The 55,755-nt window shown below is 52.9% G+C and carries 58 protein-coding genes, 1 tRNA gene and 2 pseudogenes (2 of these 61 running past the window's edge); 32 read left to right on the top strand and 29 right to left on the bottom strand.

Annotated features, from left to right (window positions below; translation table 11 throughout):
* On the bottom strand, positions 1-371 hold the 5' end (the start) of the coding sequence (locus AAEZ03_RS02970; RefSeq protein ID WP_350575898.1) for a putative 2-dehydropantoate 2-reductase. Its footprint begins 511 nt before the window's first position; the window shows 371 of its 882 coding nt (coding positions 1-371); it begins with the start codon at positions 369-371; its stop codon lies off the left edge, out of view.
* 176 nt (positions 372-547) lie between these two features.
* Between AAEZ03_RS02970 and AAEZ03_RS02965 the strand changes: the two genes are divergently transcribed.
* Complete coding sequence (locus AAEZ03_RS02965) at positions 548-1,033, top strand: YajQ family cyclic di-GMP-binding protein (protein WP_048390732.1); 486 nt, start codon at positions 548-550, stop codon at positions 1,031-1,033.
* Positions 1,034-1,244: 211 nt separating this feature from the next.
* The gene (locus tag AAEZ03_RS02960) at positions 1,245-2,087 is read left to right on the top strand and encodes a mechanosensitive ion channel family protein (RefSeq protein WP_153338262.1); all 843 of its coding nucleotides are present in this window, start codon (positions 1,245-1,247) and stop codon (positions 2,085-2,087) included.
* 262 nt (positions 2,088-2,349) lie between these two features.
* Here AAEZ03_RS02960 and AAEZ03_RS02955 read toward each other — a convergent pair whose 3' ends face one another.
* Positions 2,350-3,630 carry an OprD family porin gene (locus tag AAEZ03_RS02955; protein ID WP_048370573.1) on the bottom strand — a complete coding sequence of 427 codons (1,281 nt, stop codon included), beginning with the start codon at positions 3,628-3,630 and terminating at the stop codon, positions 2,350-2,352.
* Positions 3,631-4,418: 788 nt separating this feature from the next.
* Between AAEZ03_RS02955 and AAEZ03_RS02950 the strand changes: the two genes are divergently transcribed.
* Complete coding sequence (locus AAEZ03_RS02950; protein WP_350575893.1) at positions 4,419-4,850, top strand: HIT family protein; 432 nt, start codon at positions 4,419-4,421, stop codon at positions 4,848-4,850.
* Positions 4,847-5,053, top strand: coding sequence for a SlyX family protein (locus AAEZ03_RS02945; RefSeq protein WP_123749923.1), 207 nt, complete (start codon positions 4,847-4,849; stop codon positions 5,051-5,053). Before AAEZ03_RS02950 ends, AAEZ03_RS02945 begins: the two co-directional genes overlap by 4 nt.
* Positions 5,054-5,120: 67 nt before the next feature.
* On the opposite strand, the gene AAEZ03_RS02940 is transcribed toward AAEZ03_RS02945, so the two are convergent.
* On the bottom strand, positions 5,121-5,723 hold the full coding sequence (locus AAEZ03_RS02940; RefSeq protein ID WP_048370568.1) for a cold-shock protein: 603 nt from the start codon (positions 5,721-5,723) through the stop codon (positions 5,121-5,123).
* Positions 5,724-6,540: 817 nt separating this feature from the next.
* Here AAEZ03_RS02940 and AAEZ03_RS02935 point away from each other — a divergent pair.
* The 17 genes from AAEZ03_RS02935 to AAEZ03_RS02855 all read left to right on the top strand — a co-directional run bounded on the left by AAEZ03_RS02935 (position 6,541) and on the right by AAEZ03_RS02855 (position 19,695).
* Entirely contained in the window at positions 6,541-6,903 is a 363-nt protein-coding gene (locus AAEZ03_RS02935) for a ribbon-helix-helix domain-containing protein (RefSeq protein ID WP_123749924.1), read from the top strand.
* Positions 6,904-7,081: 178 nt separating this feature from the next.
* Positions 7,082-7,303 carry an FmdB family zinc ribbon protein gene (locus tag AAEZ03_RS02930; protein WP_048370564.1) on the top strand — a complete coding sequence of 74 codons (222 nt, stop codon included), beginning with the start codon at positions 7,082-7,084 and terminating at the stop codon, positions 7,301-7,303.
* Between the two features lie 109 nt (positions 7,304-7,412).
* Positions 7,413-9,188 carry an aspartate--tRNA ligase gene (gene aspS, locus AAEZ03_RS02925; RefSeq protein WP_123749925.1) on the top strand — a complete coding sequence of 592 codons (1,776 nt, stop codon included), beginning with the start codon at positions 7,413-7,415 and terminating at the stop codon, positions 9,186-9,188.
* Between the two features lie 119 nt (positions 9,189-9,307).
* Entirely contained in the window at positions 9,308-10,054 is a 747-nt protein-coding gene (locus AAEZ03_RS02920; protein WP_350575886.1) for a YebC/PmpR family DNA-binding transcriptional regulator, read from the top strand.
* A gap of 128 nt (positions 10,055-10,182) precedes the next feature.
* Positions 10,183-10,707: a crossover junction endodeoxyribonuclease RuvC gene (gene ruvC / locus AAEZ03_RS02915; protein ID WP_048370560.1), complete on the top strand. Its 525-nt coding sequence runs from the start codon at positions 10,183-10,185 to the stop codon at positions 10,705-10,707.
* A 110-nt stretch (positions 10,708-10,817) separates the two neighbouring features.
* Complete coding sequence (gene ruvA, locus AAEZ03_RS02910) at positions 10,818-11,426, top strand: Holliday junction branch migration protein RuvA (protein WP_048370816.1); 609 nt, start codon at positions 10,818-10,820, stop codon at positions 11,424-11,426.
* A complete protein-coding gene (gene ruvB / locus AAEZ03_RS02905; protein WP_048370557.1) occupies positions 11,427-12,485 on the top strand; it encodes a Holliday junction branch migration DNA helicase RuvB in 1,059 nt (352 codons plus the stop codon).
* Positions 12,486-12,623: 138 nt separating this feature from the next.
* On the top strand, positions 12,624-13,091 hold the full coding sequence (gene ybgC, locus AAEZ03_RS02900) for a tol-pal system-associated acyl-CoA thioesterase (protein WP_048370554.1): 468 nt from the start codon (positions 12,624-12,626) through the stop codon (positions 13,089-13,091).
* Complete coding sequence (tolQ, locus tag AAEZ03_RS02895) at positions 13,081-13,776, top strand: protein TolQ (RefSeq protein ID WP_278939350.1); 696 nt, start codon at positions 13,081-13,083, stop codon at positions 13,774-13,776. Before ybgC ends, tolQ begins: the two co-directional genes overlap by 11 nt.
* Before the next feature lie 23 nt (positions 13,777-13,799).
* Positions 13,800-14,252, top strand: a complete 453-nt coding sequence (gene tolR, locus AAEZ03_RS02890) for a protein TolR (protein WP_162207691.1) — start codon at positions 13,800-13,802, stop codon at positions 14,250-14,252.
* A complete protein-coding gene (gene tolA, locus AAEZ03_RS02885) occupies positions 14,252-15,367 on the top strand; it encodes a cell envelope integrity protein TolA (RefSeq protein ID WP_123749929.1) in 1,116 nt (371 codons plus the stop codon). The genes tolR and tolA overlap by 1 nt, the downstream gene beginning before the upstream one ends.
* A gap of 38 nt (positions 15,368-15,405) precedes the next feature.
* Entirely contained in the window at positions 15,406-16,665 is a 1,260-nt protein-coding gene (gene tolB, locus AAEZ03_RS02880; RefSeq protein WP_194286902.1) for a Tol-Pal system beta propeller repeat protein TolB, read from the top strand.
* Between the two features lie 55 nt (positions 16,666-16,720).
* Positions 16,721-17,221: a peptidoglycan-associated lipoprotein Pal gene (gene pal / locus AAEZ03_RS02875; RefSeq protein ID WP_048370547.1), complete on the top strand. Its 501-nt coding sequence runs from the start codon at positions 16,721-16,723 to the stop codon at positions 17,219-17,221.
* 6 nt (positions 17,222-17,227) lie between these two features.
* Positions 17,228-18,040 carry a tol-pal system protein YbgF gene (gene ybgF / locus AAEZ03_RS02870; RefSeq protein ID WP_123749930.1) on the top strand — a complete coding sequence of 271 codons (813 nt, stop codon included), beginning with the start codon at positions 17,228-17,230 and terminating at the stop codon, positions 18,038-18,040.
* Between the two features lie 163 nt (positions 18,041-18,203).
* On the top strand, positions 18,204-18,851 hold the full coding sequence (gene queE / locus AAEZ03_RS02865) for a 7-carboxy-7-deazaguanine synthase QueE (protein WP_048370543.1): 648 nt from the start codon (positions 18,204-18,206) through the stop codon (positions 18,849-18,851).
* A gap of 1 nt (position 18,852) precedes the next feature.
* Positions 18,853-19,545, top strand: coding sequence for a 7-cyano-7-deazaguanine synthase QueC (gene queC / locus AAEZ03_RS02860; protein WP_178109977.1), 693 nt, complete (start codon positions 18,853-18,855; stop codon positions 19,543-19,545).
* A 74-nt stretch (positions 19,546-19,619) separates the two neighbouring features.
* Positions 19,620-19,695, top strand: a tRNA-Lys gene (locus AAEZ03_RS02855).
* Positions 19,696-20,024: 329 nt separating this feature from the next.
* On the opposite strand, the gene AAEZ03_RS02850 is transcribed toward AAEZ03_RS02855, so the two are convergent.
* Positions 20,025-21,383, bottom strand: coding sequence for a site-specific integrase (locus AAEZ03_RS02850; RefSeq protein WP_153390004.1), 1,359 nt, complete (start codon positions 21,381-21,383; stop codon positions 20,025-20,027).
* Positions 21,380-23,221, bottom strand: coding sequence for a MobH family relaxase (mobH, locus tag AAEZ03_RS02845; protein ID WP_502947882.1), 1,842 nt, complete (start codon positions 23,219-23,221; stop codon positions 21,380-21,382). Before mobH ends, AAEZ03_RS02850 begins: the two co-directional genes overlap by 4 nt.
* Before the next feature lie 420 nt (positions 23,222-23,641).
* Here mobH and AAEZ03_RS02840 point away from each other — a divergent pair, with 420 nt between their 5' ends.
* Positions 23,642-24,007 (top strand): DUF3742 family protein, encoded by a 366-nt coding sequence (locus AAEZ03_RS02840; RefSeq protein ID WP_350575874.1) that lies wholly within the window; start codon positions 23,642-23,644, stop codon positions 24,005-24,007.
* 55 nt (positions 24,008-24,062) lie between these two features.
* Here the strand turns inward: AAEZ03_RS02840 and AAEZ03_RS02835 are convergent, their stop codons facing one another.
* The 9 genes from AAEZ03_RS02835 to AAEZ03_RS02795 all read right to left on the bottom strand — a co-directional run bounded on the left by AAEZ03_RS02835 (position 24,063) and on the right by AAEZ03_RS02795 (position 34,112).
* Complete coding sequence (locus AAEZ03_RS02835; protein WP_350575871.1) at positions 24,063-25,595, bottom strand: conjugal transfer protein TraG N-terminal domain-containing protein; 1,533 nt, start codon at positions 25,593-25,595, stop codon at positions 24,063-24,065.
* Entirely contained in the window at positions 25,592-25,972 is a 381-nt protein-coding gene (locus AAEZ03_RS02830; RefSeq protein ID WP_278939357.1) for a hypothetical protein, read from the bottom strand. The genes AAEZ03_RS02835 and AAEZ03_RS02830 overlap by 4 nt, the downstream gene beginning before the upstream one ends.
* A 10-nt stretch (positions 25,973-25,982) precedes the next feature.
* The gene (locus tag AAEZ03_RS02825) at positions 25,983-27,341 is read right to left on the bottom strand and encodes an integrating conjugative element protein (protein ID WP_350575868.1); all 1,359 of its coding nucleotides are present in this window, start codon (positions 27,339-27,341) and stop codon (positions 25,983-25,985) included.
* Positions 27,342-27,375: 34 nt separating this feature from the next.
* Positions 27,376-28,308, bottom strand: a complete 933-nt coding sequence (locus AAEZ03_RS02820; RefSeq protein WP_350575865.1) for a TIGR03756 family integrating conjugative element protein — start codon at positions 28,306-28,308, stop codon at positions 27,376-27,378.
* On the bottom strand, positions 28,305-28,736 hold the full coding sequence (locus AAEZ03_RS02815; protein WP_502947881.1) for a TIGR03757 family integrating conjugative element protein: 432 nt from the start codon (positions 28,734-28,736) through the stop codon (positions 28,305-28,307). The genes AAEZ03_RS02820 and AAEZ03_RS02815 overlap by 4 nt, the downstream gene beginning before the upstream one ends.
* A 121-nt stretch (positions 28,737-28,857) precedes the next feature.
* The gene (locus AAEZ03_RS02810; protein WP_350575863.1) at positions 28,858-29,634 is read right to left on the bottom strand and encodes a phytanoyl-CoA dioxygenase family protein; all 777 of its coding nucleotides are present in this window, start codon (positions 29,632-29,634) and stop codon (positions 28,858-28,860) included.
* A 206-nt stretch (positions 29,635-29,840) separates the two neighbouring features.
* Positions 29,841-31,637 (bottom strand): ATP-binding protein, encoded by a 1,797-nt coding sequence (locus AAEZ03_RS02805; RefSeq protein ID WP_350575861.1) that lies wholly within the window; start codon positions 31,635-31,637, stop codon positions 29,841-29,843.
* The gene (locus tag AAEZ03_RS02800; protein WP_350575858.1) at positions 31,634-32,770 is read right to left on the bottom strand and encodes an SIR2 family protein; all 1,137 of its coding nucleotides are present in this window, start codon (positions 32,768-32,770) and stop codon (positions 31,634-31,636) included. The genes AAEZ03_RS02805 and AAEZ03_RS02800 overlap by 4 nt, the downstream gene beginning before the upstream one ends.
* A gap of 739 nt (positions 32,771-33,509) precedes the next feature.
* Positions 33,510-34,112 (bottom strand): hypothetical protein, encoded by a 603-nt coding sequence (locus AAEZ03_RS02795; RefSeq protein WP_102688677.1) that lies wholly within the window; start codon positions 34,110-34,112, stop codon positions 33,510-33,512.
* 234 nt (positions 34,113-34,346) lie between these two features.
* Here AAEZ03_RS02795 and AAEZ03_RS02790 point away from each other — a divergent pair, with 234 nt between their 5' ends.
* Positions 34,347-35,480 carry a hypothetical protein gene (locus AAEZ03_RS02790; protein ID WP_350575856.1) on the top strand — a complete coding sequence of 378 codons (1,134 nt, stop codon included), beginning with the start codon at positions 34,347-34,349 and terminating at the stop codon, positions 35,478-35,480.
* Between the two features lie 20 nt (positions 35,481-35,500).
* The gene (locus AAEZ03_RS02785; protein ID WP_350575854.1) at positions 35,501-36,115 is read left to right on the top strand and encodes a hypothetical protein; all 615 of its coding nucleotides are present in this window, start codon (positions 35,501-35,503) and stop codon (positions 36,113-36,115) included.
* A gap of 581 nt (positions 36,116-36,696) precedes the next feature.
* Here AAEZ03_RS02785 and AAEZ03_RS02780 read toward each other — a convergent pair.
* Positions 36,697-36,939, bottom strand: a complete 243-nt coding sequence (locus AAEZ03_RS02780; protein ID WP_350575852.1) for an SOS response-associated peptidase family protein — start codon at positions 36,937-36,939, stop codon at positions 36,697-36,699.
* Between the two features lie 116 nt (positions 36,940-37,055).
* On the opposite strand from AAEZ03_RS02780, the pseudogene AAEZ03_RS02775 reads away from it, so the two are divergent.
* Positions 37,056-37,277, top strand: a pseudogene (locus AAEZ03_RS02775) (peptidase S24); the annotation flags it as partial.
* Positions 37,231-37,599: pseudogene (locus AAEZ03_RS02770) on the top strand (DUF4113 domain-containing protein); the annotation flags it as partial. The pseudogenes AAEZ03_RS02775 and AAEZ03_RS02770, both read left to right, overlap by 47 nt.
* Positions 37,600-37,653: 54 nt before the next feature.
* Here AAEZ03_RS02770 and AAEZ03_RS02765 read toward each other — a convergent pair.
* The 4 genes from AAEZ03_RS02765 to AAEZ03_RS02750 all read right to left on the bottom strand — a co-directional run bounded on the left by AAEZ03_RS02765 (position 37,654) and on the right by AAEZ03_RS02750 (position 40,797).
* Complete coding sequence (locus tag AAEZ03_RS02765; RefSeq protein ID WP_350575850.1) at positions 37,654-38,631, bottom strand: RHS repeat-associated core domain-containing protein; 978 nt, start codon at positions 38,629-38,631, stop codon at positions 37,654-37,656.
* Between the two features lie 251 nt (positions 38,632-38,882).
* Complete coding sequence (locus AAEZ03_RS02760) at positions 38,883-39,155, bottom strand: DUF3077 domain-containing protein (protein WP_282363281.1); 273 nt, start codon at positions 39,153-39,155, stop codon at positions 38,883-38,885.
* A 469-nt stretch (positions 39,156-39,624) separates the two neighbouring features.
* Complete coding sequence (locus AAEZ03_RS02755; protein WP_350575847.1) at positions 39,625-40,281, bottom strand: DUF2931 family protein; 657 nt, start codon at positions 40,279-40,281, stop codon at positions 39,625-39,627.
* A 303-nt stretch (positions 40,282-40,584) separates the two neighbouring features.
* Positions 40,585-40,797: a hypothetical protein gene (locus AAEZ03_RS02750; RefSeq protein ID WP_350575845.1), complete on the bottom strand. Its 213-nt coding sequence runs from the start codon at positions 40,795-40,797 to the stop codon at positions 40,585-40,587.
* Between AAEZ03_RS02750 and AAEZ03_RS02745 the strand changes: the two genes are divergently transcribed.
* A complete protein-coding gene (locus AAEZ03_RS02745; RefSeq protein WP_350575842.1) occupies positions 40,796-41,437 on the top strand; it encodes a polysaccharide lyase family 7 protein in 642 nt (213 codons plus the stop codon). The genes AAEZ03_RS02750 and AAEZ03_RS02745 overlap by 2 nt on opposite strands.
* 163 nt (positions 41,438-41,600) lie before the next feature.
* Here AAEZ03_RS02745 and AAEZ03_RS02740 read toward each other — a convergent pair whose 3' ends face one another.
* Positions 41,601-42,212 carry a LysE family translocator gene (locus tag AAEZ03_RS02740; protein ID WP_153389944.1) on the bottom strand — a complete coding sequence of 204 codons (612 nt, stop codon included), beginning with the start codon at positions 42,210-42,212 and terminating at the stop codon, positions 41,601-41,603.
* A gap of 65 nt (positions 42,213-42,277) precedes the next feature.
* On the opposite strand from AAEZ03_RS02740, the gene AAEZ03_RS02735 reads away from it, so the two are divergent.
* The 3 genes from AAEZ03_RS02735 to AAEZ03_RS02725 all read left to right on the top strand — a co-directional run bounded on the left by AAEZ03_RS02735 (position 42,278) and on the right by AAEZ03_RS02725 (position 45,370).
* Positions 42,278-43,195, top strand: a complete 918-nt coding sequence (locus AAEZ03_RS02735) for a LysR family transcriptional regulator (RefSeq protein WP_350575838.1) — start codon at positions 42,278-42,280, stop codon at positions 43,193-43,195.
* A gap of 464 nt (positions 43,196-43,659) precedes the next feature.
* A complete protein-coding gene (locus AAEZ03_RS02730; protein ID WP_048370528.1) occupies positions 43,660-43,995 on the top strand; it encodes a hypothetical protein in 336 nt (111 codons plus the stop codon).
* A 673-nt stretch (positions 43,996-44,668) separates the two neighbouring features.
* The gene (locus AAEZ03_RS02725; RefSeq protein ID WP_350575835.1) at positions 44,669-45,370 is read left to right on the top strand and encodes a helix-turn-helix transcriptional regulator; all 702 of its coding nucleotides are present in this window, start codon (positions 44,669-44,671) and stop codon (positions 45,368-45,370) included.
* A 32-nt stretch (positions 45,371-45,402) separates the two neighbouring features.
* On the opposite strand, the gene AAEZ03_RS02720 is transcribed toward AAEZ03_RS02725, so the two are convergent.
* The 4 genes from AAEZ03_RS02720 to AAEZ03_RS02705 form a co-directional block, all read right to left on the bottom strand.
* Positions 45,403-45,609 (bottom strand): hypothetical protein, encoded by a 207-nt coding sequence (locus AAEZ03_RS02720; protein ID WP_262126528.1) that lies wholly within the window; start codon positions 45,607-45,609, stop codon positions 45,403-45,405.
* A gap of 178 nt (positions 45,610-45,787) precedes the next feature.
* The gene (locus AAEZ03_RS02715) at positions 45,788-45,997 is read right to left on the bottom strand and encodes a hypothetical protein (RefSeq protein WP_350575831.1); all 210 of its coding nucleotides are present in this window, start codon (positions 45,995-45,997) and stop codon (positions 45,788-45,790) included.
* A gap of 477 nt (positions 45,998-46,474) precedes the next feature.
* The gene (locus tag AAEZ03_RS02710) at positions 46,475-47,311 is read right to left on the bottom strand and encodes a nitrilase family protein (protein ID WP_350575828.1); all 837 of its coding nucleotides are present in this window, start codon (positions 47,309-47,311) and stop codon (positions 46,475-46,477) included.
* Between the two features lie 19 nt (positions 47,312-47,330).
* On the bottom strand, positions 47,331-48,833 hold the full coding sequence (locus AAEZ03_RS02705) for a purine-cytosine permease family protein (RefSeq protein ID WP_350575825.1): 1,503 nt from the start codon (positions 48,831-48,833) through the stop codon (positions 47,331-47,333).
* A 298-nt stretch (positions 48,834-49,131) separates the two neighbouring features.
* Between AAEZ03_RS02705 and AAEZ03_RS02700 the strand changes: the two genes are divergently transcribed.
* Positions 49,132-50,046 carry a LysR family transcriptional regulator gene (locus AAEZ03_RS02700; protein ID WP_350575822.1) on the top strand — a complete coding sequence of 305 codons (915 nt, stop codon included), beginning with the start codon at positions 49,132-49,134 and terminating at the stop codon, positions 50,044-50,046.
* A 4-nt stretch (positions 50,047-50,050) separates the two neighbouring features.
* Here AAEZ03_RS02700 and AAEZ03_RS02695 read toward each other — a convergent pair whose 3' ends face one another.
* Positions 50,051-50,953 (bottom strand): LysR family transcriptional regulator, encoded by a 903-nt coding sequence (locus tag AAEZ03_RS02695; protein ID WP_350575819.1) that lies wholly within the window; start codon positions 50,951-50,953, stop codon positions 50,051-50,053.
* Between the two features lie 439 nt (positions 50,954-51,392).
* Here AAEZ03_RS02695 and AAEZ03_RS02690 point away from each other — a divergent pair, with 439 nt between their 5' ends.
* Positions 51,393-52,601, top strand: coding sequence for a pyridoxal phosphate-dependent aminotransferase (locus AAEZ03_RS02690; RefSeq protein WP_273220572.1), 1,209 nt, complete (start codon positions 51,393-51,395; stop codon positions 52,599-52,601).
* 77 nt (positions 52,602-52,678) lie between these two features.
* Here AAEZ03_RS02690 and AAEZ03_RS02685 read toward each other — a convergent pair whose 3' ends face one another.
* The 4 genes from AAEZ03_RS02685 to accC form a co-directional block, all read right to left on the bottom strand.
* The gene (locus AAEZ03_RS02685; protein ID WP_350575815.1) at positions 52,679-53,449 is read right to left on the bottom strand and encodes a LamB/YcsF family protein; all 771 of its coding nucleotides are present in this window, start codon (positions 53,447-53,449) and stop codon (positions 52,679-52,681) included.
* 16 nt (positions 53,450-53,465) lie between these two features.
* Complete coding sequence (locus tag AAEZ03_RS02680) at positions 53,466-54,785, bottom strand: MFS transporter (protein ID WP_350575812.1); 1,320 nt, start codon at positions 54,783-54,785, stop codon at positions 53,466-53,468.
* Positions 54,786-55,071: 286 nt separating this feature from the next.
* Positions 55,072-55,476, bottom strand: a complete 405-nt coding sequence (locus AAEZ03_RS02675) for a hypothetical protein (RefSeq protein WP_350575809.1) — start codon at positions 55,474-55,476, stop codon at positions 55,072-55,074.
* Positions 55,473-55,755 carry the final stretch of an acetyl-CoA carboxylase biotin carboxylase subunit gene (gene accC / locus AAEZ03_RS02670; protein ID WP_153434757.1) on the bottom strand. It continues 1,079 nt past the right edge of the window, so the window shows 283 of its 1,362 coding nt (coding positions 1,080-1,362); the start codon falls outside the window, past its right edge; the stop codon is at positions 55,473-55,475. Before accC ends, AAEZ03_RS02675 begins: the two co-directional genes overlap by 4 nt.

The raw sequence follows: 55,755 nt of genomic DNA, 5'->3' as shown, positions 1-55,755 counted from the left end.
TCGCTTTCGCGAAATGCGCCTTCTGTGCTGGAGGCAAAAATGCAGCGTACCTGGGGCACGCTGGCCGCCACCGCTTGTTGGCTGCCCAGGCCATTTTGCAACAGCACCACATCGGCCCCGGGTTTGAGCCGATGGGCAATCTGCGCGATGGCGGGTTCGGCGTCATACGCCTTGCAGGTGAGCAGCAGACGCTCGATCGGCTCGTCAGCCTCAGGCAACTGAGCGGTGACGGGCAACAGGTGAGATTGCTCACCTTCAACTAGAGTTAAGCCGTGGGCAGCCTTATAGGCGTGCAGACGAGCAGCGTTGCGCAAGATCAGCGTAACCGGCAACCCCGCTCTCGCCAGCCGGGCGGCCCACAGTGTGCCCATGCTGCCGGCGCCCAGAATGTGCCAGCGAGTAGGGGCTGATCTGCAGTTGAAAGGTGGCATGTGTGCTCGCAAGTGAATGACGTGGAAGAACCGCTATAATGCCCGCGCATTTTAACTGTCAGGTCAGGCGCGCTCCATCTGTGTTGTGCGCGCCCTTTAAAGAGTGGAGAAATTACATGCCGTCGTTCGACGTGGTATCCGAACTGGACAAACACGAAGTCACCAACGCAGTCGAGAACGCCGTCAAGGAGCTGGACCGTCGTTATGACCTCAAAGGCAAAGGCAGCTTTGAGTTCAAAGAAAAAGACCTCACGGTGAATCTGACCGCCGAGGCGGATTTTCAGCTCGAAGCCATGATTGAGATCCTCAAGCTGGCATTGGTCAAGCGCAAAATCGACGTGCAGTGCCTTGAAGTCAAGGATGCCTATGCATCGGGCAAGCTGATGAAGCAAGAAGCGGTGCTCAAGGAAGGCATTGATAAAGAGTTGGCGAAAAAGATCGTCGCTCACGTCAAAGAGGCCAAGCTGAAGGTGCAGGCAGCCATTCAGGGCGAGCAGGTTCGTATCACCGGCAAGAAGCGTGATGACCTGCAAGAAGCCATTGCTGCCCTGCGTGCGAAGACGTTTGACATGCCGCTGCAGTTCAATAACTTCCGCGACTGATCCCTGCCAGGGAACCTGTGGCGAACATCGGCGTCCGATTTTCCTGGACGCGGCTTAAACGATTGAGCGTGGCCGTTCAATCGTTTGGGTCTGTACGACATGTCTTCGAGTGACGCTCAGGCGCGGCGACGGCCTGTGGCTTCACTGAGCATGGACACATCGGGTACAGAACCTGAATAACGTCACCGGAAATCGGTATTAGGAGAGATAAATGGATCTGAACGCTGAATTTGATCACTTGATCAAGACCTCGCAGGCCTGGATTCCAATGATTATGGAATACGGTAGCCGTGTGCTGCTGGCGCTGGTCACCCTGGCGATAGGATGGTGGTTGATTAACCGCTTGACCGCCAAGCTGGGGCAGTTGCTGGCGTTGCGCAAAGCTGACCTGGCGCTGCAAGGCTTTATCAGCAGCCTGGTCAACATCATTCTCAAGGTGCTGCTGGTCGTCAGCGTTGCCTCGATGATTGGTATCCAGACAACCTCATTTGTGGCCGCTATCGGTGCCGCCGGTCTGGCCATTGGCCTGGCGCTGCAAGGCAGTCTCGCCAACTTTGCAGGCGGGGTACTGATTTTGCTGTTCCGCCCGTTCAAGATCGGTGACTGGATCGAAGCGCAAAGCGTGAGCGGGACCGTCGACAGCATTCAAATCTTCCACACAGTGCTGCGCACCAGTGACAACAAAACCGTTATCGTGCCCAACGGCAACCTGTCCAACGGCATCATCACCAACTACAACCGCCAGCCGACGCGTAAGGTAGTGTTTGATGTGGGTGTCGATTACGAGGCAGATTTGCAGAAGGTGCGTGAGGTCTTGCTGGCCCTGGCTGATGACCCTAGGGTGCTGAAAGAGCCTGCGCCAGCCGTGGTTGTGACCGCTTTGGGCGACAGTGCAATCACCATGTCGCTGCGTGTATGGGTCGATACGCCCAACTACTGGGATGTCTTGTTCATGTTTAACGAACATGCCCGCGACCGTTTAAAAGCGCAGGGTGTTGATATTCCGTTTCCGCAACGTGTCGTTCGCGTTGTGCAGGAAGTGTCTGCGGGCTAATTGTTAATTCGATAGTCAGCTATTTAATAGGCACAAAAATAATTAAGGGGACTTCGGTCCCTTTAATTGTTTCTGGGATGTGTAAGACATATCTGAAGATGGACTCGGAAGTCAGCTTTTAGTGAGTGATAATTGCTTGCATTTATGCTTGTTAGTTAGCTTCCTATATATAAGCGTAATCCGCAGGCAATAAAAACCCCGCACCTGAACAGGTGCGGGGTTTTACTGAACAATGCGGGTAATGACTGCCCGAAGGCGGTTATTACAAGATGTTCAGTGGGTATTCAACGATGATACGAACATCGTTGTTGTCAGTGTTGCCGCTGTCTGCGTGGTAGTTACCGTTGTTGCGGTAAACAGCGCTACGCAGGCGGAAGGACAGGTCTTTGGCCGGGCCTTCTTGCATCACGTATTTGCTTTCGAAGTTGAACTCGTGTTCTTTACCTTCGCCCGTGTCGGTGTTGATGTTGTCGCCTTTAACGTAGCGAGCCATGAAGCTCAGGCCTGGCACGCCATAGGTGGCCATGTTCAGGTCGTAGCGAGCCTGCCATGAACGCTCGTCTCTGCCGTTAAAGTCGGAGTATTGCACGGAGTTGGCGAGGAAAATGGTGCCGCCGCCGTCTACGCCGTAGTAGTAACCGCTGTCACCGGTAGAGCGCTGGTGAGCCAGGGTGAACTTGTGAGCGCCGATGCTGTAGGCCGCTGCCAAGCTCCAGATTTTGTTGTCAACGTTGCCTGCCAGTTCCTGGCCTTGGCTCGAGGTTCTGTAGCCGTTGAAGTCGAAGTTCAGGGCTTGAGAATCATCGATCGGGAAGGTGTAGTTCAGGTTGATGTACTGCTTCTTGAAGTAGTCATCAACGTCCGACGCTGCCAGGCCGCCGACGAAGTTGTCGGTGAACTGATAGGTCGCGCCGGCGATGTTGGCCGCTGGCAGGTGCAGGCTGTCATGGTACATGCCGGTCTGCGAGCTGATGGCGGTGAAGCGACCTGCGCTCAGTTCCAGGCCTTTGATTTCGTGGGAAGTAATCAAAGTACCGGTCGCCACTTCTGGCAGCAAACGGCTGTCATCGGTAGAGAAAACCGGGCTTGCAACGAACTGGTTGCCGTACTTCAGGACGGTGTCGGACAGGCGGAATTTGATAGCGCCGCCAGCCTTGGATTGAGTGTCTTCTGGCGAACCGTCGCTCTTGGAAGCGAACAGGCCGTTGCCTTGACGACCAGCACCGCCGTCCAGGCGCAGGGTGCCCATGGCGAATGCATCAACACCGACACCGATGGTGCCTTGGGTGAAGCCCGAAGAGTAGTTGAGCAGTTCGCTCAGGCCCCAATCTTCACGGTAACCGCTTTTGTAGCCGCCACCTGGTTTGGCAATGTTGCCAGCGCCATTTTTGAAGTCACGGTTCATGTACAACATGCGAGTTTTGGAAGTCAGCGTGCTGTCTTCAATAAAACCTTTGGAATCGTCCTGGGACGAAGCCATTGCGAACTGTGTAGTTCCGGCTGAAACAGCCAGGGCGATCATGCTCCACTTCATCACGCGCATCGTGATTTGCTCCTTTGGTTTTAGGAAGAGTACTGCCGTCCCACCTGAATTATTATCTGGGCGGCTCTTTCTTTTTGTGTCGGCGCAAACTTATATCACGCCGACCCTATTGGCTATAGTTGCCTTCAAAAGCTTTCAGCTTCTTTACAGCTAAGTCACGAAATACACTCTACATGTCGCTCTTTGGCAGCTATGTGTCGTGCCTCGCAGGTTGCTCAAGCTGTTTTTCTGAACGGGACAGCCAAATAGTCTGCTGACCCCTTATTCAAGCTCCCCTTTTTGACGGCTCAACTTTTTGTTATTTATCGTCGAGTCGCAGCTCCCCTGCCGCGCCTCTGTCGACCTGTACTGTGTATATGCAACAAGCATGCTCAAGTCAGGTTTTGAGCATGAAAAAAAATTATCTGGCTTTTGTCGGGCTGACAGGCCCGGTTTAGCGAGGTTGAGGTTAGCGCTGGCCTGCTTTGAAGGGCGCGTTGCATGCACCCGGAGGCGGCGTTGCAGCCCCAAAGATGTGCAAAATGTTACCGCTTCACCCCGGTGTGGGTAGCAGGTGACGTTTAGGTGCACTAAAACCACTCGGTCTGTGCCGTTTTGGTGCGTGAGAGTCTGGAGAATGCTTGGGCCAGGGACAGCGCCCGTCGGCCATCAGCTTGCGTCCCGGGACGAGGGCGGTGTGATGCTGAAGGCAATCAAGGGTATCCTGCACATCTGACGCTCGCAGGGCAGGCGGGTCTGGCCCGGCCTTGAGTGGAGCTTAATTTATTTGTTAAACAGGAGAGCACCCCGTGTTCATTTTGGATACACGCCTTCAAGAGGATACCTGGCTGATTGGGGATTTCCCTTTGTGCCGCTTGTTGCTTTCCAATGACTCGAATTACCCCTGGTTCATTTTGGTGCCGCGCCGCGAGGGTATCAGTGAGCTGTTTCAATTGGATGACGTTGATCAGCAATTGATGTGGGCTGAAACCACTGCGCTGGCTGGCGTGCTTAAAGAGCTTTTCACCGCTGACAAAATGAACGTGGCCACATTGGGTAACGTGGTCAGCCAGTTACACATGCATGTGATTGCCCGGTACGCGTCGGATGCGGCCTGGCCAGGCCCGGTATGGGGCAAGCACCCTGCCAAACCTTACAGTGAGGCTGATGTGCAAGTGATCCGGGACAAGCTTAAAACGGTCCTGGACGCTGATTTCACGTTTGTGGAGGGTAAGCAGTGAGCCTTGAAGAGCGAGTGATGGATCTGGAGAGCCGTCTGGCGTTTCAGGACGACACCATTCAGGCATTGAATGATGTGCTGGTGTCGCAGCAGAACGCAGTTGATCGACTGCAACTGCAGATAGCCGCCTTGCTCAAGCGCCAGGAAGAAATGGGCGGGCAATTCGAGGCGTTTGAGGATGAGGCGCCGCCACCGCACTACTGAGTGTTCAGCAGGCATAAAAAAACCGCGAAGCAGCCAGGCTGCTCGCGGTTTTTTTTTCAGGCTGAAATCAGCGGCGCGGTAACGCTGCGATCACATCTTCAGCTTGCAGGCCTTTGTCACGGTTCATCACCGAGAACTCAACACGTTGCCCTTCCACCAATACACGGTGGCCTTCGCCACGGATGGCGCGGAAGTGGACAAAAATGTCATCGCCGGAATCTCGGGAAATAAAACCGAAACCCTTGGAGGTGTTGAACCACTTTACAGTGCCAGTATCGCGGTTGGTCATGTCGTAGGTTTGTGCAGTGGACGAAGGTGACGATTTGTAGAAGCTCACGATCAAGTGCAGGGCTACAGCAATCACGGCAGGTACCAGGCTGATCAAGATCGCTGGTTGGTCGCCGATCGGCAGCAGCAGGCCGAACAGGGTGAGGGTTTGCAGGACAACAGAGAGCACCAGCAAGGCGCTGACCAGGTTTTGCAGTTGATGGCGTGGGCCTTTATTCCAGTATGGAATGACTGGCGCCAGTGCCAGGTTAAGCAGGCCAAGAAAAGCCAGGTAAAGAGCATCAGCGTGTTGGAGGTAAGGGACAGCATCGGATTGCAGGCTGGGAATGAAGGACAGCAGCAAAGCAGCTGCGCCCGTTAGTAGGTGAACGATTTTCAACATTTCAATTAACTCACGTTAAGACGGATCGCAAGGAAGAGCTGATAGCGCGCGGTTCGCTTCTGAAAAAAATGGAGGCGCTGGACACGCACGTGATATCAGCCTATGCACCGTCGCCAGAGGCTTGGCGAAGGCGACACGCTGCCTATTTAACAGCAAAGCTTGGGCCTTCTCAAATTAAGCGTATTGAGATGTCGAGCGCACTGTTTGAGCGAGAAGGCCCGAAAAATGCGTACTTATGGCGAAGGCCTTGTTCTAGAGCGCTGTAGTCCATTTCGTTGTGTCGTGTTGGAACGCGTCCAACTTAAAATTGGAGGCAAATATCCGAGAGCCAATGACCGTTGGTCGTTTTTTTTAAGGATCGATAAAGTATTGAACGTGGCTTATGACGTGTAGGTTATCTGTAATAAGGGTGTGCGTTGTTAATGGGTTGTTATTAATGAGTAGGTTAAGTTCCTATAAAGGATTGCGAAGGGGGTCTGGTTGCGGTTTTTAACTATCGATGAGTAGAAGTGATAGTTGGCATGTATCGTCGTTGTGCTGTCCTTTTTTGTTGTGAAGTCAAAGTGTCTGAATGTGTGGGTATGCAAGATTGCGAGGGGTCTGTGTGTGTTCGCTTGACTGGGGGCTGCGGCGTAGAGGCTTGATTTGAACGGCGTTCAGCAAGGGGGGCTGATTCAGGGTGGTTGCCGAGAGTGCTCCTACAGAGATGCGGGTTAAGTCTGCTGGATAGGAAGTTTTGCATAATGTTTTATGAGGGTGTGCTTATGGTGAATCACTAATAATTATTTCTCAGGCGTTGTGATGGAGGTTTATATATATGGGGCGTTTAATACGACAAGCAGGTGGTGGGGGGCGCTTATTGCAGAGGGCTAGAATTGATCCGGTGATTCTGGACTTCGGTATGGGGTCGGCTCAGCCACTGTCTAAGTCTGTCAGGTTAAATGGTTTTGCGACCTGCTTGCGACTAGAAGAGATTTACTGGGAAGTGCTGTCAGATATTTCTCAGTGTAACCATTGCTCAATCAATGCATTGCTGTCGTATATCGATAGAGAGATTCATTTGCGTCACGGTGGTGTGAAGAATTTCAGCGGCCTGATTCGAGTGGTTTGTGTGATGCACCTGATGAAGGGTGGTCGCTCTGCCCGGGGAGTGCTGCCAGAACAGATATGGGTAGGGTGATGTGCGGTGTTGGGCGTCATTAAGTGTTCAGTGGCTTGCAATCTTTCAATATTCAGGCTTTCTTTGAGGTGTTAAGGCTGCTCATGCGGCTGCATTGGCTCGATTTACCAGATATAATCTCGCGCTTTGCTGTGTGGCCCCTGACGGGTTGCCGCTAACGGATTGTCGAGACACGCCAATGCCCATGTACGATTACCAATGTGCTTCCTGTGGTCATCAGCTGGAAGCCATCCAAAAGATCAGTGACTCGCCACTGGTTGATTGTCCTGCCTGCCAGGCGCCTGAGCTAAAGAAACTGCTGTCCATGCCTGGCTTTCGCCTAAGCGGAACAGGCTGGTATGAAACAGACTTCAAGACGGGCGCGAAAAAGAATCTGGCAGGCGGCGACAAGTCCGACTGAGGTTGAGCGAAAGCCCTCTGAACACAAGCGGGATCTTGCAGTCACACCAGCACCGATGGTGCGCAAGACCTCCACCGAATGACGAATTACGAGAAGTGAAACCACTACCATGATGCGCAGCCATTATTGCGGCCAACTGAACGAAAGCCTGGAAGGCCAGGAAATTACCCTTTGCGGATGGGTTCATCGTCGCCGTGACCACGGTGGGGTGATTTTCCTCGATATCCGTGATCGTGATGGTCTGGCGCAGGTTGTGTTCGATCCGGATCGTGCTGAGACCTTCGCTGCTGCCGACCGCGTGCGCAGCGAGTACGTTGTCAAGGTGACCGGCAAGGTTCGCCTGCGTCCGGCCGGTGCCGTGAACGCCAACATGGCCTCGGGCATGATTGAAGTACTGGGTTACGAGCTGGAAGTCCTGAACGAAGCTGAGACTCCGCCGTTCCCATTGAACGAATTCTCTGACGTTGGCGAAGAAACCCGCCTGCGTTACCGCTTTATCGACCTGCGTCGCCCGGAGATGCTCGAAAAGCTGCGCCTGCGTTCGCGCATGACCACCAGCATTCGTCGCTATCTGGACGAAAACGGCTTCCTGGACGTTGAAACACCGATCCTGACCCGTGCCACCCCTGAAGGTGCGCGTGACTACCTGGTGCCAAGCCGTACCCACGCCGGTTCTTTCTTCGCCTTGCCGCAGTCGCCGCAACTGTTCAAACAGTTGCTGATGGTGGCCGGTTTCGACCGTTACTATCAGATCGCCAAGTGCTTCCGTGACGAAGACCTGCGTGCCGACCGTCAGCCTGAGTTCACTCAGATCGACATCGAGACCAGCTTCCTCGACGAAAAAGACATCATGGGCCTGACCGAAGGCATGATCCGCAACCTGTTCAAGGAAGTGCTGGATCTGGAGTTCGGTGAGTTCCCGCACATGACCTTCGAAGAGGCCATGCGTCGCTACGGTTCCGACAAACCGGACCTGCGTAACCCGCTGGAACTGGTTGACGTTGCCGACCAGCTCAAAGAAGTGGACTTCAAGGTGTTCAGCGGCCCGGCCAACGACCCTAAATGCCGTATTGCCGCCCTGCGTGTGCCGGGTGCTGCGAGCATGCCGCGCAAGCAAATCGACGACTACACCAAGTTCGTTGGCATCTACGGTGCCAAAGGCCTGGCGTACATCAAGGTCAACGAGCGCGCCAAAGGTGTTGAAGGTCTGCAATCGCCGATCGTCAAAAACATCCCTGAAGCCAACCTCAATGTGATCCTGGATCGCGTTGGCGCAGTCGATGGCGACATTGTGTTCTTCGGCGCCGACAAGGCCAAGATCGTCAGCGAAGCACTGGGCGCACTGCGGATCAAGGTCGGTAACGACCTGAACCTGCTGACCTGCGAGTGGGCGCCAATGTGGGTTGTCGACTTCCCGATGTTCGAAGAGAACGACGATGGCAGCTTCAGCGCCTTGCACCACCCGTTCACCGCACCAAAATGCTCGCCAGAAGAGCTGGAAGCCAACCCGGCTACCGCTTTGTCCCGCGCATACGACATGGTGCTGAACGGTACTGAGTTGGGTGGCGGTTCGATCCGTATCCATCGCAAAGAGATGCAGCAAGCGGTGTTCCGGCTGTTGGGCATTGATGAAGCAGAGCAAGAAGAGAAGTTCGGCTTCCTGCTCGACGCCCTGAAGTACGGCGCACCGCCGCACGGTGGCTTGGCATTCGGTCTTGACCGTCTGGTGATGCTGATGACTGGTGCTCAGTCGATTCGTGAAGTGATTGCCTTCCCGAAAACCCAGAGCGCTGCCTGTGTCATGACTCAGGCGCCAGGTCTGGTAGATGCCAAAGCGTTGCGCGAGCTGCACATTCGTTTGCGCGAACAGCCTAAGGCGGAGTAAGTCTGACCTTCAAAGGCGCATCTTCGGATGCGCCTTTGTCATTGGGTCGAGCATTTTTATTGCGGGGTCACGGCATGTGCTGAGGCCGGCAAGGTTTCATCAAGGATTCGGAGTGGGTTATGGCAGGTCATTCTAAGTGGGCGAACATCAAGCACCGCAAAGAGCGTCAGGATGCCAAAAAAGGCAAGATTTTCACCAAGTGGATTCGTGAGCTGACCGTTGCTGCCCGTCAGGGCGGTGGCGAGCCAGGTTCGAACCCGCGTTTGCGTCTGGCATTGGACAAGGCGCTGGGCGCGAACATGAGCCGCGACATCATTGATCGGGCTATTGCGCGGGGGGCTGGCGCAGCTGACACCGACGATATGGTCGAGCTGAGCTACGAAGGCTACGGCCCGGGTGGCGTGGCGGTGATGGTCGAATGCATGACCGACAACCGTAACCGTACCGCGGCAGCGGTGCGTCATGCGTTCAGCAAGTGCGGTGGCAACTTGGGCACGGATGGCTCGGTAGCCTATCTGTTTGAGCGCAAGGGGCAGATTTCCTTTGCGGCGGGCGTTGATGAAGATGCCTTGATAGAAGCTGCGATGGAGGCCGATGCCGATGACGTGGTGACCAACAGCGATGGCTCCATCGATGTCTTCACCTCGTTTTCGAGCTTTTACGCGGTTCGTAACGCCTTGGAAGCGGCGGGTTTTGCCCCGGCTGATGCAGAAATCGTGATGCTGCCTACCACCAGTGCCGAGCTGGATCTGGAAGGTGCTGAAAAAGTGCTCAAGCTGATCGACATGCTCGAAGACCTGGATGACGTGCAAAACGTCTACTCCAACGCTGAAATCCCGGATGCGGTGCTGGAACAGCTCGCCTGACCTGAACCCGTCTAACAGAGGCCGGAGGTGCAACGCCGCGATGATCGCGGCGCTGTGCACCTCCGGCTTCTGCCTTTAAGCTGTCCGGGTATGTGCCGGTGGGCGTCACTTCATAAGCTGCAGGCGTTATGACTCTTATTCTTGGTATTGACCCGGGTTCGCGAATCACCGGCTATGGCGTAGTGCAAGACACTGGGCGTGGCTGTGTCTACGTGGCCTCGGGGTGTATTCGCACGGGCGGCGGCGAACTGCATGAGCGTTTGCAGATCGTCTATCGCGGGGTGCGTGAGGTTATTCAGACCTACGGCCCGGTCACCATGGGCATTGAAAAAGTCTTTATGGCTCGCAATGCCGACTCAGCCTTGAAGCTGGGGCAGGCCAGAGGTGCTGCAATTGTCGCGGGCGCCGAAGAGAGCCTGGAAATTGCCGAATATTCTGCAACACAAATTAAGCAGGCCGTGGCGGGGACGGGCGGAGCGAATAAAGAGCAGGTGATGATGATGGTCATGCACTTGCTCAAGCTCACCACCAAGCCGCAGGTCGATGCCTCTGATGCGCTGGCGATAGCTTTGTGCCATGCGCACACCCGTTCCAGCCTGTTGCCTCATGGTTTGGGGGCGGCGCGCCGCCGTGGCGGGCGTTTGCGCCTCTGAAAAGGGGCTTGTAGCCTGATTAAACTTGCTAACAGGGCTGCACCTGCAATGATGCGGCTCTGTTGTTCTACTTGTCAGCCATTGATCTGGCCAGAGAAAAGGATCTGAACGTGATTGGACGCTTGCGTGGCACTCTGGCTGAAAAACAGCCGCCGCACTTGATTCTCGATGTAAACGGCTTGGGCTATGAGGTCGAAGTACCCATGACCACGCTGTATCGTTTGCCTTCTATTGGTGAGCCGCTGACCCTGCACACGCACTTGGTGGTTCGCGAAGACGCGCAGTTGCTCTATGGTTTCAGTGGTAAGCGTGAGCGTGACTTCTTTCGTGAGCTGATCCGCCTGAATGGCGTCGGTCCCAAACTCGCGCTGGCCTTGATGTCCAGTTTGGAGGTTGATGAGTTGGTGCGTTGCGTGCAGGCTCAGGACACCTCGGCCTTGACCAAGGTGCCGGGAGTCGGCAAAAAAACAGCCGAACGGTTACTGGTTGAACTCAAGGACCGTTTCAAGGCCTGGGAGCAGGTGCCGAGCATGTTTGCGTTGGTACCTAATCAGCCGGATGCACCAGTACCGGTGGCCAGTGCCGAGAGCGATGCGGTCAGCGCCTTGATCTCGCTGGGGTATAAGCCTCAGGAGGCGAGCAAGGCAGTGTCGGCCATCAAAGACAAAACGTTGAGCAGTGAAGACATGATTCGCCGTGCCCTTAAGGGAATGATTTAAGTGATTGAAGCTGATCGTTTGATAACCGCCTCGAGTGGGCGCGACCGGGAAGACGTGCAGGATCGTGCGATCCGCCCTTTGAGCCTGGGGGATTACATTGGTCAGCCGGCTGTGCGTGAGCAGATGGAGCTGTTTATTCAAGCGGCTCGCGGACGCGCAGAATCGCTGGACCATACGCTGATCTTTGGCCCGCCCGGTTTGGGCAAAACCACGCTGGCCAACATCATTGCCCAGGAAATGGGCGTGTCGATCAAGAGCACGTCGGGCCCTGTGCTTGAACGGCCCGGTGATCTGGCTGCGTTGCTGACCAATCTTGAGCCCCATGACGTGCTGTTTATCGATGAAATTCATCGACTGTCGCCGATTGTGGAAGAGGTCTTGTACCCGGCCATGGAAGACTTCCAGCTCGACATCATGATCGGTGAGGGGCCGGCTGCGCGCTCGATCAAACTGGATTTGCCGCCCTTTACCCTGGTGGGCGCGACGACCCGTGCCGGGATGCTGACCAACCCATTGCGCGATCGTTTCGGGATTGTTCAGCGTCTTGAGTTTTATAGTACGGATGACCTGGCAACGATCGTCAGCCGTTCGGCCAGCATTTTTGGTTTACCGCTTGATCCGGAAGGCGCCTATGAAATCGCTCGTCGGGCGCGAGGTACGCCGCGTATTGCCAATCGTCTGCTGCGCCGGGTGCGTGATTTTGCCGAAGTGCGCGCCAAGGGGCACATCACCAAGGCGGTAGCAGACCTGGCGCTCAATCTGTTGGACGTGGATGAACATGGTTTCGATCATCAGGACCGGCGTTTGCTGCTGACCATGATCGAGAAGTTCGATGGTGGGCCGGTGGGTATCGATAACCTTGCCGCCGCCATCAGCGAAGAGCGTCACACCATTGAGGATGTGCTGGAGCCGTACCTGATTCAGCAGGGCTACATCATGCGTACGCCTCGGGGTCGAGTGGTGACGCGACATGCTTATTTACACTTTGGTCTGAACATTCCGTCACGACTGGGCGAAACCCCCGCCGTGGATGGTTTTTTGAACGCTGTGGATGATTAATTAAGCGATCCGCAGCTGATTTTTTTGCGCTTTTTGCTGTCTCAAGGGCTGGCGCTAAAAAACTTGGGTATTAAAGTCTAAGAAGCGTAAAAAACAGTGGTTTGGCGGATTGGCAACCTGAGGAGTAAGCACTAGAGTATGCGCGCGCAAAACAGGCTTGAGCCGTTCGCACATCGCTGTCGCGTTTATTACGAAGACACCGATGCGGGTGGCGTCGTGTATTACGTAAATTATCTTAAGTTTATGGAGCGGGCTCGAACCGAAAGGCTGCGGGAGCTGGGCTTTGCCCAATCCGCGCTGGCAGGCGAGAACCTGTTATTTGTCGTGCATTCCAGCGAGGCGCGTTACCACGCACCGGCGCGACTGGACGACGAACTGTTGATCAGCGCTCAAGTAACAGAACTCAACCGTGCCAGCCTGCGTTTCAAGCAGCAGGTTTGGCGGGCTGCGGATACAACCTTGCTTTGTGAAGGGCAATTTTTGGTGGCCTGTGTGCGCGCCGATAGTTTTAAACCCCGGGCCATTCCCGAAGCTTTACGTACGGCCTTTGCCGACGTAAGCGGCGCGGGTAAACATTTAGAGCAGGAGATAAAGCGTGGAAGCTAACGTCGTCGACCATTCCTCCATGTGGAGTTTGGTCAGCAATGCCAGCATTGTAGTGCAGTTGGTAATGTTGACCTTGCTGGCTGCATCGGTTACCTCGTGGATTATGATTTTTCAGCGCAGCACCATGCTGCGTGCCGGTCGACGTGCCCTGGACAGCTTTGAGGAGCGTTTCTGGTCGGGCATCGATTTGTCAAAACTGTATCGTCAGGCGGGCAGCAACCCGGACCCTGATTCTGGCGTTGAACAAATCTTCCGCGCCGGTTTCAAAGAGTTCTCGCGTCTGCGTCAACAGCCGGGCGTTGACCCGGAAGCGGTCATGGAAGGCGTTGCGCGTGCCATGCGTGTAGCGATTTCGCGCGAAGAAGAAAAACTGGAGCAAAGCCTGCCGTTCCTGGCAACCGTTGGTTCGGTCAGCCCGTACATCGGTCTGTTCGGTACCGTGTGGGGCATCATGAACTCCTTCCGTGGTCTGGCGACTGCTCAGCAAGCCACCCTGGCAACCGTTGCTCCGGGTATTGCTGAAGCATTGGTGGCAACCGCGATTGGTCTGTTTGCTGCCATCCCGGCCGTTATTGCTTACAACCGCTTTGCTGCACGTAGCGAAACGCTGATTGGCCGCTACTACACCTTCGCCGATGAATTCCAGGCGATCCTGCACCGTAAAGTGCACACCAGCGAAGAATAAGCAGGTAATTCCCAATGGCTTTAATCGCTCGAGCTCGCAAGAAGCGCAAGCCGGTTGCCGAAATGAACGTAGTGCCATACATCGACGTGATGCTGGTGCTGCTGGTGATTTTCATGGTGACTGCACCGATGCTCAACCAGGGTGTGAAAGTTGATTTGCCCAAGGTCTCCAGCGAGGCCTTGCCGCAAGACAACAACACTCAGGTTCTGACAATTTCGATCAAGGCTGACAAGACCTATTACTGGAACCTTGGCAGTGAAGTTGACACCGATAAACAAATGGACAAGGCGATGACCTTGCCTCAGATGACTGACGCGGTGACCAAGATCATTCGCGCGGGCAACGAGGGTGGCAAGCAGACCCAGGTCTTTATTCGCGGTGACAAAACCGTGGATTACGGCGCTGTAATGGGTGCCATGGGTGGCCTGCAAAAAGCTGGGGTCGGTAACGTTGGCTTGATTACCGAGGCTCCCTGATGCGCGACCAGCGGGAGCCGTCCGCCTCTGAAAATTATTTTTGGCCTACCGTCTGGGCTGTAGGGCTGCACGTCCTGATTTTCGGCATGCTGTTCGCCAGCTTTGCCATGACGCCAGAATTGCCGCCCGCAAAACCCATTGTTCAAGCTACTTTGTATCAACTGAAGTCAAAAAGTCAGGCGACGACTCAAACCAATCAGAAGATTGCGGGTGAAGCGAAGAAATCGGCTGCGCGTCAGACTGAAGTCGAGCAGATGGAACAAAAGAAGGTTGAGCAGGAAGCTGTAAAAGCCGCGGAACAAAAGAAACAAGAGGTTGCCGAGAAGGCAGCTGAAGCGAAGAAAGCTGACGAAGCCAAAAAAGCGGATGAGGCCAAGAAGGCGGACGAGGCTAAAAAAGCCGACGAAGCCAAAAAGGCCGATGACGCGAAGAAAGCCGACGATGCCAAAAAGGCCACGGACGCTAAAAAGGCTGAAGAGAAAAAGCTGGCTGATATCGCTAAAAAGAAAGCAGACGACGAGGCTAAAAAAGCCGCGGAAGAAGAGGCCAAGAAACAGGCCGCTGAAGACGCTAAGAAGAAAGCCGCTGAGGATGCCAAGAAAAAAGCGGCTGAGGACGCCAAGAAAAAGGCCGCCGCAGACGACGCGAAGAAGAAAGCTGCTGAAGATGCCAAGAAGAAAGCCACTGCTGAAGCGGCCAAGAAAAAGGCTGTAGAAGCAGCGCGTAAATCTGCCGAAGAGAAAAAGGCCCAGGCCTTGGCGGATTTGCTTTCTGATACGCCGCAACGCCAGCAAGCGTTGGCAGACGAGCAGGGTGATGAGGTCGCCGGTAACTTTGATGACCTGATTCGCTCTCGCGCTGCAGAAGGTTGGGCGCGTCCACCTTCGGCCCGTAAGAACATGAAGGTTGTGCTGCAAATTGGCATGTTGCCAGATGGCACGGTAACGTCAGTGACAGTTGCCAAGTCCAGTGGTGATGGTCCGTTTGACAGTTCGGCTGTGGCAGCGGTCAAAAACATTGGCCGTTTAACGGAAATGCAAGGCTTGAAGCCTAGCGATTTTAATCCTTACCGATCATTCAAGATGACATTCACACCTGAGGATCTAGCCTTGTGATTAAATTTTTTCGAGGACTGCTCGTCATCGTCTGCTGCATGGCAGGAATGGCTGTAGCTGAAGAAAAGAACATCCTGGTTACCAGCGGTAGCGACCGGGCAACACCTATTGCAGTCGTGCCGTTCGGCTGGCAGGGCGGTACCGTCTTGCCTGACGACATCGCTGAAATTGTGGGTAACGACCTGCGTAACTCGGGTTACTACTCACCGATTCCAAAGCAGAACATGATCAGCCAGCCGACCCAGGCCAGCGAAGTCATCTTCCGTGACTGGAAGGCGCTGGGCGCACAGTACGTGATGGTCGGCAATATCGTGCCAGCGGGCGGTCGCCTGCAGGTGCAATATGCCTTGTTCAACGTGTCGACCGAGCAGCCGGTGTTGACAGGCAGCGTGTCGGGCACCACTGAGCAACTGCGCGATATGGCGCACTATATTTCTGACCAGTCGTTTGAAAAACTGACCGGCATCAGAGGTGCATTTTCGACCCGTCTGCTCTACGTGACGGCCGAGCGTGCCAGTGTCAACAACACCCGCTACACCCTGCAGCGCTCCGACTACGATGGCGCGCGTGCGGTGACCCTGCTGCAATCGCGCGAGCCGATCCTGTCGCCACGCTTTGCACCGGATGGCAAGCGCATCGCTTATGTATCGTTCGAGCAGAAGCGTCCGCGCATCTTCGTTCAGAACATCGATACCGGCCATCGTGAGCAGGTCACCAACTTTGAAGGCCTGAACGGTGCACCAGCCTGGTCGCCAGATGGTTCGAAGCTGGCGTTTGTACTGTCTAAAGACGGCAACCCGGACATCTACGTGATGAACATGGCCTCGCGCCAGATCACCCGCGTGACCAACGGTCCTGGCATCAATACCGAGCCGTTCTGGGGCAAGGATGGTTCAACCATCTACTTCACATCTGACCGTGGCGGCAAGCCACAAGTCTACAAAACCACGATTGGCAGCGGTGCAGCGCAGCGTGTGACCTTTATCGGTAACTACAACGCCAACCCTAAGCTGTCGGCGGATGAAAAGACCTTGGTCATGATTCACCGTCAGGACGGATTTACCAATTTCCGTGTTGCGGCTCAAGATTTGGAAAGAGGAAGTGTAAAAATCCTCACAGACACTAACCTTGATGAGTCAGCTACTGTTGCGCCCAACGGCACCATGGTAATCTACGCCACCCGCCAGCAGGGCCGGGGAGTCTTGATGCTCGTGTCCATCAATGGACGCGTAAGGCTCCCTCTTCCTACCGCTCAAGGCGAAGTCAGAGAACCTTCCTGGTCCCCTTACCTGAACTGACGTGGTGATAGATTCAAGTTGCAAATAACACTTGGGGTTCATTAGGAGTTTTACGATGGAAATGCTGAAGTTTGGTAAATTCGCTGCGCTGGCACTGGCCATGGCTGTAGCTGTAGGTTGCTCGTCCAAAGGCGGCGACAATGCCGGTGAAGGCGCTGCTGTTGATCCAAACGCTGGTTACGGCGCAAACACAGGCGCTGTTGATGGCTCCCTGAGCGAAGAAGCTGCTCTGCGTGCCATTACTGTTTTCTACTTCGAATATGATTCTTCGGACCTGAAACCAGAAGCAATGCGCGCTCTGGACGTTCACGCTAAAGACCTGAAAGCTAGCGGCGCTCGCGTCGTTCTGGAAGGTAACACTGACGCCCGTGGTACTCGTGAGTACAACATGGCACTGGGCGAGCGTCGTGCGAAAGCCGTTCAACGCTACCTGGTACTGCAAGGTGTTTCTCCAGCACAACTGGAGCTGGTGTCCTACGGTAAAGAGCGTCCAGTTGCTACTGGCAACGACGAACAGTCGTGGGCTCAGAACCGTCGCGTCGAACTGCGTAAGTAATTCGTCATGCGAACGTGCCGCCGTGCTGTAACTATTCTGACTCTCAGCCTCATGCCGCTAGCGGCATGGGCTGCGGTTCCTGTGGTCGATGACAACTCTGGCAATAGCGGGGGGAGTTATCCGTCACCGGGTTATGGTGCGAGCGGCGCCTATGCCGGGGGAGGGGTTTCGACCCCTGTCTCGGCACAGGGCGAGCTGTTCAACCAACTGCAACAAATGCAGGATCAGATCTCACGCCAACAGGGTGTGATCGAAGTTTTGCAAAATGATATCTCACGCATGAAGCAAGAAAGCCTGGAGCGATACCAGGAACTTGATCGGCGTATTGGTACGGGCGCTCCTGTAGCTGCCGCACCTGATAATTCTGCTGCCGGTGGTGCTGCTGCCGCCGGTAATACTGCAGCGCCTGCACCTCAGGCTGCTGCTAGCTCGGAACCGGGTGATCCAGCGAAAGAAAAGCTCTACTACGATGCTGCTTTCGACTTGATCAAAGCCAAGGATTTCGACAAAGCCAGTCAAGCCTTTGCGGCCTTTCTGCGCAAATACCCAAACAGCCAGTACGCGGGCAATGCCCAGTACTGGTTGGGTGAAGTGAGCTTGGCCAAAGGCGACCTGCAAGGTGCTGGTCAGGCCTTCGCCAAAGTGAGCCAGCTATATCCCAAGCACGCCAAAGTGCCGGATTCGCTCTACAAGCTGGCTGACGTAGAGCGCCGTCTGGGCCATACCGACAAAGTAAAAGGCATCTTGCAACAGGTTGTTGCACAGTATCCTGGCACCTCGGCGGCACAGTTGGCCCAGCGCGATTTGCAGCGTATGTAAGCCATACGAAGCTTTCATCGAGAAACCCGCGCTTGTCGCGGGTTTTTTCGTTAGAATCCACGCCCTTTTATGAAATACGCTCTTCTGAGTCCTGCGAGTGCAGATTCTTTAGAGTGCCTGACGGAGGCGGACAGCCTGTTTAGCTGTTACGCCCGTGGCGGATATGCAAGACACATTGAGAATTACCGAAGTTTTTTACTCTTTGCAGGGTGAAACGCGAACGGCTGGCCTGCCCACCGTTTTTGTACGTCTAACGGGCTGCCCATTGCGCTGCCAGTATTGCGACAGTGCCTACGCCTTCAGTGGCGGCACTGTGCGCTCCCTCGACAGCATTCTTGAGCAAGTGGCCGATTTTCGTCCGCGCTACGTGTGCGTGACGGGTGGCGAGCCCTTGGCGCAGCCTAATGCCATTCCATTGCTTAAACAGCTTTGCGACGCGGGTTACGACGTCTCTATCGAGACCAGTGGTGCGCTGGATATTTCGGCTGTCGACCCACGCGTCAGTCGTGTGCTCGATCTGAAAACACCTGGCTCCAAAGAGTCCCATCGCAACCTCTACGAAAACATTGCGTTGTTGACGCCGCATGACCAGGTCAAGTTCGTGATCTGCTCGCGCGAGGACTACGACTGGGCAGTGTCCAAGCTGATTGAATACGGCTTGGAGCGACGCGCCGGTGAAGTGCTGTTTTCGCCGAGCCATCACGATCTGGCGGCCCGTGACCTGGCCGACTGGATTGTCGCGGACAACTTGCCAGTACGTTTGCAAATGCAACTGCACAAATATCTTTGGAATGACGAGCCGGGGCGCTGAAATGACTGAACACACTGCTGTCACTGAAAAAAGAGCCGTAATTTTGCTGTCCGGCGGCCTCGATTCGGCCACCGTGGTGGCCATGGCTCGCGCTGAAGGTTATCGCTGCTACACCATGAGCTTTGATTACGGCCAGCGCCATCGCGCCGAGCTCGACGCTGCAGCACGTGTTGCTCGCGACCTGGGCGCGGTTGAGCACAAAGTCATTGGCTTGAACCTGGACGGTATTGGCGGCTCAGCCCTGACCGACAGCTCCATTGATGTACCCGAAGCACCCAGCGAAGGCATCCCGGTAACTTACGTGCCGGCTCGTAACACCGTATTCCTGTCATTGGCCTTGGGTTGGGCAGAAGTGCTGCAAGCGCGGGATATCTTCATTGGTGTTAATGCCGTGGACTATTCCGGCTACCCGGATTGCCGTCCGGAGTTCGTAGAAGCCTTCGAAGCCATGGCCAACCTGGCGACCAAAGCCGGTGTTGAGGGGCAGGGCTTTCGCATCAAAGCGCCACTGCAAAACATGAGCAAGGCGCAGATCGTCCAGGCGGGAATCAAGCTCGGCGTGGATTACTCACTCACCGTGTCCTGCTACCAGGCCGACGCCCAAGGCCAAGCCTGCGGCAAATGCGACAGCTGCCGCCTGCGTGCAGAAGGCTTTCAAGCGGCCGGTGTTTCGGACCCAACACGTTACTTTTGATTTATTTCACATTTATTTTTAACAAGGTGTTGAATTCTCGTTAAAAATCAGTATTATACGCACCACAACGAAGCGGGTCGTTAGCTCAGTTGGTAGAGCAGTTGGCTTTTAACCAATTGGTCGTAGGTTCGAATCCCACACGACCCACCATATGCAACATCAAAACAGCCGGTACGCACCTCAGGGTCTACCGGCTTTTTTGTGCCTGAAATTCGGTGGGACGCGCAGACTGAAAGGCAAAAAGTTCACCATGCACTTGCTGACATGCAGCCGTCTTAGGGCGAACAGTAGTTTCGCGCCCGGGTGATGTCAATCTGCAGTAGCCCACTGGCGGTGCCATTTGATCAAAATACGAAGTGTCTGTCGGACGACGTTCCTTGCTAGGTAGGAATGTTCGTATATCAATAGTGTTGCTGTCAGTTGAACGTATCTGAAACAGGCTCCGCATCCATAAGCCACTGACATGAACCTTGTACGCGTTAGCCCCAATCATAATTTTTTATACAGCCACGCGTGATCATGAGGGCGAAGAGGGTTGAGGGTTCTGAACCATCGTCTCTATTGGAGGGTGGTGGCAAGTTCAGGTCTTGCCACCAGGTCCCAGGGCCATCCCACGACAGTTCGTGGCTCAGCCCTGTGCCGACGGGAAGGATTGCCTGGTCCAGCGAATAGCGCTCTGACGGCAAGCGTTCAACCTGTGTCAGCAGCTTTGAGCCTGTAGCCGGTTGATGCTGCAACTGACACGTCTCGACCACAATGCATTCAACGTCTTTGTCGTCGGATAGCTCTGGCGTTTGCTCTATCAAAAGAGCGGGTGGCTGCGCCTCAGGCGTAGGGGGGGAGATAACAGCAGGAGCAGGCGGCATTTGCTCATCGACACGCCGTTCAAAGGTAATCGCACCTTGCGACACGCTCCGCTCGTGCAGTACAGCTCTCATCAACTCGTAATCAGTTTCGATGTAGCCCAGCGTCGTGGCGATATTGGAGTGATTGAGCAGGCTCTTGGTTATGTGGATGTTGCGCTCAGGGTGACGCATCAAGTCTGTAGCAATGGTGTGTCTGAACCGGTGGGGAGTCATGCGGACCCCGAACTTGGCGATCAACTTGCGATACATGCCCTCGACTTGATCGGTGTTCATGACCACTGCGCGGTAGTGGATCGAAAAGCGGTTAACGTTAAACAGTTGATCCTTGGGTTTCATGCCGATGCTGTTGGCTGAATCCAGCAGCCGCCTCAAGTGGGGGGCAAGACCAGGACAGATCGGTATGGAGAACTCACGGTGAGTTTTCTCGGTGTCTGCCTGCACCCGGATCAAGCCTTTGGCCCAATCGATATCTTGATAGCGCAAGCTAAGCAGCGCATTCAGGCGGATGCCTGTGTAATAAAACATCTCGAAAACTGCGAGCCAGAACCAGGCAGGCGTAATTTGGCTGCGCTTATGGGTGCTGTGTTCTTCGGCAACCATAGACTTGAGCCATTCACGGGCGCGTTGTATGGCTTCGCGATCGACCGTTTTGCTGGGCCGTCTTGGCGGAATGACGGCAGTTTTTCTGAATGGGTTGGTCGAGGTGCACGTCAGGGTTCCCTGCTCGAGAGCAAAGCCCCAGACCGTGCGCAGGTGGTTTGAGTAGGTGTTCCAGCTCTGTTTCGACAGGCCTCGGTCCAGTAACTTTTTACGCCATGCCAGTACGGAGCGGTTATCAATTGAGTCAACCGTGACCGTTTGGCCGAAGTGTCGGAGCAAGGCCCGGGTGGCCGATAAATACATCACCCCTGTTGCAGCTCTCAGGTCGTGAGTTAAAAGGTAATCCTGTGTCAGCTCTTGTGGCGTATTCATGCAGCCCCCTCTGCAGAGTCGTTAACAAGGCTGAGGCTCACATTGTCGAAAGGGATTTCACTGAACAGTAGGGAAGGGTTGTTTAGCAGATAACCGCGAAGCTTTTTACTGCTGCGCGGACCCACGACATTAACCGTCCAGATGTTGAGACTGTTTTGTGTTTTGCGATGCAGCTTGAGCTTCTCAAAGCCGCGCTGAACCAGTTGCCAGGCATTCAGCTCCTGCGCTTTTGCCTGAGCCTCCAGAGCCGGGAACTCCTGCACAAACCGTTTGAAAATCCCCGGCGTAACCAGCATTGCCGTGCCCGATACGGTATGCACCAGTGCCTTGGCATCATTGATGATCAGCTTTCTGGAATGCACACCCTCTTTGAGCCAATCAATAAAGGCCTGGCCAAGCTGAGTCTTCTGGATGGCGGCCGCGTCTGCGACTTCAGTCGTTTGTGCATCCGGAGCGCGAGCAACAGAGTCGTTTTCTGCTTCAGACGTAACAGGATCTGATGTTGGCGGTAGAGCTTGTGCGTCGCCTCCCAGCAGTGCCATGAGAGCGTCTAAATCGTCAGGGGGCGCAGCAGTAGGGCTGCAGAAATCGGGCAGCGGCACTGCAGAGGCGGGCGGGTTGGGTTCTGTCTTGCTGAGTGCCAAAGCCGGCAGGTTGTGTTTGACGCTGCTTTCGTTGCTCGCAACCTCTTCGATCGACGTGTCGGTCTCAACCTCCAGCGTGCCGAAGTAGACCGGTGGCCGGTCACCTGGATCGCTCCATATCAGCGTCGGTGAGAGCTTGAGCAAGGTGAAGGTGTTGCGCCAACCCTTGCTGTTGTCGATCGTGGCCTTCCAGATGGCTTTGTCTTGCGCGTTGGTCTGGATGACCCCTTGGTCCTGAAGCATGTTGAAAAACGGCGCGTTTGAGGTGGGTACGCCTTCAATGCCTTGAGTCAGCAGATAGGCTCGAAGCTGGTCTGAAACAGGTTTGCTGACCAGCCACAAGGCGTCTTGAGTCAACCAGCCATCCGATGGCCCGTCAGGCTGATTGAGCTTGTAGGTCTCGCGTACCAGGTAACGCAGTCCATCAGCCAGTTGCCGTTGCAACGACTGCTTGGGAGCATCCAGTGCGCGCGCAGGATTGCCTCCCAGCTCTTGCGCGACTGAAGCTTGATCGGCCTTGACCACGATCTCACCCAAAATACCGGCGTGTTCGTACTGCCCCGACAGGATAAAAATCAACTGCGACCACGCTTCAGGAAAACCGCTGAGCCAGTCCAGGATGTTTGGAGTGAGAATCTGCGCGTAGATCAATGCCGCGGCTGCGCCGTGCAAGTGATAGTTACGCCCCTTCACATGGCGAAATCGGTAGGGCTGGGTAATTGGCCCGTGCCAAGGGTGCCAGGTTGCTCCGTCCTCGAGCTCGACATGCAGGTCGACCGCAATTTTGCCGAGGTCGTGAATGAGTGCTCCGTAGGCAGCCGCGGCTGTCCAGGCTTCGGCTTGCGCGGATTGCGACTCCGGTGGTGCGTCAATGGGCAGCAAGTAGGTCTGTCGAATCTTCAAGGCATAGGCGACGATCTCCAACCCGTGATCGAGCATGCCGCCAGGATAAGCATGGTGATGGTTTTGCGATGCAGGGAGTTGCTGGACCAGCTCGGCGTAACGCTCCAGTGGTTGCCGGTAGAGTTCGACAAACTGTTGGCGGGACAGCGAAGCGCGTTGCCAGATGTTCTCCAGCAGCTTTTGCCGGCGCGCTGGTGCAAGCAGTGCTTGGCTGGAGGCGGGTTGCCATAAACCATTCTGGGGAGTGGTCTGTTCGTGTGGGATTTTTCTGCATCGAAAGAAAGAAAGCATGGCCAACTCCACTATTAATCATGGGCGGGCTTTTCCTCTATCTGATGGACGTTGCTCAATAAGAAATCAATATTGGCAGCCGATCACATTTCGAGGGGCAACATGCCATTACGTCCCATGCTGAACAGATATTGGTGTGCCTAAATATTTCCAGATAGAGGCTGCTTCTCGGTTTGGCGTCGGGAGGTTCAGTTTCAGCTGTGGGGGATTTAAATCCCCGTGGTAGATGCGTTGGCGGCAGAGTGCCTTTTCGCACTTCAAGCCCTTTCGGGTAGGGCTTTTACCCTTGGGAACCTTTCCATTGTCTTTTGAGAGCCATTTAACCCTTTGGGCCATTTGAGTTCGGCTTGCAAAAGATACTGTCTGGGCGTATGACTGGCCTCATAGAACTCCAAGAAATGCTTCACAGGAGAAGCGCTCATGGCTACACAATCATCTCAGAGCTTTGCAGTTCGCTTAGGCTATGGCTTGGGTCGGGGTGTGCGCTTTTTTCTTGTTGATGAAAATGTGGTGGTTCGATGGGTCAAAAGGTGTGGGTTAGCCACCTTGTTGCTCTTTGTGACTTTTAACTTTCCTCTGAATTTTGCAGGTGAACTCATCGCAGTATTGGTTGTGGGGGTGGCGGCCGCTTTGCTAACAAGAGTAAGTGCTTCGAAAAAATTTACTGATGACAAAGGTGTGGATTTATCCTGTCACCCTAGCATTCCTAGAAATGGTAAGGACGGTTATGGGTATTACGATAGTTATGGAAATTTCAGGGGTTCAAATAACCCATTCGATGACTAATTAAATATCCGAATGTATATCAAGGGCGGACAGCTTCAGGCTGCCCGTCCTGCATTCAGTTTTTGTTCGTTAATGATTGAACCCCTTGTTGCGCAAGTCCTCCAGCTCTTTCTCCAGACGCTTTCACATCCTTGGTTCCACTGGAAAGACCTTCAAGCACTTTTCCAGCGCTGACACCTGCCCACCCCAGAGCTCCCATCCAAAACATCGGTAAGATGATAAACATAGCCCCCATCACGAAATTCAAGATGGCATCTTGAGTAGCCGTATTTAGCCCCATAACTGGATCGAAACTCAGATGTGGTGAACCGGATCCGTACAGCGCATCGAGTATTGTGCTGTCTACCCATCTCGCTAATTGGAACCAGAAGTCGACAAAAATGAGAGCAAAGAATATCGTGCTCAGTGTCATAGCTACTTGCAGTTGATAAGCACCGACAATAAGTACTAACGGAATACAGATCACCATTGCCATCTTTAGAAACGCCATGACCATTGGCAAAGCCTGGCGAACCATATCCATCGCCGGGAAGTACCCCAGAGAACCTATTGCAACTCCGAACGTACCTGCGGACCTGGCCATGCCGTTCCACATAGTCCCCTCAATCTGTCCACCGTAATCCGAGTACACACTGCCCTGAACTTGATTTGAAGGGGAGACCAATTGACGCACGAAAGACTCGTTGATTTGTTCAGGCGACATCCACTTCGCCCACCCGATTAGTTGCGTCAGAGTATCTGGGCCTATTTGATCCACCAGTCGGGCTTTCAAACCAGTCCCGCCGTCACTCCACCACTGATTACAGGTTGGGTAGCCACCACCTCCCGTAACCTGCGGCAACCCCGCATCTCGCGTGGGGTTGTAGGGCCAGGATGTTCTAGGGGTTTTGGAGTAATCGGTGTCGTAGTAGCCGGGGGTGTTTAGAAAGTAACGTGACCCAATCCAACTCAAGTCCGAGAAGGCCCCCATTTTGTCTTGCTCGGCTACCACTTCCGGGTTGCGCATAAACAGCCGAGCGCGAGAAGGGCCATAACAATCGTGAGTAAAGTCGGCAACTTCCTGAGCCAGCAAGGGGTTGTTAATACGCGTGCGATCTACGTCCATCCGTAGTTGCCGTAGGTCTGTGCCACAAGGAATAGCCGCGATAGCGCCACTCGTCAAAGCCTTGGACAAGGCATGCATAAAGGCCCACCACAGAGGTATCTGAGCGGTTTTCCCGGCTAAAGAGCTGAATGTTTTATTCCAGCCAGTCTCTGTCGGTGAAGGCAGATTGTATTGGCATTGTTGAGACCTGCTTTGATCGAATGCCAACGAGTCGAAACTCACATTGACCGCTGGCACTCCGCACAGCGCTACAACGAAATAGCCGACGTAAATGTTAGTCTCGATCCGGGCTAAAGAGAGCACACCTTTGTTACCCTCGTCAGCACCTTCCCCGCGTACCTTCAACCATTCTCGGATCACGATGATGCAGAAGGGCAGGGCAAACAACCCAGTGTCCGCGATCATTGCCCAGATGCCGTTGTTGATGATCCAGCCGACCAGCGTGAGGTAATACTCCAGGTAGTCATTGGTGTAGAGGGTCATAGTACATTCCCCGTCTTGAACACAAACTTGCTGACCTCAACCAGCAGAATCAAGACCACTACCAGAAGCTCGATCTTGGAAAAGCGTTTGCGGTTTTTCAAACGCTCAGACCTCGGCTGATGCGCCTTGAGTTTGAGCCAGGCCACTGTCATTACGGTGTAAATCATCATCCGCCATGTGAGGAGAGCCCAGTAATGCTCTGTACGCCATTCTTCCCACTCGTGGGCGTCTTCAAACATTCCCAATAAGGCCTGATTCAACAGTACCGCCAATGCGGACACTGCCACCAAGAAGCTCGCGCCCAAGAGAAGCCCTCGAACTATGCGGCGGATTTTTGAGGGTTTTGGCACAGCGACAGGGTTCTGAGTGTCATTCATTATCAATGCCTCACTGGATTCTGGACGGTGACTGCAATTGATTCAGCCGATCCGTTTCCGGATCGCCCTCGAACACGCCCCGTGAGTTTTCGGTGCGTGCTTTGCTCCTGGCAATAATCGTCATCGGTGAGTTGTTGGCGAGCTGCTGACGCAGTTCGAGTTCGGTGCGCAGGTTGTCGATCTCTTCTTGCAGAGACGATTTCTGCTGATTGACGGCGTTCAACGCCAGATCGTTGATTGCGACGTTGGGTTCGCGGCTTCCGGCTAAAAGCGTTCGCTGCAGTACCAGCGCTTTTTCGAGTACTTCAGAGAAGGCGACCTCAGAGGCCAGTCGGCGAGCCAGCACGTCCTGGTCGCGCTCATCACGCAACACCACAATCACCCCGCGAGTGATGGGTAATGAGTTGCTACTGGCAGCGTTGAGGTTCTCCACCGTCATGCTTTTGGTGTTCGTGAGCAAGTCTTGAAGGGCTTTGAGCTTGGTGTCGTAGGTTTCCTGAATCAGCGGTGTCAGGCCTACACCTGCAGAGGTCACGGTTTTAGGGCAGCTGTCACAGGTCTGTTGTTGCTGTTCCCCGAGAACGCGAATGGCAAATGCGCTGGTGTCCTGAGGGGAAGACCAGACATTGCAGACCATGCCGTTGTTGCAGCTTTCTTTGCTGATTGAAGACGTGTCGTCGGCGGCGCGTTTGTTCAGCAGGTTGTACCCGGCCCTGGTCACATCCCCGACGATCTGAATCGGTTTCTGGCCGGAGCCACCAGCTCGATTGCCTCCCACCCATGTCACACCGTCGTTGCCGCTTTTCTTCTCGACTTGCTCGACGGCCGAGACCGCATCGGTGTTGGATGTCATGGTCTGGGCCATCGCCTGACCCTCAGCAAGCTTGCCCCAGCCCATCTGATTGCCTGCGATGTCAGCCATCTTCTCGCCAATGGCGCGGCAGGTCGATTTGGATCGATCAAAGTCCAGGCGGGCCTGCAAGATGCCATTGGTGATCAAGTTGTACAGCGCAGGATTTGCCCGCTGAAGGATCAACGCCGGCAGCGAGGCCACCGCTCCCGTAGCGTTCTGCACCACTGTCGACATGATGTTTTGAAAACCGGCGGTAGCCCCGTTCAACTGGTTTTCGAGGGTGTTGGTCATGCTCATGTTTCCGCAGACCAGATTGTTGTTCCAGCCGCCACCCACCTGAATGCTCTGCATGTTGCCAGCACTGCCCATAGCGACAGCGCTGCCGCCTCCGATGCTGTAAAGCACCTCATCCCCGATCACGCTGCCAGAGGACGAAGCGTTGATAGGGTCAGCACACCAGGCTGTCGCGCAGCAGAGGCTGTAAAGGGTTCCGATCAACCAGGGAGTGATTTTCATGACAGGCTCCGATCGCTGTTGGTCTGGATGCTCATTAAAAGTCCGTGCTCCCCAGGAAGGTCTGGCCACGACGTTGGCTGCAGGCGTATGGACGCCACAGCGCCCAGGCGTAACCACCGTCCTCGGCCTGAACCTGTGGTGTTGAATGCGGGAATACGGCACACGATTGACTGAGCGTCGGCGTCAGCTCCTGCCATTTGCCGGTAGTGGCATCGCCCTCTATAAGCTCACCTGCAGGCCAATAACCGTCGCGCGCAGAAGCTTGCATGGGCAAATAGACATGGACTTGCCCGGTCCGCGTAGTGATGTCACCGGCGCGTTGCGCGATGACTGCCCCGGTCTTGTAATCGTTGGTTTGCTGCAGAAACCCACTGCGGGGGTAAACGTTGCCCCAAAGATCCGCGGCGGCCATGCTGCCGACTTCACGTCGACCGGGGATTAGCGCTTCTGGATAAACCGCCTCAGGGATCCCGTACCGCCAGGCAATAGGATCAAGCGTGCTCAAGAAATACGGCATCCACGGCGCCGTCGCGCCTTGGCAGGCATACCCCGACGCACTGGCAAACTCACTGAACACAGCACCGCCCGGGTGCCCGATTACATCCGCCTCTTTGAACTTGAGTGCCGCGTTCTCAGCAACATGATTGGTCGTAGCGTCATTGCCTGCCTGAGACAACGGAGTCGGCGTCCCCAAAGGCGACATCTCAACCCACGGGTTAGCCCCGGTATTGGAATACGCCGACACCACCGCATCCGGCACGTAATGCCGCACCTTGGTCGACGTCTTCACCTTGCAGCCCAGCGCCGTGCACAGCAGCCAATAGCAAATGCCAACCACCTTGTACTCAAGGCACTGAGGCGACAGCGACGAGGTAATGATCGTTGCTGAAGTTATCGATGCCGAGGCGCTGAAGGGCAGGCTGCAGATGAGAGCCAGCGACAGAGGGCGGAGCAGGCAGCGGTTCATTGCGGTTGGCCTTTGGCGTTGTTGATGAGTACCAAGGCTTTGGCTACATCCGGCTCGCCGTAGACGACGTAGCGCCGGTCAACAACGACGGCCGGGATCTTGATAATGCCTAGGCTCCAGGCATCGGCTAGGTCTTGTTGGGCTTTGGCCAGATCGGTTTGTAAGCGTTTGCCGGAGGGGGTGTTGAGGCGGCTTTGCATTATTGCGGCGGCTTGGTGTGGGTCTGAGGGGAGGGCGCGGGACAGCTCGGACTCGAGGTGTTGTTGCTGGTCTAAAAGAATGATTCGGGCTGGACTGGGGGAGGTGATGGGGTGTGCTTGGTCTGTGATTACCCAGGTTTGGGCTTGTGTGAATGTGGTGATTGTTAATAGGGCGAGCAGCACCACCACATTAAGCGGCATGAGGGTGAGGGCTTGTTGGGTGGGCATGGTGCTGTACCTGAGATGGGCTCAGGAGCATGGGACTAGAATCAGTGAGTAAGTGCAGTAGGAAAACGGTTTTTGGTGGGGGATGGTTTTTTTGGATCTGCGTTTTGCCAGGTGGTTAACCTCAGGAGTTCACGATTCGTTTCTCTGTAGTGCCCTGGTAGAAGGCTAGAAGATCTTTTCTAGTCGATAGAGATAATGTTTCGTTCGCTTGGTAACGAAGAGTCGATGAACACAAACCAAACTGGATTACGATGACGTCCCGTTCCTGCTCACTACGATTAGGTGACCCTCCGTGCAAAGTTGCGGAGTGCAGTGCAAGGCAAGCTCCAGGCGCCACATCAGGATAAAGCGCGGTTTCGACAGGTGCGTCGCTTTGAATGTGAGAGCCGGGGACTATTGCTGTGCCTCCATTGCGAACAGACATGAACTGAAGAGGGATCAATAAACGCAAAGTGCGTCCGTCATGGCTGGCGAAGTATTTATTGTCAGCATCACGATGCCACCCGATGGCGGGGCCTACCTCACTGGGTTTACGTGTGAGATTACAGAAGTGAAACAGCAGATCGCTAGAAGCACATTCGAGTAGCTCGCCGACGCAGGTCCAGATGGACTCTTGGCTAAGTAGCCGTGCAAAGCGTGGCTCCAGGGCGAGGAGGTCGCCGATAATGAAGGGTTCGCGCTTCCAGCGATCTGGTGGAATGCCTGGATTGCGCTGCGGATGTTGCCGGCTAACTTCACTAATGGTGACTCCAGCTGATATTGCAGTCGGATCACCGCCCCGATAGCGGTCAACCAGTTCGGTGACCAGTTCTCGTACAAACGCCTGTTCTTGTTCACAAATGAGTTCAGGTATTACTAAATAGCCATCGGAGGCAAATTTCACAGTCCTTGTATTCATAGCAGACTCCTGTCGCCATACAGTCAATGCCTCAAAATATGCGAGCCTACGGCTGTAATGATGCTGCGTCCAGCGTTGACCGCTTTTAGCCGTTAGCTGCCTGTCACGAAGGGCTGCTTCCGGCCAAAAGCAGACATTCAATACATCTACAAAACTGGCATCGATTCGACCGCCCTTAATTTTTAGTAAGAGTGCTATCAGTCAGGTCAAGGAACCATATGGATATCCGGAGAAGATTTCGGGTTGGCCCATAACTCCTCAAGATTGACATCATCGCTGGCTGGCCGATGCGCCTTGACCAACGGATCAACTTTAAGAATCATGGGGATGTCAAATGCTGTACCAGTAACCACACAACAGCCTTTGGCAAGAGTGGGTATCAATGCCTTCGAGGATGAATCTAACGTACTGATGGTATTGTCCAAAAGCATGAGGTCACGTTCATTGACCAAGCGGTGAATAAAAAAATTGTGAATTTGTGAAACGATAGTGGGAGAAATATCGGCTGGTCGCTGACTTGAAAGTGTTAGATATACACCATACTTTCGCCCCTCTTTAATTATTTCCTCGAATAGTTCCAGGCGATAGTCTTTCCATATCTCGTGTTCTCGCGTGGACTGTTCCGACAGTATATTGTGGGCTTCATCAATTATTAAATGCAATGTTTGCGCTGGTGGACTTCTTAAAGTTTCCGACTCCTTGTGATTAATGTAGGAATTCTTGGCGATAAGAATGGGAAGGAGTTTCTTGATTTCATTGTTGCATTTTTTCAGTGAAATCACATGGAGTAGATGACGTGGTGTTGGAGTATCAACGATTTTTATTACTTTCCGAAGGGAATCAATAGAGGATTTGGCCCGTGACAGGACTGGTTGGATATGCTCGTGTTGTGCATAACCCAAGAGCACATCCAAGCAGAGCTGAAGATAGCAGCGCACAATAAGCTCATCAAATTGATCGAGATCGCTCAAGTCCAAATGTGCTTCCAATAACGGCTTTAAAAAAGCAGCATAGCTTTTGCCGTCAGAGTCATAATAGTGGCCATCTAGAAAAAAATACTTCTTTACGGCGTTATACTTTATTTTTGCAAGATGGTTCTCCAGTTCCTCACAGCACACCAACCTAGCAATTTCTCTAGTCAGTTCAAGCGCGTCAGATTTTGGCTCGCTTGCACTGAAAACCTTTTGAAAAGTTTTCATAAAGTAGTTGGCCAGAGGTATATCTTTAAATCTATCTCTGCCACTCACTACCCGCCTAAGAAAAGGCTGCTGAGTATTGGTCGTAGCTTGGAATAGTAGGCTAAGTGTCTGCGCATCCCAAAAATGGATGCTTTCGATCATGAATTTTTCCCCACCTCGCTTGGTATCTAATATTGTGATTTTTTTATCTTTGGCAGGAAGTATTTGCCCTTCAGTGTATTCACCATTGAAATCTATGATAACAAATTGGCTTTTGTTCTTCAGTCCATCTAACTTTTCTCTAAATAAGGTGGTGTACAGTTGGGCGAGAGTGTTGGATTTGCCGCTCCCTGTATTGCCAAAAATGCCAAGATGGCCATTGAAGATCTTGGCCCATGGCAGATTTATTGATACATCCTCCTTTAGCATGGCACCTATGGAAAAATTGCTATCTCCTTCGGTCCCATAGATTTTGCTGACCATGGATACGCTTAGTAGGAATGCCTGGTCTCTGATCATGGGCATGTATTTCACGCCCTCATAGAACGTGTCATCAACAACATATCCTATGGGTCTAACATCGACCTTACGAACGTATATGGTTTTTTCGGCCTCTACATCGAGCTTTTTTTCATCTAGGTATTCGCCCTCAACTAAACAAACAATATCAATGAACCCTCGCTGAATAAGGAGGTGTTCTCTTAATGACACCCCCCGATATTTCATCCCGTCGTAAAAAATGGTCTCGTGGCTGGAGTCCTCGAAAATACGAAGAGAAATTCTAACACCTGACACGGCAATAACCTCACCAACGACAATACTCATACGAGATCATCCTCTGGCGGGATATAAGTTTGTGGCTTGAGCGACAGCACGTACTTGTTGAAGTTGGAAAAATCCATTTTGACGCCCTCTGGCGGACCGATTACAGTTACATTCCTCCATTGCTGAAATTCTTTCCGCATCGAGGCTGCGCTACCTGAGCTATAGCAGCAAATGAACGTCTGGAGTTGAGGGTTTACCAGCGAGCGTTGGACCAACTTAAGGATGTGCTCATCAGCAAATGAGAAGCCAAAAGTAATAAGGATCGAGTTCGGCTTTTCAAGCTCATAGCTCAGCAATCGAAGCATCTGGTAATAATGCTCTTCAAATACGGTTTCGTGGAATTTCCATTTTGTTGGGTTGACGATAGGTAACTTATTGTACGCTTGCCAAAACTTAGCGATTTGCTCACTAGTGAATTTCACATTTGGTACGCGTGCGGTAGACCCGCCCGGGGTGCCTAAGTAGCTGGAGAGTGGACTGATCTTGCTAATTGTCCTTGCAGTGAGCAGATGGTTAAATTGATTAGCATAGCTAACCTCAATTTTATCTGCGTGTTTCGACCAGTAAACAGATCCGTGCAGATGGATGATATTTAGTTGAGGAACTCCATAGCTGGCTCTTTCAAAAACGCCTGTTTGACATTGAAATGTATTGAAATTTTTCGCATGTAGATATTTCTTATGGAAGCCGGACGTGCCATCATTGATCACAAAATCATACGTCCCTTGCGCTTGAATTTGGTCCGCACTATGAGCGAGGCACCCATCATAGTTGGTAGTAAAAATATTGATTTTACGATTTAGTTCCTTTCGACGATCAAGAAAGCCTAGCAGGGTTTTCATGAACGTCTGATAATTCAAAAGATTTTCCTTGCCTTTGGTAGTTTGAACTGCCGAAGGGGAAAATGTCTGAACGGGAAAGATACAGGTGTTGTAATAATGCATGAATAGGGCTGTACGCTTTTCTGGATAATGCTCGAACTTTGTAGCTAGCGTCTCAATTGTTTCCCACCTGCCGGTGGCGTCTTTAATTTCTAGTGCCAAAGTTGGGAATAAATCCGCCGACGCCCCTGAGCCGATTAGAATATTCACATTTTTGTTATAGGCATCCAATGGGTCAATTGATTCAAACATAATGGCTCCGTTGGTTTAACTTGCACATATGGCAATGTTTCCGGCCAAGAATCCCAGTTCTAGGGGGGCTGGCTTTCGGTCTTTGCATGTATGAAGGGTCGTCAGTATGACGATTTCGGCAGCGCTTACCCGACTGCCCACTGAGGGCGCTCAAAACCAGAAATGAAAGATCGTCACCTGAAGACGTTTTATAACAAAGTACGCAGCTTAAGCCGTGATTTTGTTCCATCAAGAAATTCCCTCTTTGCACCCGGATTCCATTTGTTCGGCTCGATGGTTGGCTTTGACGGGGCACTTATCCCTAGCAAGCTAGTATTTCGCCAGCACGCTGTCCACTCCAAGAGCCGATAAAGTCAGTAGGGTTTTGCTTGGAAGGGATGCCAGGGAAAACTGGATCTGGCTACGCTTAGGGTGTGGAGTGTGTCAACGCGCGATAAAAAATGACTTACTTCACGGGCACAAATGTTTCCAAGGACGCGTGTTACCCATCTATCGGGTGATAACAGGGTTTTGATTTGGCAATTACAGCGGAAACAGCCGCGAGCTTTTCAAGCCGTTTTTGATTTGATGTTGGTGAAAGGTAAACGTCCGTTCCTGAATTGAACCTGACACAGAGATTGACCTCTCCTTTGGGTCGATTGCAGCCCATCACAACAGGCAGCAATCGGCCAAAATCGGTCAATCGAAGGAATCTACGGAAGTGCCGCCTTTTCATACGACACCGCAGGAACTGTAGCGCTCAGGTAGTGCGATAAGTCCGTGCGACCTCTCCCAGGTATGGTTTGATCCTAGTGAGGTCTGAAGCAAAGGACTCGAGTTTCGTCTCTGTCTCTGCATCGTCGTTTATCTTTCGCAGTACGGCGATGATCCGTACCAGTACCCATGCGACATCTGCTGCCATATCAAGAATGTAATCCTCGATTGAAGCATCACCGAACGGTCGCTTCCTCTCCTCACCATTCCACCGAGGATTCCGCATAAAAAATGCTGTTTCCCCGAGAGGCACTAAGTAGCCGTGGAGCAGAGAATGGCGATAGTGCATCAACTTGTGAGCTGCTTCGGCAGCGCGTGCCAGGACTTCGTTCGCACCTGGGCTCAAATCCTCCCTGCCATTTCCTACAATCGTGACTAACTGAGAAGCAGGTGGCCCATCAGTGGAAGGTCTAACCCCCTTCACGCTTTCGCGTTTTAGTGCCCAAACCGCTGGCTCTAGGTGGGCCTCGAAAAGTCCGAATGCGACTGCGAATGTTCCAATTTTCTGCTGAGCGATAACCGACACCCCAAGTTCGGAGATGGCCACCATTACGCCCAAAGCATTGACTGTGAATGCTGGCGGTTTCATTTCGTTGATTCTCCGTTCTTGGTGATGCTTGCTGTATAGCACGCCTCCATGTGAAAAATTCCATTCGAAACAGAGTAGAGGATATGCGCTGATGCTCGAATCTATCGGAAGTAGACCGCACTGAACGTCGGCTAATGGCCGATAGCTGCCTGTTGCGGATCGTCGAAAGCCGACGGTGGACGAAGCAATGGCGTTAGGCTACCGTTCAATCCTGCGTTAGCTGCAAAGGAATGCATGTCGGAATTTTTAAGGAATCTTAACTTGCCACATTCAGTTTTCTTTCGCCCACAAGGGGAGCTTCTTGGCAAGGCATTGTCGGCCCATACAATCGCAGCATTCATAGCCGCCCAAGGCGTTTATCAATTTGAGAAGCTCACCTCGGGTAAAGCAATGCGGCGGGACCTCTTAGAGTTTCTTCTGCGAAAACGTGCAATTGACTATTGGACCGGGAACCATTGGTTACTTGCAGGAAAAAAAACCACAGAGTTACTCCTAACGGACTCAGGTCTGCGGAAGCTTGAAAGCCGCGTAAAAGGTAGGGCTAGAGCACAGAGTGTTACATCAACCCAAGTGCATCAGGCCTTAACTACAATTTTTGAGGGCTCTGAACACGACCCTATGAATAAATTTGAAGTCGAGGTCAGCGCCCCGGATAGAGCCCCACCCCAATTTTTTGCCGTCAAAAACAGCGGACAGCACAAAGGTATGTTCCTGTATCCGCATCGATATGCAGACGGTTCGTACGTTGCCACAACATCAAAATACGCTACTGACTATATTTATATCGAGCACCTTGATGATCTTTCGGCACTTGTTCGTTCAGGCTATGGTGCCCGAATGTCTAATCCGGATCTAAAGCAAGGTCCGTCATATATTGCCCACAGCAAAATAAAATTCAGTCGGACAGACAATTCATCAGAGGTGCTAAGGCGATATCTCTCAGCATTGGCTGGACATGACGACTTTGATGGCGTGACGCTCACTAAGTATCGTAAGGAACAGGCATTTTTAAGGGCATACTTGCTGGACGGCCGCAACCAGGCCGCATGCGTACTTTGCGGTCGAATTATGCCACAGGAGCTATTGGTTGCTGCCCATATAAAGCCTCGAAGCAAAGCTAGTAAAAGTGAGAGGCTGGACTTTGAAAATATCGCGGCGCTGATGTGTTCATTAGGCTGTGACAGCTTGTTTGAGAAAGGTTTTGTTTATGTTGCAGAAGGGAAGATATATATCAACCCCACAAGAAAATCCACACCCCACTTAAATAAATCCGTAGAAACTCTAGTCAATAGAACTGCGGAAAACTGGCATGGCAGCTCAGAATATTATAAGTGGCACGCAAAAGCGTTTGGTTGGAAAACCCAATAACAGTAGGCCCTAGAGTAATTATGACTCATGCACCTCAAGATTTATTTGCAACAGCAACAGCAACAGCAACAGCAACAGCAACAGCAACAGCAACAGCAACAAAAAAAGAAAAAAATGAATTCCTGATGTATGAAATCGGATTGTTGAGCCTTAAGGCTGCGCTTTCAACACGAGCAAAAGACTGGCCTATCTACTCCTCATCCTGCAAGGTGTATCAGCGAGAAAAGGTTAAGCAAGGTTTCCGGGAATTACTTGACGACATTTTCTCCAAGTATTCGACTAGAATCGTGACCGAAAGCGAACATGTTGAATATATTGATATTATTGCAAATAATTTTTCAGCGAAACACAGAAGCGCGTTACACAGAGGCCGCCTCAGGTTTGGCGTCGCCCAGAAGTTGATCAACATCCACTTGAAGCACTTGTGGGTGGCAGGTTTTTGCTCTGAGCCACCACACTGTCCACTAGACGGTATCGTGCGCGACTTAGCGTGTCTAGACTACGACTGGACATCAAGTGACTCGAAATCACATTATCTAGAGGCAATTGAGCAGCTCAGACATAAGGCATCACCAAGGAGCCTGTCAGTTTGGGAGCTCCAGGAGTTTCGCCGAAGGGCTCAACTTGGGTCATAAGCCCTCTGCTTCGCCACTTATGCTCACTAGCTTAAGAGCTGATGACTGCTTTGGATCGAAAGCGGTCAGCTAGGACCGGCTGCTTCCGACCCAAAGCTGACATCTGATTTCCCTCGTTTATCGCTATGATGAGCCAAAGCTTCGCTACCGGAGTTAATGAGCTTTGGGCGACCTACTGCAAGTGACCATGGCCTGATAACTCACATGGCATGAGGCCAGAACAGCAAGGTTTATGCTTTAGGTTGGCGACCAAAAAAATCAGCGCAATGCTTGGTTGATCGTCTCGAAAAGCTTCGAGAATCGCTGAATTACGTCTTTACTGATCTTCTTAGGTGGTACCGCCACATAAGCAGCAGCCACTGCAAAATGATTGTATCCAGGGGTTGGTCGAACGCTGACCTGACTGCTTATCAGCTGCTTCTCTATCCTTTGTACGATCCGATCTGCTTGCGGCAGATCCTCCAGTTTTAAGACTATTCCAGCAAGAGCTTTGGAATAGACCTCGTTGAAATGTTCGAGATACGCTTTGGGGTCTAGGAGATCCTCGAGGTCGGTGGCAACAGCGTCCGCTTCGTCCGCTCCTAGGTTTTTGAATTGTGAGAAATCGGCCGTTTGCCTTTTGCCCAGAAGGGCGCCCAGCCCCAGTGCACGGGATCTATCCGTAACCCGTCTTCCACGCCATGAATAATGCTAACCCGGGTACTTGGGGCGATGTTGTAGCGGCCAATGGGGTGGTTGTCGTAGCCGTTGACGATTTTTCTGTCGGCGGCCAACACGTCCAGGTAATCAGCGATGCCTCGGTACTGCACAAATCGTCCGCACATGGCGAGGGCCTCTAGGGCTGTAGCGACTGCAGGGAGCGTAGACGCATTAAACGGGATGTTCCTCTCGTCTAAATTTCATGCGGACGTATTGCTCAGATCTGTCCTACGCGCGCGTCATGAGCTTCACTCTTTTAGGTCCTCTCGTGGAGGGCGGAGTTCCTATACCGCTGTGTTTGTTCAAGATTCCGGCCGGGTTTCCGTCACCGGCGGCGGATCATATCGAGCAGGCGATTTCTTTGGATGAAGTGCTCAATGTGCGCGCGCCGCATGTTTATCTGGCGTCTATCGATGGCGAAGTACGCCAAGGGCGTGATTGTGACGCTGCCATACCCGACCGATGATGTGCGCTTGTTGACCAAGGCGGCGGTCGAAGCGCTCACCCATGTTTTTCAGCCCGGGTTCAAATACAGCAAGGCTGAGGTGTTGCTCATGGATCTACGGCAACCGGGCGAGTTCTCGGATGATCTGTTTGCGGTTAATCAGCTCGCAGAGGCGACCAGGGTGATGGCCGTTCTGGATCAAATTAACGCGCGCTGGGGCAGGGGCACGCTACGGGCTGCCAGTGTGCCCAGCAAGCCGGATTGGGGCATGCGCAGGGAAATGATGAGTCAAAGCTATACGACCAGACTGGATCAATTGTGGCGACTGTCGTGTCATTAAAATATAGGCACTCATTGGGCCAATAAGTGCCTAGAACGTTCGATAGAGGCTAGGTCAGAGTTTTTTTCGCACAGAGCTGGCCTTGTTTTCTATTTGCAAGTTGCTATTTCGGGCGGGCAAGCGGGGAGGCAGCGCAGGAGCCTCAGAGTCCACAAATGCTGGGTTATCGTGACCACTATTTGGGTTACGGGATGACAATCTCGTGGGGGACAAGTTACGCGCGGGTGTAGGTGGAGGAAGAGGTGCACGGTGTTGTGGAAGAACCGAGACTCCGTATTCGCGTAAAGTCACAACGGCTTTACGCTCGAGAGGGAAGGTGAAATCCAGGTAAATGTCTGGGTTGTTAGTCGGAATAGCGATTCTATTCCCGTGAATATAGTCAGTACCCCTTGGCAATCCCTCTAGTTCAATAGGGGTTTTCATCAGGCGCTCCATTGCTCTGCTTTGGCGTGTCACAAGAGGGATGCGACGTGGCAACGGTGGCGCTGAGGTAGCTACCTCAGCGATCAATCGCGTGGCAAAAGGCATGTGTCCATCAATGTCTACTAGATTGACCGGATCGCCTTTGCAATAGGCATAGGCATTAATACCTCCCTTGCCAAAAGGGCTCCAACTGTCGGGGCTGTTAAAACGCATCAAGACAGGATTAAACGCTCGATAACCGTTCCCTAGCATATAGTGCGCTGTGACGGGGTCAGGCCTTTCGCCATTGAAACCCATCACGTTGAGTACGTCTCCATCTATGGATCGATGCCCATAAGCGGTGTAAGCATAAGGTTGCCGCATACCTGAGGTGACAGCATGGAGTACAGAGCGTTGTAAATCAGTCGCCAGTAACTTTACGCCATTGCCGTGTTGCAACTCAGCGAGCACCAATCCCTGGTGTTCGAATAAGCTGTTTTTTTCACTGCCTTGAATCTCGGTAGCTATACGGGTGTCGTTGTAAAACCGTTGAATTGAGTTAGTACTCGTCAAACGATCCAGTGGGTCGTATTGATAGACACTTACCGCGACATTGCGTGGAGAGCTCATATGCCAAACTCGGGGGAGTACAAGGCCTATCAGTTTCTGTAGGTTCAGCAAATGTGTATAGCTAGCAGAACTGCTAGGTTTTAGGCCCTCAGGTTGTTCCAATAATCATGTGCCATAGACGAGCGTCTAGTGAAGGCTCCCCGCAAGTAATTACTCAGGGCCAGCCCCGGCTGTTATCGAATACTTTCAAAAAACACAACCCCACCCGGTAGCGATGGGGCTGCCCATGGGCTGACGCTAAACCCATACCGTTACGGTACGTCTTGCAGCCCCAAGGTCACGTCGTCAATGATCGCTTTCGCCATTTCGCTGAGGTAGTGCGACGCCCAGCGCATGGTTTCATGGCCATCATCCATGGCGCCCAGGTAAGAGAGCGTGTTGACGCAGTTCAACAGCAAAGAGGCATGTTGCAGAGCTTCTTCACCTGAGACACCGGCAATGACGCAGAACAGGCGCTGGTTCTCTGCGTTGCAGGTGCCAAAGGTGGCGCCGCCAACGGTTTTGATCAACGGTGAGACGTTCATAAGGCACCTCGTTTCGCATCGAGGAGTTGGACGTTGTGCAGGGCGACAGTAGGTGTCGGGCATTTTATAAACGGATTTAGAGCGTGCATCTGGCATTACTCCTATTGTTGAGGAGCTGCCACGAACCGCCGTCAAACGATTTAGGGTGGCAGCTGTGCGCAGGTTGACGGACCGGGACAATAGGAAACCCGGCAGACCCGAAGGTCTCCCACGCACAGCCGCCATTAACGAAGATGCGGACGCAAAAAAAGCGCCTGCAATCGTAATGGGGGCGCCTGTGCGCCTATTGTTAATCGGGCCGTCAAACCCGTTCGCTGATGTGCAGCGACGTCGAAAGGGTAACGCTCAGGTCCTTAAAGTGCAACCGCGAGCCGGTTTCTCACTCAAGTTAAACCGGCCTCAAAACGAAGCATCGCAGCGCGCGCCCACCAATCCATGTCTGCTCAGCGCTTCAGCGCCTAAAGAGGCATTACCAACTGCCATACGGGATGCCATAGCGTTCGACATAACGTTTCGAAGGTTCTTCTTGCGGACGGTATTTTCCATTTGATTTGCCTTGGTACGGGCCCAACGGCTCAATCTCTGCTTGGGCGTTGGAGACCAAGACCCTGCCCAAGCAGTTGTCCTTCACCCAAGCCTTGATAACGCCTCCTGGTGCCACGCCAATTATTGCCAATGCCGAGTAGTTCGCTGCATCATTTGGCCAGTCAGGGCAACGACGCGCAGTGGAGCCGCGCATGATGCTTCGGGCGTTTTCAGTAATTTCGATCCAGCCTTTATAGGTTTTCTGCTCAACGACGGATTGCCAACGCACGAAGATACGTTTGGGCAAATCAGCACCCGTAATAGGGTAAAAGTTACCTCCTATAGTGCCCCAGCCCCGGGCGTATTCTTTGTCCAGCCCTGGGTCACCAGATCCAAGCGACCCTCCAGGCCCTCTGAACCATCGACCTTTCATATCCTCGACAGCAATGTACTCAACCCAGCCGGACATATAAGAAGGGCCAATGTAATCAAGATTCCAAGAATCGTCCTTGGGGTCGTTTGCACCCGACAGTGGGTCGTTTTTACAGGCCGAAAGAATCAAAATGCACAGCAGCATAAAAGCTGTTTTGAACCGTTTCATAACACAGCCTCTGTCCGCACATGGCGCCAGATTTTATTGGGTACGTCTTCATTCGCCATCTGAGTACTTTCGCTTCTTGAAAAGCGTGAACTGTAGGGTGGCTGAGGCGAACATGGATGTAGGAGGGAACAGGTAGATACCGAAGGAAAAAACCGTTATTTGCGTAGGTGCTGAAGGGTGCGGTCTTGTGAAAAACTGTTGTGTCATCGATGGCTGTTTTTATCCGAGTGATTTTATAAATTAAGTTTTATTTATATGCCAAGAAAGCGCTTTGATCAGATTGATTTCCCTCGTGTTGATCGATTATTTTTTTTTTTTTTTTTTGAACGCATAGGCTAAGGCGGTGAGGGTGATGGCTTGCAAACTGAGCGGAGTAAAATTTACAACGAGATATATTTGGGTCATTAGTGTGGTGGTGGGCTGTTCTAATGCTTTCGCGCTAGACGCCGGTAAGGCACCGGGTTTCAATTTTCCAGGTTTAACTTCTTCGTATCTTCTCCAGGATTTCAATGGCATGAATCTCCCGGAAGAGGTGGCTTTGACGAAGGACTACCAGAGTTCTTATTTTTACTCAAACTGTTACAGTCCAAATAATTGCTATCGAAGTGTGCCTGAAGGCTCAATGGTGTTTTTTGCTCCTTCCGGATTCAGGTCTACACCCAATAGTAGCTACCCGCGAGTCGAGTTACGAGCAAAGAGAACATTCAGTGTGGGGCAAGAGATTGATGTTGAACAATCGGGTTCTGTTTATATAGTGCAAAACCCAAAGACGAAATCTATTATCTTTGCTCAGATTCATGGGGATAAATCGGGAGGGTCTGAGCTGTTAAAGCTTCGCTGGAAAGACGGCTCTATTGTTGCAGGGATAAAGAGTCGTTTTGGCGATAGCGAGAGCCAGTCAATATTGTTGGCGGGTGTAAAGCTCAATGAAAAAATTGATTACAAGATTGAAGCTAAGGGTAAGGATGGCGAAATGAGGCTCTCCATCAAGGTTTCCGTAAATGGCAACACATCTATCAAGGAGTTCTCGTTCCAGGAGGCTGGGTGGGAAGGTGTGAATTTGTATTTTAAGGCCGGGAACTATAATCAAACTTCTGATCCTCAAGGGGCAGCCGCTATAGTCGCCGACAGTGCCATAAATATTGAATACAGGTAGGCATGGATGAACGTTGAAAAAAGCATGGTGGGTAAGTCTTCAATAAACTTGTTGCAAGGCAGCGATAAGAGTAAGTCTTTGCAGGCTTGAGTGGCGTTAGTAACTGACCGAATCCACTCACCCGCTACCTCTGTTCCCGAGCAAAGGCCAATTCAACTTGGCTTTAACGCTGAGCGATTGTCAGTAGTACTCCAAAACTCACGAGCAGGCCGCCAAATATCCGGTCAATCCAATGTCGTGCAGCCACCAATTTCTCGCGCACCCTCCCGGCTGAGAAGCACAGTGCTATGAGGCTGAACCATAGGATGTGCGCGCCCGCGATGAACAACCCATAGGCAATTTGTACTGTTAAAGCTGTGTCCGGTCGCACCACCCCCATGAACAGACTTACGATGAAAATCGCTGTTTTAGGATTCAACGCGTTTGTGAGAAACCCCGTACGCAGGGCTGCAAGGTCTGACATGACGGGTGGCGGTGCATCTAAACGTTCAATTGCTGGCTTGGAACGAAGCATTTTGACGCCCAGGTAGACGAGATATGCCGCCCCTGCGAGCTTCAGAGCACTGAACAACCAAAGCGTTTGTTGAAGCACCAACCCTAGTCCAAGCAGTGTGTAGCACACATGGACAAGCACGCCCATACCAATTCCCACGGCTGTAAGGACGCCAGCACGTCGAGACAGTAGCAATCCGTTGCGAGAAACCATGGCGAAATCAGGCCCTGGACTGATGCATGCAAGTGTTGTAATGGTGATGACTGCTATCCATTCGTTCATGGTTTACCTTGAATTAACTTTTAATAGGTGGCCATGTTTTCAGGTTACGAGTACTGGTAATAACGATGATTTCTAAAAGGAATGGTGATTTCAAATCACTAATTTCTGACGGCCGCATGCCATCTTTGCTCGCATTGCGTTGCTTCGAATCAGCCGGGCGGCTCGAAAGCTTTACCCGCGCGGCTGACGAACTGCATCTGACGCCAGGTGCTATCAGCCGAGCAGTGCGCTTGCTTGAAGATGATTTGGGCATCGACCTGTTCGAGCGGCGAAATCGCAGGGTTTTCTTAACAAATACCGGAAAACGTCTCGCTAAAGCGGTTAGCGAAGGGTTTGGGTTGATGAGCAACGCAGTTCGCGAGATACGCAGCGACTCCCGCCGTGCTCGTCAGCTTGTCCTGTCCTGTGAGCCAACGTTGTTAATGCGCTGGTTGATACCACGCTGGAGCGACTTCCAAGCACTTCATCCAGGGTTAGACATTCACTTGGTGGCTGGCGGCGGCACGTTTTCATTCGACCAGGGCATAGACTTGGCTATCCGGCGGGACGATTTTCCCTGCCCTCCCGATTACCATTCTGAGACGCTATTCCAAGAGAAGGTTGGCCCTGTGTGCCGGCCAGAAAAGGTGGATGTGTGGTTCGGCAAAAGCAGGCGTGTTTTGCGTTCATCTGCTCCGCTGCTTCAGACGATAAGCCGACCTACGGCTTGGCAGGAGTGGGCGACTGCAAAAGGATTACCTGCTCCTGATGTGGAGATGCAAGCATTTGAGCACTTTTATTTCAGCATTCAGGCGGCTGTCGCAGGTCTCGGGGTTGCTATTGGTCCGTGGCATTTAGTGCGCGACGATATCCAGAGCGGCGTGTTGACGGCGCCTTTAGGATTCGTTGAAGACGGCTCACGCTATTGCCTGTTGTCTCCAGTTGCGCCGAAACCAGGCAGCTTGGAAATGGATTTACTTATCTGGTTGCAGGCCTTGGGCTGAGGCTATCCACCTACGCCAAGAGCCGGTCGCGACATTTGCTATGCGCAATCAAACGTCAGCGACGCGCTTTCTCGCCAGCGAGGACGAGAACGCCCAGATAGCCATCCCGAGTCCGGTGCACATCGCGTGACCCAGCGCCAATGTAAACCCCGAGATAGGGAGCAGCACGCGACGGTTAGACATCAGTAAGACAACGCAAAGGAGAGTGTCGAGCAACCGATTCTGGCCGTGAACGTCCAGAAGGTTCTCTGACCTTCCTGCTGCTGTTGGTCTTTCTCGGCGATGTCAGCCATGGTTTAACGCCCTCAGGCTTGGTCGCTGGGTTTTGCGTGGGTGATGTGCCGAAAGTTTATATAGCTATCAGCGATAAAAATGAGTAGCAAAGCTGTCAAAAGCTTCAGCCCTTAGGGTAGAGTGCCGCCGCCCGATAATTGGATTCGGGTTCTATTGAATGGAGTAACACCGTGAAGATCGTTAGTAAAACCCTCGCTTCTGCTGTATGTGTTTTGGCTCTTGCAGGTTGTACCGGTACAGCTATGAAGACTCATCAGTACGATAGCAACCAGTACACCGTCGTAGGCCACAGTGAAGCGAGCGCTACGGGTGTGATGCTTTTCGGTCTGATTCCTATTGGTCAGAACAGCCGTTTTGTCCGCGCGCAGACATCTGCAATCCAAGCCAAGGGCGGCGATGCGCTGATTAATACACAAGTCCAGGAAAAATGGTTTTGGGCCTGGGTTCTGAACGGCTACACCACCACCGTTTCTGGCGATGTGATTAAGCTGAAAACTGCTGAGTAAGTAGCTTTTGGTTTAAGAAAGCCCGGTTTCCGGGCTTTCTTGTTTTCAGCGTTTGGAGACTCTGTGAGTTGAGTTAATCACGATGATGTTCCTGCATAGCCATTTTGTTATGACATCGGTCAGACCGTTGTCATGGCACAGATACTTTCTCCAGCACCAGGCTGCGTGAGCTGCAGGGCAGGGTCATCGTCCATGACGCCCAGGTTCGAAAGCGTGGTGACACCGTTAGACAGTTAAGAGGCATGACGCCTGCTGGTATTGGGCAGTCTGTGTCCACATCACCTATGAGCGGATTTATCCATGGCCTGAGTATTTCAATGTTTACTGTGGTTGGCCAATTCTAAACTCTGGATATATAGATTAAACACAGTGGCTGCGTTGTTTCGGTCATTGCTATAGCGCCTTTTGATTAAGGCCATCCAAAAAGAGATGTAAGACTGTATTTTTCACCGTCTTGTATATTCAAATGGAGGCTATTTAATAGGCGACCGGGGAATAATTACGGATCGTTTTAAAAATTAAAAGAGTTAATGTGCTTGGTTGTGTTGAGCAGAGGGGTAAACGTATTAAACGCGATATTCTTATTATAAAAACTCCTTGCTGAATGTTTCATTTTCATTAAAAATGAATTCGTAATGTGTGGTGCTACCTGATGAGATAAGGAGTTCTGTTGATGGGTGAGTTGAATAACTATTTTAGAAGTGAGGAATATTCTCAGGAGACTGCGTATTTATACAGCTATGCCGAGCGTGCTGTTTTGAATATGGGCTTTGACTATTTTATCTTTCGCATGATCATACCTACCTATCTGAGCAGTACTGGCGGTGCAGTGCTGACTAATATCCCGCCAGAAATAATGAAGCCGTATGAAGATAAGAATCAAGTAGAAGACAACCCTATTATTCGTCATTGCCGTACCAGTTTATTGCCCATTATTTGGGGCGCTGAATCTTGTCCAAAACTTAAGGGTCTGATTCAAAAAGAAACAGGCAGCTATGCATGGTCTCAAGCGCTGCATGATCATACGTGTGTCTCAAGTCTGATAACGGTTATCAGGGCTCATAACACTATCTCGGATCAAGATATTGTTGAAAAAGGCGGCAGCGTGATGTTGCTGTGTTCAAAGCTTCATACGTACTTTATGGATGCTTACCTCTCTGATTCAGATCGTTATAATAGGTTGCTCAAAATCACTGCAAGAGAACGTGAAATATTGAATTATTACGGGCAAGGGAAAACCGCTTCGGAAATCGGGATGGTGTTATCTATTTCGTCCAGGACCGTAAATTTTCATCTGAACAGTATCTACACAAAGCTAGGTGTTTCGAACAGTAAAGAGTCTCTCGTCCTTGCTGTTAAGTTTGGTCTTATCTAAAACGGCCGTTAACGGTTTGTCTCGAAATTGTACTAATGCAGTGTCACCACACTGCCGTCTTCGCACAATCTAATTCGGGACAACGATTTTTTCAGGCTTCTGAGGGAAGACTCAAGCGCTTGAGCTTTATCATCACGGCCTTCAACAGTCTGTTGAGTCGCGGTTTCTTCAATTTTTTTTGCGGCTTCGTTAATACGCTCGTGTACGAGAGTCAGCCTGGTTTTTATTTTTTTCTGCATGGTAAAGGTTCCGGAAAATTCACCCGTACTGACAAGCGCCCGATACAGGACGAGACATTCGTTGTTGAGTTACGGGTATAGAGAAATGCTGATGCGGAGTGTTAGATGGGATCGGCCGAGTTTGCGTGCGGCTACTGCGTATCCCGGAAGATAAACGTTAATAGGAGAAGTGATATAGCTAAAAGAATTGCGTCGTGCTTTCAGTCTTGCTTTTCATGGGGTGTAGTAAGCCCATTGGGGCAGCTGCTGTATAGCTAAAACCGTTACCGTCAGCAGTCTGTTTAATATCACTGACTGCCGGGCATGCAGTTGTGGCCGCATAAGCGTTGCCCATCAACGCCATCATAGTAATAATGCCAGCGGACATTGTTGTCAGGCTTTTAGTCATTTTTATTGCTCCGAATCTTATGGAATACGATTTTTAGTTGTTTTACGTCTGTGAGGCAGTCGGAGTGAGGAGAACAACAGTGCAGTAAACATACTTAAACTCAGGACCTGCTGGTAAAACAATGTTATAAACATCTGGCGTCAAGTTAATGCTTGCCCGCTAGCGGGCAAGCCGAACTATAGTCAGCGATACATGAGGGTTCAGTACCTTGTTTCCTCGCGCCGATATAAAGCGCTCTTCAAGTGTGGCTAATGCGTTACTTATTGAAGAGGTATTAGGTTAGGCGTTCGGATTGAGTGGCGTCTACTGTGATAAATAACAGGTCGTTAAAAATACTTAAGGGGATATTCAGCATTCTGAATGAGAGGGGCGGCCGTTCAAAGCATGTGGGGCAGTTAATCGTAGAGTAGGCCCCAGACCTGACACGGGTTGTGTCAGGTCCAATCGTAATTTAAGCAAGCAGTTGAATAGCCTGTATCACCCCACGCTCGCATAAAGCTGTGGCCGACGGTCCCCATGCAAATCGTTAAGTTTACTGATGTGCTTGTTGTGTGCTTCAGTGAGGTTCATCGTCGCCAGCAACAGTTGCTCTCCTGCCAGTTCCGTCGGGCCTGCCAGAGGGTAGCCGTCGGCGTCGACGATCACTGAGCCCTGCACCCAGCCAACCCCTCGCTCGTGGCCATGGCGATCGCAGGCGGCGATGAACAGGCGGTTGACGGAGGCATTGGCCTGGACACGCACCACTTCTGCCGGGCGTTCTCTTTCCGGTCGAGGGCCGTCGGGCCAATTGACCGGCGCGCAGAGCAGTTGCGCCCCGGCCAAGGCGGGCAGGCGTACCCACTCCGGGAATTCCAGGTCGTAACAGATCATCATGCTGATGCGCCCAAAAGCGGTTTCTACCACCGGAGGCGGCGCGTTGCCGGCGCTGAAAATCGCGTTTTCCTCGTCCCACAAGTGAGCCTTGCGGTACACCGCACGCAGGCCTTGAGCGTCAATCATTGCGGCGCTATTGGCCAACTGATCAGCACCCAGCTGCTCGCAAAACCCTGCAACGATAAGGATGTTCAGCTCCTTGGCCAGTGCTTTCCATAAGTTGATGGCTGGCCCATCGGTGGGCTCGGAAAGTGACAGCGCTTCACTGCGGTCATGGAAGAGGTAGCCGCTTTGTACCAGTTCGGGGAGCACCACAATCTGGGCGCCGGCCGAGGCTGCCTGGCGGATGACCCGCTCGGTGAGCGTTCGGTTGTAGGCAAGGTCACCGATCTTTGGTGCCACTTGGCAGCACGCAACGGTGACATTGTTGGCTCTGTTCATTTACCCGGTTTCCTGTTCTTTAAGGCTCAGACGGTGTCGACGTTTGGCTCATTGAGACGATGTCGCTTTCGCTAATGGCGTCGATCACCCGGCGTTCGTACGCAAGGTCAATCGAGCGGCTGAGCACGTAATAGACGAGCCCGGACACCAGCAGCCCGACCATCCAGGCAATGTCCACGCCGTTCAACAGGCGTGCCAGCGGGCCGACAAAAATCTCTTGGTTGGCGGTGGCATCGACGATGTAGAAAAACGGCACCATGGCTGCGAAACCCAGCAGGTAGGCAACGATCCCGCGAAATTGCCAGGCGCCATAAATGCCGTGGGGTGTGAAGAAGTGCGGGATCGCGTAACGGCCTTTGCGCACGAAGAAGTAATCCACCAGATTGACGGCAGTCCAGGGCACCAGGAAGTACAGCAACACGACCAGAAAGGTGTTCAACAGCGCGACACTGTCACCTTTTATCGACAGCACACAGGTCAACACAATGACGCTGATGGCAAAGATCGATACCACGCGGGCTTGCGGCGTCGGCGTGATTTTTTTGATGGAGTCGACCCCCGTCAGCAACGTCAACATGGCGCTGTAGGTATTGAGCGCAATGATTGGCAGAAAACCGACGACCGAGATCAGCACCAAGACATTGCCTAACCCCGGGAGGACCGAAGAGCCCACCTGATTCAGCGCGACCAAGGCATCGGTGGCCTGCAACTGCTGTGAAAGCCAGGCACCGAGGCCGATCATCCACCCGCCGGACAAGGATGCACCGAGAAACACCGCTGCGATCAATTTGGGCCTGCTGGTGTTTTTCGGGAGATAACGGGAATAGTCCGAGACATACGGCGCGTAAGAAATGTTGTAGCTGGCACCGATAGCAAACAGGGTGGCAAATGCGACCCAGTTGAAGCCAAGGTTGCTGGCTGGCGCCACGGCCTCGCTTTGGCCTGTGCCCAGCATCAAGGCGATGGTGACGAGCGTATAGAGAGGCAACGTGGCCAGCAGCGCCCACTTGAACGCTTTGTGCATCAGGTCGTGGCCATAGACAGAGAGCAATGCGCCGATGAGCACGACGGCGGTGGCCACAAGGGTCGGGTCAAAACCAAAGACATGTTTGAGGCCGTCGATGATCAGCGAGATATTCACCACGTTGAAGCCGACAAACACGAACATCGTCGCCACCAGGGCGAGGATCACCCCGCGGTAGCCAAACTGCGCCCGCGACTGGATCATTTGCGGCAGGCCCATCTCAGGCCCCTGGGAGCCATGGAAGGCCATGAAAATGGTGCCCAGCATGATCCCGAGCGTGCCCGCCAGCGCTGTCCACAGGGCCGAAAGCCCCAAGCTTGGGCCTACAAAGCCAATAGAAATGGTGAAAAAGTGGAAATTGCCCAAAAACCAGAAAGGGCCTTGGCTGCTGAGCTTGGCGTGCCGCTCGTTTTCCGGAATGTAATCGATCGAATGGCCTTCGATGGCCATCCCGTCGCTTGTTTTTAAGGTGCACGTGGGGCTCTTGGGGGCTGACATACGATTCTCCTTTTGCTGGAATCGACAGTGATCATTGTTTTTATAAAGTGAAGCTGTCAGTGCAGGCGGGCGGCTCCATCACCCTGTCTCTCAATCAGGTAGAACTCCAGAACACTGCGATGAGATCGCCAAAAAACGTTGTGGCACGTGCACCAAAAACCGACCTATCATCGCTCGCCATCAAGGCGATTGAGTGCCGGTCCTTGGCAATGTAGGGGGCAAGTTCAAGCTGTTAAATATCAGAGGCCAACTGTTCACATAGGTGTTTTTCTATGTAAGCCGTTTGCCAGGAGCGCGCATGTTAGGAACGGTGTCGGAGCTGGATATACGCTTGATCCGGGTATTTCTGGCCGTTGTTGAAGCCGGGGGCATCTCTGCAGCGCAAACGGCGCTCAATACGACGCAGCCCACGATCAGTGCGCAATTGGCCACCTTGGAAGCCAGGCTGGGGTTTCGCCTGTGTGAGCGCGGGCGCGCGGGGTTTTCTGTCACGCCCAAAGGCCAGCAGTTTCTCGAGGCGGCGCGTCGCTTGATGGCCGCCACAGAAGGTTTTCGCATTGAGGTTCAGCACATCAATCGCAAAATTACCGGCAACGTCAATATCGGCTTGATGGGCCAGATCGACCCCGTGGCCAACAAGAAAATCGCCCAGGCCATCGCCCGCCTGCGATCCGAGCATGAAGGGCTGTACTTTCACTTTACTGAGCTGTCTTCCTCGCTTCTGGAAGAGAAGTTGATCAACGGGCATCTGGATCTGGCGATCGGCTACTTTTGGCGTCGGCTGCCTAATATCGACTATTTTTCTCTGTTTCAAGAGACGCAAATCGCCTATTGCGGGCCGTCCCATGAGCTTTTTGATCAAGTCGGAGCGCTCAGCAGCGAGGATGTTCGCGAGCATGACTGGGTCTGGCCCAGCCATCCGTTACCCGAAATGCCAGTCCCTACCTCCATTGAGCGCTTGACCGCGCTCACCGACAGCATGGACGGGGCCGCCTTGTTGATTTTGTCGGGTCAGCATTTGGGCTTTCTGCCTCAGCATTACGCCGCCAAACATGAAGTGCTGGGGCAGTTGCATCCGCTTAACGCTGAGCAGTTACGTTACGAGGTCGGTTTTCATGCCGCCGTCCGACACTCAACGCGTCAGCATGATGTGGTGAGCGCCTTTCTGGCCGAGTTGACGGCTATTTTTGCGGCTGATTCGATCGTGGCGTGAGGCTTTACCCGGCGATCAAGAGCCTTGAAAAATCGCACAGTTTTTGCGCGATCACTCCAATATCCTGGCTGACGCCTATCCAGCGGCCAGGTCTGTAAAGGGCCACATAGTTAATGTTCGGTAATGGCGGCTCACAGTGTATTTCGCTCAGATCGCCTCTTTCCAGAAGATGCTGCAAACAGCGTTTTGGTAAATACGAAATACCCAGCCCGGACATGGTCAACCCGACTTGCGCGAGCAAGTTGCTTGCGGTCACGGTATTGGCGAAATAGACGCTCTGATCCGCAAACCATTTTTGATAGAACAAGCCGGTGCCTGAAGAAGTCCCTTGGGCCAATAATTTTTGCTGTGAAAGTTCAAGCACGCTCCATGTTCGTTCGGTGTCCAGCAATCTGGGCGAGCACATCCAGGCAAACCCTACTGTTTGCAAGGCTACCGTGATGGATCTGGCGTCCGAGAATATATCCGGCACAACAACAAGGTCTAACTGGTCCTGTTCAAACTTGCGAAAGAGTTCTGCGCCGACCTCGACCACCGGTTCCAATTGCAGGCGAGGGTAGACCTCGCTCACGGCCTCTAGCAGTGACGGGAGCCAGGTCATGGCGGTCAGCTCTGTCACCCCGATGCGATACCGGCCCACCAGGATCGTCTTGTCGCTGACCTCACCCAGCATGTGGTCGCGCCGGTACAGCAAGTCGGTGGCATGCTCCAGCAATAAAGAGCCTTTTGTGGTCAGTCGGGCCGTGCGCCGCGTGCGATCAAACATCGCCACGCTGAAGGTCTCTTCGAGTTCAACGATTCTTTTGGATATCGCAGATTGGGACATATTTAACTTGGTTGCCGCTGCTTCGAAACTGCCTAGCTGGGCAATCCAGTAAAGAGCCTCCAATTGCTTAAAAGTCACCATGTAGAGCAGCCTTGTTCAGGTGTTGCCGGGTGGAAGTTATGGCGAATGGCAATCCGACAGTGTTGTTTAAACAGTGCTTTATTCAGCACCGGGGCCGCCTGAGACGAGACGATCCTTACATCGCCGGCCCGAACGTACAAGCGAGTTTTAAGCCTTAATTAACATCACTAAAAGCGATGAAAAATCATCATTTAATGTCGCTAAAAGTATTCTTGCGGGCAGCCTAAGATCGACCCCACGGTGATGATTGTCCATCGCTAGGGGTTCAGTTTCGTCTTCAGGTTGGTCCCCCCACTGTCCCTCTACGCAGCAAGCTGAACCTCAGCGTTGGCGGCATGACCGTAACGACACGTCAAGGCTGTGATCGACAGGGATCTGCTGATCCCTGTCGATCAACTCCGCTTTGGCTGACATCAGTTTGCGGCGAGAAAAAAATAAAATGAAAAACGCGTTTTTGTCCGAGCGGGTCCTGAGTATTGCCCCGTCCCCGAGTGTGGCTGCCAACGCCCTGGTGGCGCAGTTGCGGGCACAAGGTCAGGACATTGTGAACTTCACCGTGGGTGAGCCTGATCTCAACACGCCGGCGCATATCGTTGAGGCGGCGCGCGAGGCCATGGCGTCTGGCGATACTCATTACACCAGCACCCTTGGGACACCTTTGCTGCGCCATGCCATCGTGACCAAGCTGGCGCGTGACAACGCTCTTGAGTACAGCCTCGAAGAGGTGGTGGCCGGGTCGGGCGGCAAGCAAATTATTTTTGAAGCGCTGGCAGCCACTCTCAACCCTGACGACGAGGTCATCGTCCACACGCCTTACTGGGTTTCTTACCCCGATATCACTCGCCTGAATGGCGGCACGCCGGTCGTTATCCATGGCCACGAAAGCAACGGTTTCAAGCTGACCCCGGCTGAACTTGAAGACGCCATAACGCCACGGACCAAGTGGGTCATTCTGAACAGCCCGAACAATCCCAGCGGCGCTGTGTATAGCGTTGCCGAGTTGCAAGCACTGGCCCAAGTGCTTCGTGATCACCCCCATGTGCTGATCATGGCTGACGAAATCTATGAGCACTTTGTGTATGGCGATGAGCCCTATGTCTCATTCCCGGCCGCCGCTCCCGATCTCAAGGAACGCACCCTGATTGTTAATGGGGCCTCCAAAGGCTACGCGATGACGGGTTGGCGCCTGGGCTTCGGCGCGGGCCCGAAATGGCTGATTGCTGCGATTGGCAAGTTGCTGTCCCAGAGCACCACTTGCCCGAGCTCGATCAGCCAGGCGGCGGCGGTTGCGGCGTTCAGCGGAGATCAAGGTCCGGTCCAGGCAATGTCGACGCTCTACAAGGGCCGCCGGGACATCATGCTGGTTGCACTTGAAGGCGTGCCAGGCCTGACCTGGACCGTCCCGGACGGCGCTTTCTACGTATTCGTCAACGTCAAAGGGCTTCTGGGCAAGACCACCCCGCGTGGGCAGGTGCTGAACACCGACGGCGATGTCGTCAAGTACTGGCTGGAGGAGGCGGGTGTCGCCACGGTCGTGGGCGAGGCCTATGGCATCAGCCCCTACGTGCGGTTGTCCTTTGCCAGTGGCGAAGCGGTGATCCAGGACGGTTGTGCGCGCATTCGTCGTGCCTGTGAGGCTTTACGCTGATTCGCACTTGCAACCTTTTATTGATCTGAAAACAAAACGCCCAACACGAAGTTGGGCGTTTTGCTTGGGGCGGTTAATTACTCAGGTTGGCAATAGGGCTTCACCGCGATGCCTGCTTGCTCAAGGGATGTCCGCACTTTTTTCGCCATCTGCAGCGCGCCGTCGGTATCACCATGGACGCAGATGGTGTCGATGGACACCGGAATACGCTTGCCCGACTGGGTGATAATTGCGCTTTCTTCGATCATCTGCATCACCCGTGCTGCCGCCTGGTCGGCGTCATGAATCACCGCACCTGGCTGCGTTCTTGGCACAAGGCGGCCGGAATCAAGGTAAGCGCGGTCGGCATAGATCTCGGTGACGTACGCCACCCCGGCACTATCGGCGAGGCGTTCGAGGGTGACGCCGGCCATGGTCGACAAAATGAGCGTGTCGTCGACTTTCTGGATCGTCTCAATTAACGCCTGAGCTGCCATTTCATTGTCTGCAACCAAATGCCCCAAGGCACCATGGGCTTTTACATGGGTCAACCGGTGGCCGACCGACCTGGCCATCGCCCATGCGGCGCCAATTTGATAGGCCAACAGTTGGCGGAGTTCGTCCTGGGAGAATTCCTGATGCCGACGACCAAAGGCCCACAGATCGGGGTAACCCGGATGAGCGCCAACCGCGACGCCTTTTTGCTTAGCCTTTGCGCAAATATCGGCCATGATCTTGAAGTCGCCTGCATGAAAGCCACAGGCAAGGTTGGACGTGGTAACAACATCCAGCATTTCGTCATCCTGACCAATGGTGTAAGGACCAAAGCCCTCACCCATATCGCAGTTAATATCGACAGACTTAAGCACGGTGAAACTCCTTTAGTTAGTTGGTGAGTTCTTGTCCGGTGACATCTTTCATCTTGCTCAGGGCAGTAATGGAAATCATGGCGGCCAAGCTTGTCCAAATGGCCGGTGACATTGAGTTGCCGGTATTTTCGACCAGCCAAGTGCAGATAAACGGCGTGCTGGCGCCGCCAAAAATAGCGCCCACGTTAAAACTCATAGCCATGCCGGTGTAACGCACACGGGTTGGAAATAACTCGCCGTAAACGGTGTAACCCTGGGCCTGAACAATGGCAAACGGCAAAAAGGCGAGCAGGGCGGCGAAGCTGGCCAGTGGGAAACTGCCAAGTGACATCAAGTACATTGAAATAGGGATAACAACGATATAGCTGGCATAACCAATGATCATTAATGTTTTACGACCCACCCGGTCAGATATTTGACCGAACAGGGGCATTGCCAAGGCCGCTGCCAAGGTACTGGCCGCCATCAGCCAAAAGACTTTGCCTGTTTCATAGCCCAGGGTTCGGGTCATATGCAGGTTTAAATAAACAATGCCCAAGTAGGCGGTGCAGTTCTGCGCAAAGGCAATGGATACCGCCAGATACAGCGATTTTCTATAGAGCGTGAATACTTCGCGAACCGGGGCTTTAACCACTTCATTTGATTCCACCAGGCTTTTAAATTTGGGTGAATCCTCCAGCTTCATCCGTGCCCATAAGGTGAGGCCGATAAAGGGAATGCAGATCAAAAATGGAATACGCCAGCCCCACGCCACCATTTCTTCCGGGGTGATCATGAAACTGACCGCGCCCGCCATGCCCGCGGCGGTGGCAATACCAATGGCAACACCCGCCGGGTTGAAGGCACCGAAGAACCCGCGTTTGTTGGCGGGAGCACACTCGGATATGTACGTGGCGGCACCGCTGGCTTCGCCTCCCGCGAAAAACCCTTGGGCCAATCTGCAGGCCACCAGCATCACCGGGGCAAGCACTCCCGCTTGATCGTAGGTCGGTAGTATCCCGACGATGCCGCTGACAATACCGATACCGATGACCGTCGCAACCAATGTGTACGAACGGCCCCGACGGTCACCCAGGCGACCGAAAAAGATGCCCCCCAATGGGCGCATGATGAAAGCACTGGCGAAAACCGCAAGTGCGGAAAGAAGGGCCTCAAATGAATTCATGGCAGGAAAGAATACTTTCGCCAACGTGCTGGCCAATAAGCCATATATCGCAAAGTCATAGTACTCAACGGCTGAGCCCATGCCTGCAACAATAGAGGCTTTCCAGGGGGATTGAGGTTCGGATGAAGTTTCATCGAATGAATAATGCAGAACTGCAGTATCTTTTATCATAGGTGTCTATCTCGCCGGAGGGATCCGAGAACTTTTGAGATGTAACCACTAGACAGTAGGGAAAGAGCAGGTGCCGAAGCATTAACCCGTAGTAGCTAGTAATTGTTATTGTATTTGTTTGCTGTAAGCCACTTGCAACATACACCACCGCTTATCATGGCTATAGCGATTTATTGGGATGGAATATCATCGCTTTTTCTCATCTATAGAGAAATTCAGAGCGTGACAATACGCGCCACTAAACCGGTGGTGATGTTGCTTGTCAGGTTAAATGTCAGGCTGGGCGTTATATAAGTATTGCGACGATATCTCCGTAGCCCACAACGTGAGCATTGCTGACAGAATAACTTTTCAATGTTCCGCTGGCGCTGGGGTATACCGGTATGGCTGTTGTTTCAACGACGACATAACCAATGATCATGTCAGGTGTCACCTGTTGTCCGCAGAGGTCAGTCGTGGCCCCGGTAAAGGGATGCTGATGATAAAAAACACCCATCTCGGGTGATTCAATCACTGTGCCCTCTTGCAGAGTCTTGGCAGGCGCTGCCAGCGCGGGTTCTGCAACGCTCACGGTTGTCGTTGCGCTGCCAAACTCAAGGCTTAAAGAATAATGGTCATCTTCAACGGTTAATGAGCGGATGCTCGATCCTTGCAGTCGCTGGATCAATAATTCAATGTCATCGATGGTCATGACTGCTGGCTCCCTTCTCGCTGGTCAAGATAATGCTCCAGGTAATGAATGTTCGCCCCGCCTTGAGCAAACTGCTGTGTGCCCAATATCTCCAGTTGCAAGGGGATATTTGAATCAACACCGGCGATCACCAATTCACTGAGCGCTACTTTCATTCGCTCGATGGCTTGCTCTCGCGTTGAGCCATGGGCAATAACCTTGGCGATAAGGGAGTCATAGTGGCTGGTGATTTTGAACCCGGGTTTGAGGTGTGACTCGACCCGAATGCCCGGACCACCC

This window comes from Pseudomonas sp. HY2-MNA-CIBAN-0224, from assembly GCF_040310285.1.
In the GTDB taxonomy this organism is placed as follows: Bacteria; Pseudomonadota; Gammaproteobacteria; order Pseudomonadales; family Pseudomonadaceae; genus Aquipseudomonas; species Aquipseudomonas helleri.
This window is presented reverse-complemented; position numbering and strand designations above follow the sequence as displayed.

Bases quoted from the DNA above. Each gene is read 5' to 3' on its own strand.
- AAEZ03_RS02965 (WP_048390732.1), top strand. From the start codon at position 548: ATGCCGTCGTTCGACGTGGTATCCGAACTGGACAAACACGAAGTCACC.
- AAEZ03_RS02960 (WP_153338262.1), top strand. From the start codon at position 1,245: ATGGATCTGAACGCTGAATTTGATCACTTGATCAAGACCTCGCAGGCC.
- AAEZ03_RS02955 (WP_048370573.1), bottom strand. From the start codon at position 3,630: ATGCGCGTGATGAAGTGGAGCATGATCGCCCTGGCTGTTTCAGCCGGA.
- AAEZ03_RS02940 (WP_048370568.1), bottom strand. From the start codon at position 5,723: ATGTTGAAAATCGTTCACCTACTAACGGGCGCAGCTGCTTTGCTGCTG.
- AAEZ03_RS02935 (WP_123749924.1), top strand. From the start codon at position 6,541: ATGGGGCGTTTAATACGACAAGCAGGTGGTGGGGGGCGCTTATTGCAG.
- AAEZ03_RS02930 (WP_048370564.1), top strand. From the start codon at position 7,082: ATGCCCATGTACGATTACCAATGTGCTTCCTGTGGTCATCAGCTGGAA.
- aspS (WP_123749925.1), top strand. From the start codon at position 7,413: ATGATGCGCAGCCATTATTGCGGCCAACTGAACGAAAGCCTGGAAGGC.
- AAEZ03_RS02920 (WP_350575886.1), top strand. From the start codon at position 9,308: ATGGCAGGTCATTCTAAGTGGGCGAACATCAAGCACCGCAAAGAGCGT.
- ruvC (WP_048370560.1), top strand. From the start codon at position 10,183: ATGACTCTTATTCTTGGTATTGACCCGGGTTCGCGAATCACCGGCTAT.
- ybgC (WP_048370554.1), top strand. From the start codon at position 12,624: ATGCGCGCGCAAAACAGGCTTGAGCCGTTCGCACATCGCTGTCGCGTT.
- tolA (WP_123749929.1), top strand. From the start codon at position 14,252: ATGCGCGACCAGCGGGAGCCGTCCGCCTCTGAAAATTATTTTTGGCCT.
- tolB (WP_194286902.1), top strand. From the start codon at position 15,406: ATGGCAGGAATGGCTGTAGCTGAAGAAAAGAACATCCTGGTTACCAGC.
- pal (WP_048370547.1), top strand. From the start codon at position 16,721: ATGGAAATGCTGAAGTTTGGTAAATTCGCTGCGCTGGCACTGGCCATG.
- ybgF (WP_123749930.1), top strand. From the start codon at position 17,228: ATGCGAACGTGCCGCCGTGCTGTAACTATTCTGACTCTCAGCCTCATG.
- queE (WP_048370543.1), top strand. From the start codon at position 18,204: ATGCAAGACACATTGAGAATTACCGAAGTTTTTTACTCTTTGCAGGGT.
- queC (WP_178109977.1), top strand. From the start codon at position 18,853: ATGACTGAACACACTGCTGTCACTGAAAAAAGAGCCGTAATTTTGCTG.
- AAEZ03_RS02850 (WP_153390004.1), bottom strand. From the start codon at position 21,383: ATGAATACGCCACAAGAGCTGACACAGGATTACCTTTTAACTCACGAC.
- mobH (WP_502947882.1), bottom strand. From the start codon at position 23,221: ATGCTTTCTTTCTTTCGATGCAGAAAAATCCCACACGAACAGACCACT.
- AAEZ03_RS02840 (WP_350575874.1), top strand. From the start codon at position 23,642: ATGGCTACACAATCATCTCAGAGCTTTGCAGTTCGCTTAGGCTATGGC.
- AAEZ03_RS02835 (WP_350575871.1), bottom strand. From the start codon at position 25,595: ATGACCCTCTACACCAATGACTACCTGGAGTATTACCTCACGCTGGTC.
- AAEZ03_RS02830 (WP_278939357.1), bottom strand. From the start codon at position 25,972: ATGAATGACACTCAGAACCCTGTCGCTGTGCCAAAACCCTCAAAAATC.
- AAEZ03_RS02825 (WP_350575868.1), bottom strand. From the start codon at position 27,341: ATGAAAATCACTCCCTGGTTGATCGGAACCCTTTACAGCCTCTGCTGC.
- AAEZ03_RS02820 (WP_350575865.1), bottom strand. From the start codon at position 28,308: ATGAACCGCTGCCTGCTCCGCCCTCTGTCGCTGGCTCTCATCTGCAGC.
- AAEZ03_RS02815 (WP_502947881.1), bottom strand. From the start codon at position 28,736: ATGCCCACCCAACAAGCCCTCACCCTCATGCCGCTTAATGTGGTGGTG.
- AAEZ03_RS02810 (WP_350575863.1), bottom strand. From the start codon at position 29,634: ATGAATACAAGGACTGTGAAATTTGCCTCCGATGGCTATTTAGTAATA.
- AAEZ03_RS02805 (WP_350575861.1), bottom strand. From the start codon at position 31,637: ATGAGTATTGTCGTTGGTGAGGTTATTGCCGTGTCAGGTGTTAGAATT.
- AAEZ03_RS02800 (WP_350575858.1), bottom strand. From the start codon at position 32,770: ATGTTTGAATCAATTGACCCATTGGATGCCTATAACAAAAATGTGAAT.
- AAEZ03_RS02795 (WP_102688677.1), bottom strand. From the start codon at position 34,112: ATGAAACCGCCAGCATTCACAGTCAATGCTTTGGGCGTAATGGTGGCC.
- AAEZ03_RS02790 (WP_350575856.1), top strand. From the start codon at position 34,347: ATGTCGGAATTTTTAAGGAATCTTAACTTGCCACATTCAGTTTTCTTT.
- AAEZ03_RS02785 (WP_350575854.1), top strand. From the start codon at position 35,501: ATGACTCATGCACCTCAAGATTTATTTGCAACAGCAACAGCAACAGCA.
- AAEZ03_RS02780 (WP_350575852.1), bottom strand. From the start codon at position 36,939: ATGTGCGGACGATTTGTGCAGTACCGAGGCATCGCTGATTACCTGGAC.
- AAEZ03_RS02765 (WP_350575850.1), bottom strand. From the start codon at position 38,631: ATGAGCTCTCCACGCAATGTCGCGGTAAGTGTCTATCAATACGACCCA.
- AAEZ03_RS02760 (WP_282363281.1), bottom strand. From the start codon at position 39,155: ATGAACGTCTCACCGTTGATCAAAACCGTTGGCGGCGCCACCTTTGGC.
- AAEZ03_RS02755 (WP_350575847.1), bottom strand. From the start codon at position 40,281: ATGAAACGGTTCAAAACAGCTTTTATGCTGCTGTGCATTTTGATTCTT.
- AAEZ03_RS02745 (WP_350575842.1), top strand. From the start codon at position 40,796: ATGAATCTCCCGGAAGAGGTGGCTTTGACGAAGGACTACCAGAGTTCT.
- AAEZ03_RS02750 (WP_350575845.1), bottom strand. From the start codon at position 40,797: ATGCCATTGAAATCCTGGAGAAGATACGAAGAAGTTAAACCTGGAAAA.
- AAEZ03_RS02740 (WP_153389944.1), bottom strand. From the start codon at position 42,212: ATGAACGAATGGATAGCAGTCATCACCATTACAACACTTGCATGCATC.
- AAEZ03_RS02735 (WP_350575838.1), top strand. From the start codon at position 42,278: ATGATTTCTAAAAGGAATGGTGATTTCAAATCACTAATTTCTGACGGC.
- AAEZ03_RS02725 (WP_350575835.1), top strand. From the start codon at position 44,669: ATGGGTGAGTTGAATAACTATTTTAGAAGTGAGGAATATTCTCAGGAG.
- AAEZ03_RS02720 (WP_262126528.1), bottom strand. From the start codon at position 45,609: ATGCAGAAAAAAATAAAAACCAGGCTGACTCTCGTACACGAGCGTATT.
- AAEZ03_RS02715 (WP_350575831.1), bottom strand. From the start codon at position 45,997: ATGACTAAAAGCCTGACAACAATGTCCGCTGGCATTATTACTATGATG.
- AAEZ03_RS02710 (WP_350575828.1), bottom strand. From the start codon at position 47,311: ATGAACAGAGCCAACAATGTCACCGTTGCGTGCTGCCAAGTGGCACCA.
- AAEZ03_RS02705 (WP_350575825.1), bottom strand. From the start codon at position 48,833: ATGTCAGCCCCCAAGAGCCCCACGTGCACCTTAAAAACAAGCGACGGG.
- AAEZ03_RS02700 (WP_350575822.1), top strand. From the start codon at position 49,132: ATGTTAGGAACGGTGTCGGAGCTGGATATACGCTTGATCCGGGTATTT.
- AAEZ03_RS02695 (WP_350575819.1), bottom strand. From the start codon at position 50,953: ATGGTGACTTTTAAGCAATTGGAGGCTCTTTACTGGATTGCCCAGCTA.
- AAEZ03_RS02690 (WP_273220572.1), top strand. From the start codon at position 51,393: ATGAAAAACGCGTTTTTGTCCGAGCGGGTCCTGAGTATTGCCCCGTCC.
- AAEZ03_RS02680 (WP_350575812.1), bottom strand. From the start codon at position 54,785: ATGATAAAAGATACTGCAGTTCTGCATTATTCATTCGATGAAACTTCA.
- AAEZ03_RS02675 (WP_350575809.1), bottom strand. From the start codon at position 55,476: ATGACCATCGATGACATTGAATTATTGATCCAGCGACTGCAAGGATCG.